Annotated in this window: 53 protein-coding genes (2 of these 53 running past the window's edge); 43 read left to right on the plus strand and 10 right to left on the minus strand. The window is 70.5% G+C overall.

Annotated features, from left to right (window positions below):
- Both ACIQCY_RS07160 and ACIQCY_RS07165 read left to right on the plus strand, forming a co-directional pair.
- Positions 1–351: the 3' portion of an alpha-ketoacid dehydrogenase subunit beta gene (locus tag ACIQCY_RS07160; RefSeq protein ID WP_400483206.1), read on the plus strand. The gene continues 672 nt to the left of window position 1, outside the view; 351 of the gene's 1023 nt are visible here — the last part of the coding sequence; its start codon lies off the left edge, out of view; its stop codon occupies positions 349–351.
- A gap of 11 nt (positions 352–362) precedes the next feature.
- Entirely contained in the window at positions 363–1832 is a 1470-nt protein-coding gene (locus ACIQCY_RS07165; protein ID WP_400483306.1) for a dihydrolipoamide acetyltransferase family protein, read from the plus strand.
- Positions 1833–1871: 39 nt separating this feature from the next.
- Here ACIQCY_RS07165 and ACIQCY_RS07170 read toward each other — a convergent pair whose 3' ends face one another.
- Both ACIQCY_RS07170 and ACIQCY_RS07175 read right to left on the minus strand, forming a co-directional pair.
- A complete protein-coding gene (locus ACIQCY_RS07170; RefSeq protein WP_400483207.1) occupies positions 1872–2339 on the minus strand; it encodes a GNAT family N-acetyltransferase in 468 nt (155 codons plus the stop codon).
- Positions 2340–2448: 109 nt separating this feature from the next.
- Complete coding sequence (locus ACIQCY_RS07175) at positions 2449–3060, minus strand: TetR/AcrR family transcriptional regulator (protein WP_400483208.1); 612 nt, start codon at positions 3058–3060, stop codon at positions 2449–2451.
- Between the two features lie 121 nt (positions 3061–3181).
- Between ACIQCY_RS07175 and ACIQCY_RS07180 the strand changes: the two genes are divergently transcribed.
- The 7 genes from ACIQCY_RS07180 to ACIQCY_RS07210 are packed head-to-tail and all read left to right on the plus strand — an operon-like array spanning position 3182 to position 10845.
- Entirely contained in the window at positions 3182–4798 is a 1617-nt protein-coding gene (locus tag ACIQCY_RS07180; RefSeq protein ID WP_400483209.1) for a carboxyl transferase domain-containing protein, read from the plus strand.
- 4 nt (positions 4799–4802) lie between these two features.
- Positions 4803–6863: a biotin carboxylase N-terminal domain-containing protein gene (locus ACIQCY_RS07185; RefSeq protein WP_400483210.1), complete on the plus strand. Its 2061-nt coding sequence runs from the start codon at positions 4803–4805 to the stop codon at positions 6861–6863.
- Positions 6860–8032, plus strand: a complete 1173-nt coding sequence (locus tag ACIQCY_RS07190; protein WP_400483211.1) for an acyl-CoA dehydrogenase family protein — start codon at positions 6860–6862, stop codon at positions 8030–8032. The genes ACIQCY_RS07185 and ACIQCY_RS07190 overlap by 4 nt, the downstream gene beginning before the upstream one ends.
- A gap of 56 nt (positions 8033–8088) precedes the next feature.
- Entirely contained in the window at positions 8089–8865 is a 777-nt protein-coding gene (locus ACIQCY_RS07195) for a CoA transferase subunit A (RefSeq protein ID WP_400483212.1), read from the plus strand.
- Between the two features lie 2 nt (positions 8866–8867).
- Positions 8868–9518 carry a CoA transferase subunit B gene (locus ACIQCY_RS07200; RefSeq protein WP_400483213.1) on the plus strand — a complete coding sequence of 217 codons (651 nt, stop codon included), beginning with the start codon at positions 8868–8870 and terminating at the stop codon, positions 9516–9518.
- Entirely contained in the window at positions 9515–10024 is a 510-nt protein-coding gene (locus ACIQCY_RS07205) for a MaoC family dehydratase (protein WP_400483214.1), read from the plus strand. Before ACIQCY_RS07200 ends, ACIQCY_RS07205 begins: the two co-directional genes overlap by 4 nt.
- Positions 10021–10845: an HpcH/HpaI aldolase/citrate lyase family protein gene (locus ACIQCY_RS07210; protein ID WP_400483215.1), complete on the plus strand. Its 825-nt coding sequence runs from the start codon at positions 10021–10023 to the stop codon at positions 10843–10845. The genes ACIQCY_RS07205 and ACIQCY_RS07210 overlap by 4 nt, the downstream gene beginning before the upstream one ends.
- Before the next feature lie 60 nt (positions 10846–10905).
- Here the strand turns inward: ACIQCY_RS07210 and ACIQCY_RS07215 are convergent, their stop codons facing one another.
- Positions 10906–12483, minus strand: a complete 1578-nt coding sequence (locus ACIQCY_RS07215) for a DUF222 domain-containing protein (protein WP_400483216.1) — start codon at positions 12481–12483, stop codon at positions 10906–10908.
- A 226-nt stretch (positions 12484–12709) separates the two neighbouring features.
- On the opposite strand from ACIQCY_RS07215, the gene dxr reads away from it, so the two are divergent.
- The 9 genes from dxr to ACIQCY_RS07260 all read left to right on the plus strand — a co-directional run bounded on the left by dxr (position 12710) and on the right by ACIQCY_RS07260 (position 21713).
- Positions 12710–13987 (plus strand): 1-deoxy-D-xylulose-5-phosphate reductoisomerase, encoded by a 1278-nt coding sequence (dxr, locus tag ACIQCY_RS07220; protein ID WP_400483217.1) that lies wholly within the window; start codon positions 12710–12712, stop codon positions 13985–13987.
- On the plus strand, positions 13984–15327 hold the full coding sequence (locus tag ACIQCY_RS07225) for a M50 family metallopeptidase (RefSeq protein WP_400483218.1): 1344 nt from the start codon (positions 13984–13986) through the stop codon (positions 15325–15327). The genes dxr and ACIQCY_RS07225 overlap by 4 nt, the downstream gene beginning before the upstream one ends.
- Positions 15328–15366: 39 nt before the next feature.
- Complete coding sequence (locus ACIQCY_RS07230) at positions 15367–15972, plus strand: MarR family transcriptional regulator (RefSeq protein WP_400483219.1); 606 nt, start codon at positions 15367–15369, stop codon at positions 15970–15972.
- Between the two features lie 105 nt (positions 15973–16077).
- Positions 16078–16527, plus strand: a complete 450-nt coding sequence (locus ACIQCY_RS07235) for a hypothetical protein (protein WP_400483220.1) — start codon at positions 16078–16080, stop codon at positions 16525–16527.
- Positions 16528–16537: 10 nt separating this feature from the next.
- Positions 16538–16828 (plus strand): YciI family protein, encoded by a 291-nt coding sequence (locus ACIQCY_RS07240; protein ID WP_400483221.1) that lies wholly within the window; start codon positions 16538–16540, stop codon positions 16826–16828.
- A 98-nt stretch (positions 16829–16926) separates the two neighbouring features.
- The gene (gene ispG, locus ACIQCY_RS07245) at positions 16927–18093 is read left to right on the plus strand and encodes a flavodoxin-dependent (E)-4-hydroxy-3-methylbut-2-enyl-diphosphate synthase (RefSeq protein WP_400483222.1); all 1167 of its coding nucleotides are present in this window, start codon (positions 16927–16929) and stop codon (positions 18091–18093) included.
- Positions 18047–18949, plus strand: coding sequence for a GNAT family N-acetyltransferase (locus ACIQCY_RS07250; protein ID WP_400483223.1), 903 nt, complete (start codon positions 18047–18049; stop codon positions 18947–18949). The genes ispG and ACIQCY_RS07250 overlap by 47 nt, the downstream gene beginning before the upstream one ends.
- Before the next feature lie 142 nt (positions 18950–19091).
- Positions 19092–20891: a proline--tRNA ligase gene (locus ACIQCY_RS07255; RefSeq protein WP_400483307.1), complete on the plus strand. Its 1800-nt coding sequence runs from the start codon at positions 19092–19094 to the stop codon at positions 20889–20891.
- 6 nt (positions 20892–20897) lie between these two features.
- Positions 20898–21713 (plus strand): sulfite exporter TauE/SafE family protein, encoded by an 816-nt coding sequence (locus ACIQCY_RS07260; protein WP_400483224.1) that lies wholly within the window; start codon positions 20898–20900, stop codon positions 21711–21713.
- Between the two features lie 27 nt (positions 21714–21740).
- Here ACIQCY_RS07260 and ACIQCY_RS07265 read toward each other — a convergent pair whose 3' ends face one another.
- The gene (locus ACIQCY_RS07265) at positions 21741–22898 is read right to left on the minus strand and encodes an aminoglycoside phosphotransferase family protein (RefSeq protein WP_400483225.1); all 1158 of its coding nucleotides are present in this window, start codon (positions 22896–22898) and stop codon (positions 21741–21743) included.
- A complete protein-coding gene (locus tag ACIQCY_RS07270; protein ID WP_400483226.1) occupies positions 22891–24177 on the minus strand; it encodes a DUF4439 domain-containing protein in 1287 nt (428 codons plus the stop codon). Before ACIQCY_RS07270 ends, ACIQCY_RS07265 begins: the two co-directional genes overlap by 8 nt.
- A gap of 87 nt (positions 24178–24264) precedes the next feature.
- Here ACIQCY_RS07270 and rimP point away from each other — a divergent pair, with 87 nt between their 5' ends.
- From rimP to rbfA, 5 genes are all read left to right on the plus strand, one after another.
- Positions 24265–24894, plus strand: a complete 630-nt coding sequence (rimP, locus tag ACIQCY_RS07275; RefSeq protein WP_400483308.1) for a ribosome maturation factor RimP — start codon at positions 24265–24267, stop codon at positions 24892–24894.
- Positions 24895–24904: 10 nt separating this feature from the next.
- Positions 24905–25894: a transcription termination factor NusA gene (gene nusA / locus ACIQCY_RS07280; protein ID WP_400483227.1), complete on the plus strand. Its 990-nt coding sequence runs from the start codon at positions 24905–24907 to the stop codon at positions 25892–25894.
- A 41-nt stretch (positions 25895–25935) separates the two neighbouring features.
- The gene (locus tag ACIQCY_RS07285) at positions 25936–26385 is read left to right on the plus strand and encodes a YlxR family protein (protein ID WP_400483228.1); all 450 of its coding nucleotides are present in this window, start codon (positions 25936–25938) and stop codon (positions 26383–26385) included.
- Positions 26386–26509: 124 nt separating this feature from the next.
- Positions 26510–29485 carry a translation initiation factor IF-2 gene (gene infB / locus ACIQCY_RS07290; protein ID WP_400483229.1) on the plus strand — a complete coding sequence of 992 codons (2976 nt, stop codon included), beginning with the start codon at positions 26510–26512 and terminating at the stop codon, positions 29483–29485.
- 111 nt (positions 29486–29596) lie between these two features.
- Positions 29597–30034 carry a 30S ribosome-binding factor RbfA gene (gene rbfA, locus ACIQCY_RS07295; protein ID WP_400483230.1) on the plus strand — a complete coding sequence of 146 codons (438 nt, stop codon included), beginning with the start codon at positions 29597–29599 and terminating at the stop codon, positions 30032–30034.
- A 207-nt stretch (positions 30035–30241) separates the two neighbouring features.
- Here rbfA and ACIQCY_RS07300 read toward each other — a convergent pair whose 3' ends face one another.
- The gene (locus tag ACIQCY_RS07300) at positions 30242–31423 is read right to left on the minus strand and encodes a pyridoxal phosphate-dependent aminotransferase (RefSeq protein ID WP_400483231.1); all 1182 of its coding nucleotides are present in this window, start codon (positions 31421–31423) and stop codon (positions 30242–30244) included.
- A gap of 120 nt (positions 31424–31543) precedes the next feature.
- On the opposite strand from ACIQCY_RS07300, the gene truB reads away from it, so the two are divergent.
- From truB to ACIQCY_RS07320, 4 genes are all read left to right on the plus strand, one after another.
- A complete protein-coding gene (gene truB, locus ACIQCY_RS07305) occupies positions 31544–32446 on the plus strand; it encodes a tRNA pseudouridine(55) synthase TruB (RefSeq protein WP_400483232.1) in 903 nt (300 codons plus the stop codon).
- A gap of 3 nt (positions 32447–32449) precedes the next feature.
- A complete protein-coding gene (locus tag ACIQCY_RS07310) occupies positions 32450–32818 on the plus strand; it encodes a hypothetical protein (protein WP_400483233.1) in 369 nt (122 codons plus the stop codon).
- A gap of 20 nt (positions 32819–32838) precedes the next feature.
- Positions 32839–33294 (plus strand): hypothetical protein, encoded by a 456-nt coding sequence (locus ACIQCY_RS07315; protein ID WP_400483234.1) that lies wholly within the window; start codon positions 32839–32841, stop codon positions 33292–33294.
- A 130-nt stretch (positions 33295–33424) separates the two neighbouring features.
- Complete coding sequence (locus ACIQCY_RS07320) at positions 33425–34126, plus strand: DUF4345 domain-containing protein (RefSeq protein ID WP_400483235.1); 702 nt, start codon at positions 33425–33427, stop codon at positions 34124–34126.
- Here the strand turns inward: ACIQCY_RS07320 and ACIQCY_RS07325 are convergent.
- A complete protein-coding gene (locus tag ACIQCY_RS07325) occupies positions 34123–36078 on the minus strand; it encodes a hypothetical protein (RefSeq protein ID WP_400483236.1) in 1956 nt (651 codons plus the stop codon). The genes ACIQCY_RS07320 and ACIQCY_RS07325 overlap by 4 nt on opposite strands.
- Positions 36079–36350: 272 nt before the next feature.
- Between ACIQCY_RS07325 and ACIQCY_RS07330 the strand changes: the two genes are divergently transcribed.
- From ACIQCY_RS07330 to ACIQCY_RS07345, 4 genes are all read left to right on the plus strand, one after another.
- Positions 36351–37346: a bifunctional riboflavin kinase/FAD synthetase gene (locus tag ACIQCY_RS07330; RefSeq protein WP_400483237.1), complete on the plus strand. Its 996-nt coding sequence runs from the start codon at positions 36351–36353 to the stop codon at positions 37344–37346.
- 103 nt (positions 37347–37449) lie between these two features.
- Positions 37450–37719 (plus strand): 30S ribosomal protein S15, encoded by a 270-nt coding sequence (gene rpsO / locus ACIQCY_RS07335; protein ID WP_087072138.1) that lies wholly within the window; start codon positions 37450–37452, stop codon positions 37717–37719.
- A 362-nt stretch (positions 37720–38081) separates the two neighbouring features.
- A complete protein-coding gene (locus ACIQCY_RS07340) occupies positions 38082–40340 on the plus strand; it encodes a polyribonucleotide nucleotidyltransferase (protein ID WP_400483309.1) in 2259 nt (752 codons plus the stop codon).
- Positions 40341–40445: 105 nt separating this feature from the next.
- A complete protein-coding gene (locus ACIQCY_RS07345) occupies positions 40446–41816 on the plus strand; it encodes a M16 family metallopeptidase (RefSeq protein WP_400483238.1) in 1371 nt (456 codons plus the stop codon).
- Between the two features lie 133 nt (positions 41817–41949).
- On the opposite strand, the gene ACIQCY_RS07350 is transcribed toward ACIQCY_RS07345, so the two are convergent.
- Both ACIQCY_RS07350 and moaA read right to left on the minus strand, forming a co-directional pair.
- Entirely contained in the window at positions 41950–42201 is a 252-nt protein-coding gene (locus ACIQCY_RS07350; RefSeq protein ID WP_400483310.1) for a MoaD/ThiS family protein, read from the minus strand.
- A 1-nt stretch (position 42202) separates the two neighbouring features.
- Positions 42203–43273 (minus strand): GTP 3',8-cyclase MoaA, encoded by a 1071-nt coding sequence (gene moaA / locus ACIQCY_RS07355; RefSeq protein ID WP_400483239.1) that lies wholly within the window; start codon positions 43271–43273, stop codon positions 42203–42205.
- Positions 43274–43507: 234 nt separating this feature from the next.
- Here moaA and ACIQCY_RS07360 point away from each other — a divergent pair, with 234 nt between their 5' ends.
- The 7 genes from ACIQCY_RS07360 to ACIQCY_RS07390 all read left to right on the plus strand — a co-directional run bounded on the left by ACIQCY_RS07360 (position 43508) and on the right by ACIQCY_RS07390 (position 49131).
- Entirely contained in the window at positions 43508–45058 is a 1551-nt protein-coding gene (locus tag ACIQCY_RS07360) for a molybdopterin-dependent oxidoreductase (protein WP_400483240.1), read from the plus strand.
- Between the two features lie 99 nt (positions 45059–45157).
- The gene (gene glp, locus ACIQCY_RS07365; protein ID WP_400483241.1) at positions 45158–46447 is read left to right on the plus strand and encodes a gephyrin-like molybdotransferase Glp; all 1290 of its coding nucleotides are present in this window, start codon (positions 45158–45160) and stop codon (positions 46445–46447) included.
- 26 nt (positions 46448–46473) lie between these two features.
- Positions 46474–46962, plus strand: a complete 489-nt coding sequence (gene moaC / locus ACIQCY_RS07370; RefSeq protein WP_400483242.1) for a cyclic pyranopterin monophosphate synthase MoaC — start codon at positions 46474–46476, stop codon at positions 46960–46962.
- Positions 46959–47444 (plus strand): molybdenum cofactor biosynthesis protein B, encoded by a 486-nt coding sequence (locus ACIQCY_RS07375; protein WP_400483243.1) that lies wholly within the window; start codon positions 46959–46961, stop codon positions 47442–47444. The genes moaC and ACIQCY_RS07375 overlap by 4 nt, the downstream gene beginning before the upstream one ends.
- A complete protein-coding gene (locus ACIQCY_RS07380; RefSeq protein ID WP_400483244.1) occupies positions 47431–47862 on the plus strand; it encodes a molybdenum cofactor biosynthesis protein MoaE in 432 nt (143 codons plus the stop codon). The genes ACIQCY_RS07375 and ACIQCY_RS07380 overlap by 14 nt, the downstream gene beginning before the upstream one ends.
- 16 nt (positions 47863–47878) lie before the next feature.
- Positions 47879–48652 (plus strand): 4-hydroxy-tetrahydrodipicolinate reductase, encoded by a 774-nt coding sequence (gene dapB / locus ACIQCY_RS07385; protein ID WP_400483245.1) that lies wholly within the window; start codon positions 47879–47881, stop codon positions 48650–48652.
- A complete protein-coding gene (locus ACIQCY_RS07390) occupies positions 48649–49131 on the plus strand; it encodes a hypothetical protein (protein WP_400483246.1) in 483 nt (160 codons plus the stop codon). Before dapB ends, ACIQCY_RS07390 begins: the two co-directional genes overlap by 4 nt.
- A 61-nt stretch (positions 49132–49192) precedes the next feature.
- On the opposite strand, the gene ACIQCY_RS07395 is transcribed toward ACIQCY_RS07390, so the two are convergent.
- On the minus strand, positions 49193–50374 hold the full coding sequence (locus ACIQCY_RS07395; RefSeq protein ID WP_400483247.1) for a heparan-alpha-glucosaminide N-acetyltransferase domain-containing protein: 1182 nt from the start codon (positions 50372–50374) through the stop codon (positions 49193–49195).
- A gap of 122 nt (positions 50375–50496) precedes the next feature.
- Between ACIQCY_RS07395 and dapA the strand changes: the two genes are divergently transcribed.
- The 5 genes from dapA to ACIQCY_RS07420 form a co-directional block, all read left to right on the plus strand.
- Entirely contained in the window at positions 50497–51435 is a 939-nt protein-coding gene (dapA, locus tag ACIQCY_RS07400) for a 4-hydroxy-tetrahydrodipicolinate synthase (protein ID WP_400483248.1), read from the plus strand.
- The gene (locus ACIQCY_RS07405) at positions 51432–53132 is read left to right on the plus strand and encodes a ribonuclease J (protein WP_400483249.1); all 1701 of its coding nucleotides are present in this window, start codon (positions 51432–51434) and stop codon (positions 53130–53132) included. The genes dapA and ACIQCY_RS07405 overlap by 4 nt, the downstream gene beginning before the upstream one ends.
- Positions 53133–53240: 108 nt before the next feature.
- On the plus strand, positions 53241–56105 hold the full coding sequence (locus ACIQCY_RS07410; protein WP_400483250.1) for a DNA translocase FtsK: 2865 nt from the start codon (positions 53241–53243) through the stop codon (positions 56103–56105).
- Between the two features lie 6 nt (positions 56106–56111).
- Positions 56112–56702: a CDP-diacylglycerol--glycerol-3-phosphate 3-phosphatidyltransferase gene (pgsA, locus tag ACIQCY_RS07415; RefSeq protein ID WP_400483251.1), complete on the plus strand. Its 591-nt coding sequence runs from the start codon at positions 56112–56114 to the stop codon at positions 56700–56702.
- Positions 56699–56813: the start of a CinA family protein gene (locus ACIQCY_RS07420; RefSeq protein ID WP_400483252.1), read on the plus strand. 383 nt of this gene lie beyond the right edge of the window; only the first 115 of its 498 coding nucleotides appear in the window; its start codon is at positions 56699–56701; its stop codon lies off the right edge, out of view. The genes pgsA and ACIQCY_RS07420 overlap by 4 nt, the downstream gene beginning before the upstream one ends.

Here is a 56813-nt window from a genome sequence, read left to right on the forward strand (position 1 = left end):
GCGTCCGACGACGGCATCTCGATCGAGGTGATCGACCTCCGGTCCCTCGCCCCGATCGACTTCGCCACGGTCGAGGCGTCCGTCCGGAAGACCGGCCGGCTCGTCGTGACGCATGAGGCCGCCCGGTCGGGCGGGCTCGGCGCGGAGATCGCCGCCGGCGTCACCGAGCGGTGCTTCGACTACCTCGAGCACGCACCCGTCCGCGTCACCGGCTTCGACATCCCGTACCCCTACTCCAAGCTCGAGTTCCACCACCTCCCGGACCTCGACAGGATCCTCGACGGCGTGGACCGGGCGATGCGCCGGCCGAACTCCCTGAGCGGACTCGACGTCCACGGAGCGGCACAGTGACCGCGCCGGGGGTGACCGCGACGCGCATCCGGGAGTTCAGGCTCCCCGACCTGGGTGAAGGCCTGACCGAGTCCGAGATCGTCCGGTGGCACGTCGCCGAGGGCGACACCGTCGAGCTGAACCAGGTGATCGCCGACGTCGAGACCGCCAAGGCCGTCGTGGAACTGCCGTCACCGTACGCCGGCGTCATCCTGCGGCTGCACGAGGCCGCGGGCGCCGTCGTCGACGTCGGGGCGCCGATCGTCTCCTTCGAGGTGGCGGGGGAGCCCGACGCCGATCTCGCCGTGCCGCAGCCGGCCGTGGACAGCGGGCACGCTCCCGCGAAGCGCGAGCCGAACCTCGTCGGATACGGGGCCGCGGTGGAGAAGGGCGGGCGCCCGCAGCGCCGACACCGGGTGCTGGCCCCACCTGCCGGTCCGCCCGCGCCGTCCCGGAGGGTGCCGCCCGTCGCGGCCCCGGGCGTGCCCGTGCCCGTCCCTGAAACCCTGTCGGCTCCGCCGGCTCCGTCGGCGCAGCGCGTCTCCGGGGTGCGAACGGGCGAGAGGCCGCGGTCCACGCCCCCGGTGCGCAAGCTCGCGCGTGACCTCGGCATCAGCCTCGACGACCTGACGGGTACCGGACCCGGTTCCCTCATCACACGCGCGGACGTGCTCGCAGCCCTCGCCGGGACCGCTGGATCCCCCGCAGCCGGGTTCGACACCCCGGTGCTCGATGCCGTGTCCGAGCCGTCGGTCCCGTCGCCGTCACCGGTCCCGTCACCGGCCCCGGCGCGGATGACGCCGGCTGAGACGCGGATCCCGATCAGGGGGATGCGGAAGCATACGGCGGCGGCCATGGTGGCGAGTGCCTTCACGGCGCCGCACGTGACGGAGTTCCTCACCCTCGACGTCACGCCGACCATGGACCTGCTGGCGGAGCTGAAGGCGAGCCGTGCGTTCGAAGGCACCAGGGTGACGCCGCTGACCATCGTGTCCAAGGCGGTGTGCATCGCCGTCGCCCGCAACCCGACCCTCAACTCCTCGTGGGACGAGGCAGCGCAGGAGATCGTGCAGTACTCGGACGTGAACCTCGGGATCGCCGCGGCCACGCCGCGCGGCCTGCTCGTGCCGAACATCAAGGGTGCGCAGTCCCTGCCCCTGATGGACCTGGCGCGCGCGCTCGCGGCGCTGGCGGAGACCGCCCGTGCAGGGAGGACCCCACCTGCCGATCTCACGGGCGGGACGATCTCCATCACCAACATCGGCGTGTTCGGCATCGACGCCGGCACCCCCATCCTCAATCCGGGGGAGGCCGCGATCCTGGCTGTGGGAGCAGTGCGCAGCACGCCGTGGGAGTACCAGGGCGCCGTCGCCCTGCGGTCGGTCCTGACGCTCAGCCTGTCCTTCGACCACCGGCTCGTGGACGGCGAGCAGGGTTCGCGCTTCCTGGCGGACGTCGGGACCATCCTCAGGAATCCGGCGATGGTCCTGACGATGGTCTAGCGCAGGGGGCCGCTGCCCTTCCGCCGCCCGGCGGGAGGGCTACGGCAGTTCGAGGATGAGCTCGCGCACCACGGCCCCGCGGGCCGGCGCGAAGCCCTGCGTCTCGCCGACCTGATGGAAGCCCCACCGCTCGAGGATGCGGATGGAGCTCACGTTGTCGGCGACGGCGCGCGCCCGGATGGGCCGCTGCGTCACCTCGTTGAGGAACTGCCCGACGGCCGCCGTCGTGATGCCCTGTCCCCAGCGGGAGCGGTCGATCCAGTAGCTGATCTCGGGGGTCTCGTCATCGTGGTAGGCGAGGATGCTGCCCACGACGTCCCCGTCGGAGAGGATGGTGCGCACCGTGATCTTGCTGTTGTTGAGGATGTCCTGCCAGTGGTGGTCGAAGACGCCGCGGTCCGAGGGGTTCTTCGCACCGAAGGCAGCCATGTGGTTGGCGCTGGGGTCCAGCTGGTGCGAGAAGAATTCGTCGAGGTCGTTTGCTTCAACGGGACGTAGCGTGATCACAGCGGTACTTTCAGTCGGTGGAGGGGCCGGGCGGGCAGCGCGGCCGGTGATTCTCGTGGCTTCAGCGTACTAGGCGCCCCGAAGTGTCCCGGGGGCGCGCGGCAGGGCCTCACACGGTCAGGGCGGCCCATGCCATGTCCTGCAGCAGTTCCCGCAGAGCGCCGACCTCGCGTCCCGGGCGGGTGCCCTGTGCCGTGTGCGGGGTGGAGTTGATCAGGCCGAACACCGCATGGACCCGGCGCCGCAGCAGGGAACGGTCGGCCTCCGGCAGGAATCCGGCCAGCTCGTCCACCCACACCTGCACGTAGCTGCGCTGGAGGGACCGCACGTTGCGTTCGTCGTCGTGCGCCAGGGAACCCAGGTCGCGGTCCTGCACGCGGATCACGTCGGCGTTGCCGAGGGCGAACTCCACCTGGAAGCGGATGAGCCCCTTCAGGGCCGCTTCCGGGGAGGACGCCTCCTCCGCGACCGCCCTGCCGCCCTCGAGCAGGTCCTCGCTCACTCCCGTGAGCAGCGCGGAGAGGACCGAGGGCTTGCCGGTGAAGTGCCGGTACACGGCCGGACCGCTCACGCCCGCGGCCGCCCCGAGATCCTCGATGGACACCCCGTTGTAGCCGCGCTCCGCGAACAGGTGGGCGGCGGCATCGAGGAGTGCGGCGCGGCGGGTGGCCTTCGCGATGCTTCGACCGGTCACGCGGTCTTCGGTGGGCCGGGGCTCCATGCAGGTCCTTGTCGTCCGCCGGGAATGTCGTCCCCTCATTCTGATGGACATTCAGGTTAATGACCACTAACCTGAATCCAGTTAGCGCCTGCTAACTGAAGGATGCTCGAGGAAGTAGTCGATGGAGACTCTGACATCGAAGGTCGATCCGCTCTCGCCTGCGTTCAGGGCGAACGCGGCGGCGCAGTCCGGGCTCGTCGACGAGCTGCGCCGCCGGCTCGCGACCGCGGCGCTGGGCGGCCCGGAACACTCCCGCCAGCGGCATGTCGCCCGCGGGAAGCTGCTTCCGCGGGAGCGCATCGACCAGCTCCTCGACGACGGCAGCCCCTTCCTCGAGATCGCGCCCCTGGCGGCGAACGGCATGTACGACGACGAGTGCCCGGGCGCCGGCGTGATCGCCGGCATCGGACTGGTCCACGGCCGCCACGTCCTCGTGATCTCCAACGACGCCACCGTCAAGGGCGGTACGTACTACCCCCTGACGGTGAAGAAGCACCTCCGTGCCCAGGAGATCGCCCTCGAGAACCACCTGCCGTGCGTGTACCTCGTGGACTCCGGCGGAGCCTTCCTCCCGCGGCAGGACGACGTCTTCCCCGACCGCAACCACTTCGGCCGCATCTTCTACAACCAGGCGACGATGTCGGCGCGGAAGATCCCGCAGATCGCCGCCGTCCTGGGCAGCTGCACCGCCGGCGGGGCGTACGTGCCCGCCATGAGCGACGAGACGGTGATCGTCCGCAACCAGGGCACCATCTTCCTGGGGGGCCCTCCACTCGTGAAGGCCGCGATCGGCGAGGTCGTCACCGCGGAGGAGCTCGGTGGCGGCGACGTCCACTCCCGCATCTCCGGTGTCACCGACCACCTCGCCGAGAACGACCAGCATGCGCTCGAGATCGTGCGCGACATCATCTCCACCCTGCCGCCCGCAGCGACCGGGCCGCGCGCGGCGGCCGTCCCGGAGGAGGTGCGGGAGCCGGTCGTGGCCCAGGACGAGCTCTACGGCGCGGTGCCCACGGACGTGAACGCGTCCTACGACGCCCGCGAGGTCATCGCCCGGATCGTGGACGGCTCGCTCTTCCACGAGTTCAAGCGTGAGTACGGAACCACCCTCGTGACGGGCTTCGCGGCCATCTCCGGCCACCGGGTCGGGATCGTGGCCAACAACGGGGTGCTCTTCAGCGAGTCCGCGCTGAAGGGCGCGCACTTCATCGAGCTCTGCGACCAGCGCGGCATCCCGCTGGTGTTCCTCCAGAACCTGTCCGGCTTCATGGTCGGCAGGGACTACGAGGCCGGTGGCATCGCGAAGAACGGGGCCAAGATGGTCACCGCCGTCGCCACCTGCCGCGTGCCCAAGCTGACCGTCGTCGTCGGCGGGTCCTTCGGTGCCGGCAACTACTCCATGTGCGGCCGTGCGTTCTCCCCGCGCTTCCTGTGGATGTGGCCCGCGAGCCGCATCTCGGTGATGGGAGGCAGCCAGGCGTCGGCGGTCCTGGCCACGGTCCGGCGCGACCAGCTCGAGGCGCGCGGCGAGCAATGGTCGCTCGAGGACGAGGAGGCGTTCCGCGCGCCGATCCGCGACCAGTACGAGGCCCAGGGCAACCCCTACTACTCGACGGCCCGCCTGTGGGACGACGGCGTGATCGACCCGGCGGACACCCGGACCGTCCTCGGCCTCGCGCTCGACGTCTGCGCCCGCGCCCCGCTGCCCGACACCTCCTTCGGCCTCTTCCGGATGTGACCAGATGATCCCTCGCACTTCCCCTCCGACGGCCCCCTGGCCCTTCGACACCGTCCTCGTTGCGAACCGTGGGGAGATCGCCTGCCGCGTCCTCCGGTCCGTCCGGGCGCTCGGACTCCGGTCGGTGGCCGTGTACAGCGACGCCGACGCCGGTGCGCGCCACGTCCTCGAGGCCGACGTCGCCGTGCGGATCGGGGAAGCCGCGCCGACCGCGAGCTACCTCTCGATCCCCGCCGTCGTCGAGGCCTGCCGCCGCACCGGGGCAGGGGCGGTCCACCCCGGCTACGGGTTCCTCAGCGAGAACGCGGCCTTCGCCGACGCGCTCCGCGAAGCCGGGATCGTCTTCATCGGTCCGTCCGTCCACGCGCTCGATGTCATGGGGGACAAGATCCGGTCGAAGAACCACGTGGCCGGTTTCGGCGTCCCGGTGGTGCCCGGCATCGCAGAACCCGGGCTGTCCGACGACGACCTCGTCCGCGCTGCCGTCGAGGTCGGCTTCCCGCTGCTCATCAAGCCCTCGGCCGGGGGAGGGGGCAAGGGCATGCACGCCGTCCATCGCGCGGAGGACCTGCCGGCGGTGCTCGCCACGGCCCGCCGCGTCGCCGCCCGGGCCTTCGGCGACGACACCCTGTTCCTCGAACGCCTCGTTCCACGCCCCCGGCACATCGAGGTGCAGGTGCTCGCCGACGCGCACGGCGCGGTCCTCCACCTGGGCGAGCGCGAGTGCTCGCTCCAGCGCCGGCACCAGAAGGTGATCGAGGAGGCGCCGTCGGCACTGCTCGACGCGGCGACCCGCCGGCGGATCGGCGAGGCGGCCTGCGCTGCGGCCCGCAGCGTGGACTACACGGGAGCCGGGACGGTGGAGTTCCTCGTGTCCGATGCCGCCCCCGACGAGTTCTTCTTCATGGAGATGAACACCCGCCTGCAGGTGGAGCATCCCGTCACCGAACTGGTGACCGGGGTGGACCTGGTCGAGTGGCAGATCCGCGTGGCCGCCGGCGAGCACCTGCCCCTGGCCCAGGAGGACGTCGTCCTCACCGGCCACGCGGTGGAGGCGCGCGTGTACGCCGAGAACCCGGAAGCGGGGTTCCTGCCGTCGAGCGGAACCATCCGGTCACTCGTCGAGCCGGCAGGGGAGGGCATCCGCGTGGACAGCTCGCTCCTGCCCGGCGGGACCGTCTCGTCCTCGTACGATCCCCTGCTCGCCAAGGTCATCGCCTGGGGCGCCGATCGCGGGCAGGCGCTCGACCGCCTGGACGCCGCCCTCGCCGGCACCGTGGTGCTGGGCGTCGACACGAACATCGAGTACCTCCGCCTGCTGGTCGCCGACGACGACGTGCGGGCGGCGCGCCTGGACACCACCCTGATCGAGCGCAGGCTGCCCGGCCTCGCCTTCCGCCACGTCACCGCGCAGGACCTGGCGCTCGCCGCCGTCCTGCTCGTCGAGGCCGAACCGGTGACGCCCGGAGGCTCCCCGTGGCACCGCGGGGACGGGTTCCGCCTCGGGACGCCGCGTCCGCGGTCCGTGGCGCTCGAGCACGACGGCGGGACGGCGACGGTCACGCTCCTGCGGACGGGAGGCGGCTGGGACGCCACGGTCGACGGCGTCACCGTGCTGGTGGGTACCACCGGCGATGGGGCGACGATCGACGGCGTCCGCACCCGGCGGCAGCATGCCCTCGACGGGGACACGGTCTGGCTGGGCGACGCCGGCTGGTCCGCCCGCCTGCGCCGCCCCGGCCGCCGCGAACTGCTCGACGCCGTGCTGTCCCGCATCCCGCGGGCGGAAGGGGCAGCGGATCCCCTCGTCCGCAGCCCCATGCCCGGCACGGTCGTGTCCGTGGCGGTCGAGGACGGCGCCACGGTGCAGGCCGGCGACGTCCTCGTCGCGGTGGAGGCCATGAAGATGGAGCACCAGCTCACCGCCGCGCTGTCCGGCGTCGTCCGCCTGTCCCTGAAGCCGGGGGACCTTGTCCGGGCACAGCAGATCGTCGCAACCATCGAGGCCGCCACCGACGGCGGTCCCACCCCCATACCCGGTTCCACGGAAGGGAACGCAGCATGAACTTCGAACTGAGCGAGGAGTACCAGAGCCTCGTCGACACCGTCCGCGAGTTCGCCGACGAGGTCGTGGCGCCCGTCTCCGCCAAGCACGACGCCGAGCACAGCTTCCCCTACGAGGTCGTCAAGCAGATGGGCGACATGGGCCTGTTCGGGCTCCCGTTCCCCGAGGAGTACGGCGGCATGGGCGGTGACTACTTCGCCCTGTGCCTCGCCCTCGAGCAACTGGCCCGCGTGGACCAGTCCGTGGCCATCACCCTCGAAGCAGGGGTCTCCCTCGGCGCCATGCCGGTCTACCGCTTCGGCACGGAGGAGCAGAAGCAGCAGTGGCTGCCGTCCCTCGCAGCAGGGACGGCCCTGGGCGGATTCGGCCTCACCGAGTCCGAGGCCGGTTCCGACGCGTCCGGCACGAAGACGACGGCGAAGCTCGAGGCCGGGCCGAACGGCGCCGAGTGGGTCATCGACGGCACCAAGGAGTTCATCACGAACTCGGGCACCGACATCACCTCGCTGGTCACCGTCACGGCCGTCACGGGCACCTCCGAGCGGCCCGACGGCTCGGTGAAGAAGGAGATCTCCGCCCTCCTCGTGCCCTCGGACACCCCGGGCTTCACCGCCGAGAAGGCCTACAACAAGGTGGGCTGGAACGCCTCCGACACGCACCCGCTGACCCTCCGGAACGTCCGCGTCCCCGAGGCCAACCTCCTCGGGGCGCGCGGGCGGGGCTACGCCAACTTCCTGCAGATCCTGGACGAGGGGCGGATCGCCATCGCGGCGCTCGCCACCGGCGCCGCCCAGGGGTGCGTGGAGCAGTCCATCCGCTACGCCGGGGAGCGGATGGCGTTCGGCAGCGCCATCGGCGCCTACCAGTCCATCCAGTTCAAGATCGCGCGCATGCAGGTGCGTGCCCATACGGCGCGCCTGGCGTATTACGACGCCGCGTCGAGGATGCTCGCGGGGAAACCCTTCAAGACGCAGGCATCGATCGCGAAGCTGGTGGCTGGCGAGGCCGCCATGGACAACGCCCGCGATGCGACGCAGATCTTCGGGGGCTACGGTTTCATCAACGAGTTCGTGGTGTCCAGGCACTATCGCGACTCCAAGATCCTCGAGATCGGCGAAGGGACCACGGAGGTCCAGCTCATGCTGATCGCGCGGGAGCTGGGACTCTAGCCCGGCGGACAGGACCGGCACGGGTAGCAGGCGGACAGGGCGGCGAAGGAGGAGCAGTGATCGACAAAGTGGTTGGCAGTGCGGCGGAGGCCGTGGCGGACATTCCGGACGGCGCGTCCCTCGCCGTCGGGGGATTCGGTCTGTGCGGCATCCCGGTGACCCTGATCGACGCCCTGCACCGGCAGGGGACGTCGGAGCTCGAGACGGTGAGCAACAACTGCGGCGTGGACGGCTGGGGGCTCGGCATCCTGCTGGCCGACCACCGCATCCGCCGGACGGTCAGCTCCTACGTGGGGGAGAACAGGGAATTTGCCCGCCAGTACCTCTCCGGAGAACTCGAGGTCGAACTCACGCCGCAGGGCACGCTCGCCGAGAAGCTCCGTGCGGGCGGCGCGGGTATCCCCGCGTTCTACACGACGGCGGGCGTCGGTACGCAGGTCAGCGAGGGCGGCCTGCCCCAGCGGTACGACGCCGACGGCAACGTCACGCGGGCGTCGAAGGCCAAGGAGGTGCGGAGCTTCGACGGCGTCGACTACGTGCTCGAGGAGTCCCTGCGTCCCGACTACGCGCTGGTGCACGCCTGGAAGGGGGACCGCCACGGCAACCTCGTCTTCCACGCGACCGCGATGAACTTCAATCCGCTGTGCGCGCAGGCCGGTCGGATCACCATCGCCGAGGTCGAGGAACTCGTGGAGCCGGGCGAGCTCGACCCCGGCGAGATCCACACGCCCGGCATCTTCGTGCAGCGCGTCGTCGTCGCCCCGGACGTCGAGAAGCGCGTCGAGAAGCGCACGGTCTCACTCGCCGGCCCCACCTCATCCGAAGGAGCCTGACCATGGCGCTCACCCGCAACGAGCTGGCCGCGAGGGTGGCCCGGGAGCTGGAGAACGGACAGTACGTGAACCTCGGCATCGGCATGCCCACCCTCATCCCGAACTACATCCCCGACGGCGTCGAGGTGGTGCTGCACTCGGAGAACGGCATCCTCGGGGTCGGCCCGTACCCGGCGGAGGACGCCCTCGACCCGGACCTGATCAACGCCGGCAAGGAGACCGTCACGGCCAATCCGGGAGCCGCCTTCTTCGACTCGGCGTCCTCCTTCGGCATGATCCGCGGCGGTCACGTGGACGTCGCGGTGCTCGGTGCCATGGAGGTCGCGCAGAACGGCGACCTCGCCAACTGGATGGTCCCCGGCAAGATGGTCAAGGGGATGGGTGGGGCCATGGACCTCGTCTTCGGGGCGAAGCGCGTGATCGTCATGATGGAGCACGTGGACCGCTCCGGCCGCCCCAAGATCGTCGAGGCGTGCACCCTCCCGCTGACCGGCAAGGGCTGCGTGGACAGGATCATCACCGACCTCGCCGTGATCGACGTCGGACCGGACGGCCTCGTGCTGCGCGAGACCGCGCCCGGCGTCACCGTGGACGACGTCGTCGCGGCCACGGGTGCGCCGCTGCGGATCGACCTCGGCGGGACCGCAGCATGAGCGGCCCCGCAGCTCCCGGTCGGCGCGTCATCGAGCAGCGCGGGCTGTACGTCGACGAGCTCGAGGTGGGGTCCGTCTACGCGCACCGTCCCGGCCGGACGCTCACAGAAGCCGACAACGTCCTGTTCACCACCCTCACCATGAACACCCAGGCGCTGCACCTCGACGCGGCCTGGTCGGCGGGCCAGCCGTTCGGGCAGCGGCTCGTGAACTCGATGCTGACCCTGGCGACGATCGTCGGGCAGTCGGTCGCGCAGCTCACGCAGGGCACCATCGTGGCCCAGCTCGGACTCACCGACGTCGCCTTCCCGAAGCCGCTCTTCCACGGGGACACCCTGTACACCCAGACCGAGATCACCGGCGTCCGGCCGTCGTCGTCCCGGCCCGGGCAGGGCATCGTGACGATGGCCCACACGGGGCGCAACCAGCACGGTGACGTCGTGGCGACGGCGAGCCGCTCGGTCCTCATGTGGTCGTCGGCGGCATCGCGGGAGCAGCAGGGATGACCGGCCTCGTCCTCGGCCCTGCACTGCTCTTCTGCCCGGCGGACCGGCCCGAGCGCTACGGAAAGGCGGCCGATCGCGCCGACGCCGTCATCCTCGACCTCGAGGACGCCGTCGCCCCCGGAGCCAAGGAGGCGGCCCGGGCGGCGCTGGTCGCCTCGGCACTCGCCCCCGAGCGGACCGTGGTGCGGCTCAACCCCGTGCGCACCCCCGACTTCGCCCTCGACTGCGAGGCCGTCCGCCGCAGAGGCTACCGCAGCGTCATGCTCGCCAAGACCGAATCGCCCGACGACGTCGCCGCCGTGCGCGCGGCACTCGGGGACGTCGGCGTCATCGCGCTGTGCGAGACCGCCCGGGGCGTCGTAAACGCGGTGGGCATCGCCGCAGCGGACGGTGTCACCGCGCTCATGTGGGGCGCGGAGGACCTCGTGGCCTCCCTCGGAGGAACCTCGAGCCGCGGCGCGGATGGTGCCTACCGTGCGGTGGCGCTCCAGGCGCGCTCGCAGGTCCTCCTCGCCGCGGGAGCCGCGGGGGTCGGCAGCATCGACGCCGTGTACGTGGACATCGCCGACCTTCGGGGGCTGGCCGCCGAGGCCGAGGACGCCGTCGCCTCCGGATTCTCCGCGAAGGCCTGTATCCACCCGGACCAGGTCTCAGCGATCCGCGCCGCGTTCGCGCCCGGCGAGGACGAAGTGGGGCGCGCCCGCGCACTGCTCGCCGCCGCCGAGGGGGAGCGGGGCGTCTTCGCCTATGAGGGGCGGATGGTGGACGAACCGATTCTCCGCCACGCCCGCAGCGTCCTGGCGAGGGCGTCGGGCGGCTAGGAGCCGGCATCGCTGGATGGAGCCACGGAATTGTCGTGACCGGCCGCGAGGACTCCCCGCTCAGCGGTCCAGCCCGGGGTCCGGGATCCTCCCAGTACGCTTCGCCGTCTCGAGCTCGCGCAGGATCCGGGGAGTCGATGATGGTCCCTGGTCGCCAGGCGGTGCTTCGGGCGGCGTCCTATAGGTCCGACCACCCGGTGACAACCAGGCCAGTCCGCCCTCGGGATCGGGACTCGGTGTCCAGTTGCTCTGGTGCTTCAGCATGTGGTGCCGCCTGCAGGCGGGGTAAAGGTTGCCCGCACTGGTCGAGCCGTCGTCAGCCCAGGACATCAGGTGATCGAGATCGCAGCGGCTGGCGGGACGGGAACAGCCGTAGAAGCTGCAGGTCCTCTCGCGGAGCTGAACCCAGGTCCGCAGGTCCTCGCTCGGGCGGTACCGCGTCCGGTCCAGGCCGAGCACCGCACCCGTGTACGGGTGGGTGAGTAGGCGCATCCACGAGGTGGCGCCCGCTGCGAGCCGGCGGGCGGCCTCGGCCGGGATCGGTCCGTAGCCCTCGAGCTCGGCCGGTTCGTCGGTGAGTCCCATCAGCGCGAACACCGGGACGGTGACTACGATCTTCGCTCCCGGAAAACGCGCACCTTGGTCGGTCCGGCTACCTCTGGCGCGGCCATCTTCGGTGTGGTTGCCCTCGGAGCCGCCATTTCCGGAGTCACCGCAGTCGCGGCTCCCGCCCGTGGCAGCATCCGCGCCCATGGGCCCACCGCCGCCGAGCAGCATGTCGGCGAGGACATCGGCCCGCAGTTGTGGCAGCGTGCGCGGATCATCGCCGCTCCGCAGGCTCCGGGCAGCCGCGTCCACCGACGTGTGGACGGCCAATGCATGCTCCGCCGGAAGGTAGGCGCTCAACCAGGCCATCCCGTCACGGTCCGGTTCGAAGACGACGCACCGATCGGCCGCCGCCCTCACGCGGCGGGCGGTCAGCGTCTCGGGATGGAGCTTCTCCCGTAGTCGCCGGCACCGCGCGATGAGCCTCGGCCGGTTCAGGTCTCCTGCCACCGCCAGGATCTCGCCCTCGAACGCGGCCACGGCCTCGTCCGGAAGCGTGCGGGACTGCTCGACGACGACCGATGCCCGCCCGGAGCAGATCCCACCCTGCTCCAGCGCCGCCAGTGTGGCCGTCAACGGGCCGGTCAGGGCCAGCGACTCCGAGACGAGCCGGGCCGCCGACCCTTCGGACAGCTTCAGCAACGCTGCTGTCTCGGCGACCGTCTCGGTGAAGGCCAGGGACGATGCCGGACCCGACCAGGAGTGGTGGTCCGGATTGCTGAAGGTATGGACCCGGGCGATGAGCCGTGCCCGCTGCGCCGCGGCCCAGGACGCCAACCGGTCTGCGGCCCGCAGTAGATCGAGCGCGACTGCCAGGCTGGGCGATTCCACGAGCCCGGATCCGGCGTCCTGCAGCTGGCCGAGCAGGCCGTACGGCGAAGCATTCTCGACGCGCGCACGGGCATGTGCGTCGATACCGAAGTCATCGAGACCCGCGGCATCCAGGACCGACTCGAACGAATCCGCAGGCCAACCCTGCAGCGCCTCGCTGTAGGCGTCCTCGAGATCGAGCGTCAACGCTCCTGGAGTCATACTCCATCCAATCACCCGGCACTGACAGAACAGGCGTGGATCGAGGGCCGGGAAGGCGCTGATTCCTGGACTCATCCGCCCGATGATCACCGACCCGATCAGCCGCCGGCTACGGCGGAACGACGGTGTGCCGGAACCCGGGCGACTGCGGCCACGGAGCACCAGGACTGCCCGCCGCAAGCACATAGGAGGAAGAACCACCGGGACTCTGCGGGATACTGGAGCCATGGATTTCAGCAACCCCACCCGGCACCTCCGGCGCGTCTCCATCCTCGGGTCCACGGGCTCCATCGGGACCCAGGCGCTCGAGGTGATCGCCGCCGCTCCGGACCGCTTCGGCGTCGCCGGCCTCAGTGCGGGCGGGCGCAACCTGGAACTCCTCGCGCGGCAGGCCGTCGCGGTCCGGGCACCCGCCGTCGGCGTGGCCTCCGCCTCCGAGACCGACCTCGAGCGTGCCATCGGCGCGGCGGCCGACGCCGCCGGGATCACCGGATACGCGCCGGAACTCTTCGCGGGCGGGAGCGCCGCGGCGAAGGTCGCAGCCTGGCCCGACGCAGACGTCGTACTCAACGGCATCACGGGCTCGATCGGCCTCGAACCGACCCTCGCCGCGCTCGCGGCCGGACACCTGCTCGCGCTCGCCAACAAGGAATCGCTGATCGCCGGGGGAGCGCTCGTCCGCGCGGCTGCAGCGCCGGGGCAACTCGTCCCCGTCGATTCCGAGCACTCCGCCATCGCGCAGGCGCTGCGCGGCGGCACGGCGGATGAGGTGGACCGGCTCGTGCTCACGGCATCGGGCGGCCCGTTCCGGGGGATGACACGCTCCCAGCTGCAGCACGTCACCCCGGCGCAGGCCCTCGCCCACCCCACCTGGGACATGGGTCGGGTCATCAGCACGAACTCCGCCTCCATGGTCAACAAGGCCCTCGAGGTGATCGAGGCTCACCTCCTCTTCGACGTCCCGCTCGAGCGGATCGACGTCGTCGTCCACCCGCAGTCCGTGATCCACTCGATGGTGCAGTTCGTCGATGGCTCCACGCTGGCCCAGGCATCGCCGCCGGACATGCGCCTGCCGATCGCCCTCGGCATCGGCTGGCCGTTCAGGGTGCCCGGTTCGGCGAAGGCCTGCGACTGGACCCGGCCGGCGGAATGGACCTTCGAAGCCCTGGACGAGCAGGCCTTCCCTGCGATCGCCCTCGCCAAGCAGGCCGCGGCCGAGGGTGGCACGCGCATGGCTGTATTCAACGCGGCGAATGAGGAAGCCGTCGACGCCTTTCACAGGGGGGCCATAGGTTTTCCTGACATCGTGGACACGGTGTCCGACGTCGTCGACGAGCAGCGTGCGCGCGAGAGCGCAGGCGCTGCACGCGGCGAGCTCAGCCTGGAGGCCGTCCTCGAGGCGGAGCGCTGGGCACGCCGGAGGGCCCGGGTCCGTTGTGGCCTCGGAGAGTTCCCGCTGCAGGACCCGGCAGCCGATCGTGAAGGCCAGAAGGAAAACCCGTGACCGTACTGTTGTTCATCGCCGGAGTGCTCTTCGTCGTCCTCGGGATCGCCGCGTCGATCGCGCTGCACGAGGTGGGCCACCTGGTGCCCGCGAAACTCTTCAAGGTCCGTGTCACGCAGTACATGGTCGGCTTCGGTCCCACGGTCTGGTCGAGGCGCCGCGGAGAGACCGAGTACGGGCTCAAGGCGATCCCCGCCGGCGGCTACGTCTCGATGGTGGGCATGTTCCCGCCGGCGACGACGGAGGCCGGCGCCGTGCGGCAGTCCAGCACCGGGGTCTTCCAGCAGCTGACCGACGACGCCCGCCAGGCCGCGGCGGAGCAGTTGCTGCCGGGGGACGAGAACCGCGTCTTCTACAAGCTGCCCATCTGGAAGCGGATCATCATCATGCTGGGCGGTCCGCTGATGAACCTCCTGATCGGGACGGTACTGTTCGCCGTCCTCATCATGGGCTTCGGCACCGCCCAGGCCACCACCACCATCGCGTCGGTGTCCGAGTGCGTGGTGCCGGCGAGCCAGCAGGCGGCGACCGGCCAGACGGAATGCACGGCCGACGATCCCGCAGCCCCGGCCTTCGAGGCGGGCCTGCTGCCCGGTGACCGCGTGGTCGCGTTCGACGGGCGGGAGGTCACCGGCTGGGACGAGCTGTCCGGGTGGATCAGGGATGCCGCCGGCCGCGAGGTCGCCATCTCCTACGTCCGGGACGGCGAGACCCTCGAGTCCACAATCACGCCCCTGCTGACGGAGCGGCCCGTCGCCACCGCGGACGGCGCGCCGGAGGTGGACGACGACGGCAGTGCGGTGACGCAGGAGGTCGGCTTCATCGGTGTCGGCTCGACGCAGGAGCTCGTGCCCCAACCCGCGAGCGAGGTACTCCCGGCCGTCGGCGATTCCCTCGCCCGCGTCGCCGGAGTGGTGCTGAACCTCCCGCAGCGCGTCGTCGAGGTCGGCCAGGCCGCGTTCTCCGATGCCCCGCGTGACCCCGAGGGGCCCATCAGCGTGGTCGGTGTCGGCCGGATCGCGGGCGAGATCTCCGCCATGGAGGAGGTACCGGTCGCGTCCCGCGCGGCGACGCTCATCGGACTGGTCGCCGGCGTGAACCTGGCACTCTTCGTGTTCAACCTGATCCCGCTCCTGCCGCTCGACGGCGGCCATGTCGCGGGAGCGCTCTGGGAGGGACTCCGGCGCGGTATCGCGCGGCTGTTCAAGCGCCCCGATCCCGGGCCGTTCGACATGGCCAAGCTCCTGCCCCTCACCTATGCGGTGGCGATCCTGCTCATGGGCATGGGGGTCCTGCTGATCTACGCGGACATCGTGAAGCCGGTCGATCTCTTCGGGTAGTCGGTTGTAAATCAGATTTCAACCTCATATGGTTGAAGTATGTTCGTCCTCACGATCGACCAGGCGGGAAGCCGTTCGTCGCGGGACCGGGTTCCCGAGCTGCTCGACCTCCTGGTGCCCATCAGGACGGTGCTGCCGTGGGAGCGCTCCGTCGGCGACGAGGCGCAGGGCGTCGTGGCCGGTGCGGGCGACGTCGTCGACGCCGTCCTGCTCTGCCTCCGTGCCGGCGGCTGGTACGTCGGGATCGGGATCGGTGACGTGGAGCGGCCCTACCCGTCCTCGCCACGGGAAGGCCGCGGTTCTGCCTTCGTCGCTGCCCGCAAGGCCGTCGATCGTGCCAAGAAGACGGGGGACCGCGCGCCCCTGGCGGTCGAGGGACCCGACGGCCGGGCCGATCTCGCGGCGGAGGCGGAGGGCGTGCTCGCGCTGCTCGGACGGCACGTCCTGGCGCGTTCCGACGCCGAATGGCGCATCCTCGACCTCCTGAAGTTCGGCGAGCGCGGCACGCAGACCTCCGCGGCGCGGACCCTCGGCATCAGCCCCCAGGCCGTGAGCAAGGCGGCGGCCCGGGCAGCCTGGCACGAGGAGCACGCCGTCCGCCCCGCGGCCGCGCGGCTCCTGGCGTGGGCCGACGCGGCGACGTAGCCGGCGACGTCGTGTGACCCGGAGAGCAGCTTCCCGTGGGGGTGCCGTGCTGTAGACATGAGGTGCGACGTCAGCCGGGACGTCGGACAGCCGGGAAGGAATCCTGTGGACGTACTCTGGATCGCCGTGGCCCTGCTCGTCGCGGGCGGCGTCGGTTCGCCCGTGACCATGCTCGTGCTGCGCCTCGCCCGCTCCGTGGACACCGCGGAACGGCGCCGCGAGGAACTCCCCGAACCGGCGGACCAGCCGCAGCTCGACCTCCCGGCACCGCCGGCCGAACCGCCCAGGGCGCCGGTCGACGCCCTGCCGCCCGGAGTCCTGCGCGGCGGACTGGTCATCGGGGTCCTCGAGCGCCTCGCCGTCACGGTCGCCATCCTCGGCGGCCAGCCCGTCGCCATCGCCTACGTCGTGGCGGTCAAGGCCCTCGGCCGCTACGCCGAGCTCAAGGAGAGTCCCGCAGCGTCGGAACGCTTCATCATCGGGACCCTGTCCTCCCTGCTCTGGGCCGCCGGCGTCGCCGCGATCATCAAGGTCTACCTCCTGGAAGTCCCGTAGGGTGAAACCCATGAGCATCTTCGCCGTCGAATACGTCTACAACCCCGACCATGAGGACCTCCGCGCCCAGCACCGGCCGGTGCACCGGCAGTGGCTGGAAGGACTGGTCGCGGACGGCCGCGTCCTGGCCTCCGGTCCGTTCGCCGACGGTACCGGAGCCCTCCTGGTGTTCTCCTCCGAGACCGAGGCAGACCTGAACCAGCTGGTGAGCCAGGATCCGTTCGCGCAGGCCGGCGCCATCTCCGCCGTGAAGACCACCGCGTGGACGCCGGTGATCGGAGCCTTCAGGCACCTCGTGTGATGTGAGTCCCGAGAGGACGGCGGAGCGCCGGGCCGGGTGGATAATGAAGACAAGAATCTCAAAGACGTGCGGTCAAGGCCGCCAGCATGGAGGATGTTTTGACCTCGGTCAGCCTAGGAATGCCAGCAGCACCGCCGCCCGTCCTCGCACCACGGCGCAAGACCCGCCAGATCAAGGTCGGCTCCGTGGGAGTCGGATCGGACTCCCCGATCAGCATCCAGTCGATGACCACCACGCCCACCACCGACATCAACGCGACGCTCCAGCAGATCGCCGAACTGACGGCCACCGGCTGTGACATCGTCCGCGTGGCCTGCCCGTCGGCCGATGACGCCGCAGCGCTGCCGATCATCGCGAAGAAATCCCAGATCCCGGTGATCGCGGACATCCACTTCCAGCCGAAGTACGTCTTCGCGGCCATCGACGCCGGGTGCGCCGCGGTCCGCGTCAACCCGGGCAACATCCGCAAGTTCGACGACCAGGTCAAGCAGATCGCGGAGGCGGCGAAGGCCGCCGGCACCTCGATCCGGATCGGCGTCAATGCCGGCTCGCTCGACCCGCGGCTCATGGAGAAGTACGGGAAGGCGACACCGGAGGCGCTCGTGGAGTCGGCGGTCTGGGAGGCGTCCCTGTTCGAGGAGCACGACTTCCACGACTTCAAGATCTCCGTGAAGCACAACGACCCCGTCATCATGGTCCGGGCCTACGAGCTCCTGGCCGAGCGCGGCGACTGGCCCCTCCACCTCGGCGTCACCGAGGCGGGACCGGCCTTCCAGGGCACCATCAAGTCCGCCACCGCCTTCGGGGCGCTCCTGTCCAAGGGCATCGGCGACACCATCCGTGTCTCGCTCTCCGCTCCGCCGGTCGAGGAGATCAAGGTGGGCAACCAGATCCTGCAGTCCCTCAACCTGCGGCCGCGCAAGCTCGAGATCGTCTCCTGCCCGTCCTGTGGCAGGGCGCAGGTCGACGTCTACACGCTCGCCGAGGAGGTCACCGCCGGCCTCGAGGGCATGGAGGTGCCCCTCCGCGTGGCCGTGATGGGTTGCGTGGTGAACGGACCGGGCGAAGCCCGTGAAGCCGACCTGGGCGTTGCATCCGGCAACGGCAAGGGGCAGATCTTCGTGAGGGGAGAGGTCATCAAGACTGTTCCCGAGGACCAGATCGTTGAGACACTCATCGAGGAAGCGATGCGGCTCGCAGAGGAAATGGGTGAGGCTGATGGCGAAACTGCTGGCCAGGGTGGCCCCATGGTTACCGTTAGCTAGGCCCGAGGCAGATCCCGAAGGGCCCTGGTCCTTCCGCGTCCTCGGCGAGGAGGACACGCGCGACCTGTGGGCCATCGTCGACTCGGACCCCGTGGCCAATGTCTTCGTCGCCTCCCACCTGGAACTCATGGGGAGCGCGGCGCCGTCCTTCGCCGGCGGCGAGCTCGTGGGCATGTTCCGCCACAACGAGCTGCGTGCCGCCTGCTGGGCAGGGGTCAACCTCGTGCCGGTGGGCGTGACCGATGAGACCGGTGCGATCTTCGGCGACCACCTCGGCAGGTCCGGACGCACCTTCTCGTCGATCTTCGGCCTCTCGGAGGGCGTCATGGACCTGTGGTCCACCCTCGAGGACTACAGCGGCGAGCCGTTCGACGTGCGCCCCACCCAGCCGCTCATGGCCATCGACACGGACCCGCTCATCGCCCCCGCCCCTGATCTCCGGTTCACGCGGCCCGACGAACTGGACCGCCTGCTGCCCGCCTGTGCCGCGATGTTCGAGGAGGAAGTGGGCTACTCGCCGTTCATCGGCGGCTCCGAGCACTACCGGCGTCGCGTCGCCTCTCTCATCGGCAGGAAGCACTCGCTCGCCGCGTTCGGCGACGACGGCGAGGTCATCTTCAAGGCCGAGCTCGGCACCGTCTCCTCCCAGGCCGTCCAGGTGCAGGGGGTCTGGATGAATCCGGAGCACCGCGGCAGGGGACTCAGCGCCGCCTACATGGCCGGCGTCGTCGTCGCCGCCCGCTCGCTCGCCCCCACGGTCAGCCTCTACGTGAACTCCTACAACTCCCGGGCCATCGCCGCGTACAAGCGCGTCGGGTTCGAGCAGGTGGACACCTTCGCGACCATCCTCTTCTGAGGACAGCACCCTCGAGGCGCGCAGCGCCCGTCGACGGCCCGACGACGGCCCCGGCGCGGGCGGACCCGCTAGATTGGTACCTGTTGTTTCCCGCCGGACGGCGGGAAGGTGAATGGCAGTACCGATACGAACGGACACCCGCGTGGTCTTACGACTCTCGACCCTTTTCCTGCGCACCCTGCGTGAAGATCCAGCCGACGCGGAAGTCGCCAGCCACCGGCTCCTGGTGCGCGCGGGCTACATCCGGCGTGCAGCGCCCGGCATCTACAGCTGGCTGCCGCTGGGACTGAAGGTCCTCGCACGGGTCGAAGCGGTCATCCGCGAGGAGATGGAGGCCATCGGCGCCCAGGAAGTGCACTTCCCGGCACTCCTGCCCAAGGAGCCCTACGAGGCGACGAACCGCTGGACCGAGTACGGCGACGGCATCTTCCGGCTCCAGGACCGCAAGGGCGCGGACTACCTCCTCGCGCCGACGCACGAGGAGATGTTCACGCTGCTGGTGAAGGACCTGTACACCTCGTACAAGGACCTCCCGGTGAGCCTGTTCCAGATCCAGACCAAGTACCGCGACGAGGCCCGTCCCCGCGCCGGGCTTCTCCGCGGCCGCGAGTTCATCATGAAGGACTCCTACTCGTTCGACATCGACGACGAGGGGCTGGAGGCGAGCTACCAGCTGCACCGCGGCGCCTACCTGCGCATCTTCGAGCGGCTGGGGCTGGAGGTGGTGCCGGTGACGGCGACCGCCGGCGCCATGGGCGGTTCGAAGAGCGAGGAATTCCTGCACCCGACGCCCATCGGCGAGGACACCTTCGTCCGGTCCGCCGGGGGCTACACCGCGAACGTGGAAGCTGTCACGACGGTCGTCCCCGACGCGATCGACTTCACGGACGCACCGGCCGCGGAGGTCCGCGACACCCCGGACACCCCCACCATCGACACGCTCGTGGACCACGCGAACGCCTCGGCCCCCCGCGAGGACCGCGCCTGGAACGCCGCGGACACCCTCAAGAACGTGGTGCTCGCCGCGGTGCTGCCCACGGGCGAGCGCGAGATCGTCGTCGTCGCCGTGCCCGGGGATCGCACCGTGGACCTCAAGCGCATCGAGGCGAACATCGCGGGCCACCTCGAGACGGGCGGCGAAGTCGCCGTGGAGGCCGCGAACGAGGAGGACCTGAAGAAGCACCCGGGCCTCGTGAAGGGCTACATCGGCCCGGGCCTCACGCTCGAGGGTGCCGTCCTCGGCGCCGAGGCGTCCACGGGACTCCGGTACCTCGTGGACCCGCGCGTGGTTCCCGGGACCTCCTGGATCACGGGCGCCAACGAGCACGGGAAGCACGTCTTCGGGCTCGTCGCGGCGCGCGACTTCACCTGGGACGGCGTCATCGAAGCCGTCGAGGTGCGCGAGGGGGACGAGGCACCCGACGGCTCGGGACCGCTCATCGCCGCACGCGGCATCGAGATGGGCCACATCTTCCAGCTCGGCCGCAAGTACGCCGACGCACTCGGGCTGAAGGTCCTGGACCGGAACGGCAAGCTCGCCACGGTGACCATGGGGTCCTACGGCGTCGGGGTCACGCGTGCCATCGCGGCCCTCGCCGAGTCCAACCACGACGACCGCGGCATCATCTGGCCCCGTAACGTCGCTCCCGCCGACGTCCACATCGTCGCGACGGGCAAGGGCACCGAGGTGTTCGAGGCCGCGGAGAAGCTCGCCGCGGACCTCGAGTCGGCCGGCCTCACCGTGATCTACGACGATCGGCCCAAGGTGTCTCCCGGCGTGAAGTTCGGCGACGCCGAACTCATCGGCGTGCCCACCATCGTCGTCGTCGGCCGCGGCCTCGCGGACGGCGTCCTCGAGATCAAGGACCGCCGGACGGGCGAGGCGCAGAACGTCGCGGTCGGCGAGGCCGCCGCGCTGCTGCGCGAGCTCACCGCACACTAGGCCACGGTGGGTTCGGGACTCGAGGAGCTGCACCTCGCGACGATCCTGCTGGTGCTCGTCGCCGGGTTCGCCGCCGGGTGGGTGGACGCCGTCGTGGGAGGGGGTGGGCTGATCCAGCTGCCGGTGCTGTTGCTGGTGCCCGGCATCACGCCCGTGGAGGCCCTGGCGACGAACAAGCTGGGATCGATCTTCGGGACGACGACGAGTGCCGTCACCTACTACCGGAGGGCCCACCCGGACCTGCGGACAGCCCTGCCCATGGCGGGTGTGGCCCTTCTCGGCAGCTTCGGCGGGGCGATCCTCGCCGCGTCGCTGCCGTCGTCGGTCTTCAAGCCCGTCATCGTGGTGGCGCTCGTCGCCGTCGCGGTGTTCACGGCGCTGAAGCCGTCCGTCGGGACGCTGACCCGACTGCGGCACCAGGGGGGCCGGCACTACGGGACGGCGGCGGCCATCGGGCTCGTCATCGGTTTCTACGACGGACTGATCGGGCCCGGTACGGGCTCGTTCCTCATCATCGCGATGGTCACGCTGCTCGGCTACAACTTCCTCGGCGCCAGCGCGAAGGCGAAGATCGTGAACATGGCCACGAACTTCGGGGCGCTGATGTTCTTCCTGCCCAACGGCTCCATCCTCTGGGGCCTCGGGCTGCTGCTCGGCGTCGCGAACATGGCCGGTGGCTACACCGGATCGCGGATGGCCATCAGCCAGGGCAGCAGGTTCATCCGGATCGTGTTCCTCGCCGTGGTCGGGGCCCTGATCCTCAAGCTCGGGTACGACGTGTGGATCGAGAACATCCGCCCACTGATGGCCGCGGCGGCGTGACCCGCTGACGGTGCGTCCGGGGCACCGCTAGAGAGCCGGCAGGTCCCTGGCCGCCGGCAGGCCGTCCAGCGTCCGCCCCAGGACCGAGCTCGCCACCCACAGCGACCGCTGCGCGTCACCCGACCGGCCGTGCCCGAGGTAGGACAGCGCGTTGCGCACCTCGCGCACCACCGTCCAACCGGCGGCGAGTGCGGCGTCGAGCCCGGCAGCCGTGGCGAGGGCGGAGCAGTGCGCGCGGAGGTGACCGGCGGGATCGCCGCGATCGAGTTCCCCCAGCCGGTTCCACAGCATCGGCGCCACGGCGTACTCGGCATCGCCGAGGACCGGCTTCGGGTCGATCGCCGTGAACCGGCGCAGCTGGCCCGGCGAGGACGGCAGGAGGTTGTCGTAGTGCAGGTCGGAGTGCACGAGCACATCGCGCTCCGAGCGCCGCCCGACGATCCCGCGCGACTGGCAGACCTCGAGCGCGGCCTCCATGAGCCAGCGGGGGAAGGGCTCGCCCAGTTCGGTCCACCGCGCGGGGAGGGTGTCCGTCCACTGCTCGGCGTCGGACGCCAGGTGCGGGAAAGCGGCCCACAGGGCGCTGTCGCCGGGAGGCATCGACAGCTGGCGGAGGACCTCCGCCCACGGCTCCGGGGTCTCGTCGAGCGGCACGTCCCGCAGCGAGTGGTCCCCGTCGAGGCGTGCCAGCAGCAACGCGTAGTCGGGGCGCGACGCCGCGAGCAGCCGCACCGCGCCCGTCCCGTTCCACAGCTCCAGGGCATCGGGCTCGGTGAGGGCTTCGTCGTGCGGGATGGTGAGCTTCAGGACGGCGGCGGACGGTTCGCCGCCACCGCGTCCCATCACGGGCACGACGACGGCGCACTGCCCCGCCCAGGCGGGCTGTCCGGGCCGGAGGTCGAGCTCGAGGTCCCACGCCTCGAGCCTGGCGGCCAGCAGCGCGCGCCATTCGCGCGTCCACCGGGCTCCGCCGTCGATGGTCCGTGCACTGCGCACGAGGCGGGGTGGCAGGTCGGGGAGGGGCACGGACGTGCTCGCGCCGATCACCGGACTCGCGCTGATTCCCGGACGAGTGTCGCCGACGGCGTGGGAAGAAGTGCGCGGCCCGGTGCGGGTACTGCTGTCCCGACCGCCGGCGTCGGCTCCTCCCGGCGGCTCGTCCGTCGCGGGTCCGCCGCTACTCATCGGGCTGCTCCGTCGGTGCCGGCGCGTCCGGGCCCCCGGTGGCAGCGGATGCCGGAGCGACGTCCGCCGTCCCTGCGACGCCCGCCTGAAGCGCGGGCAGCGCTTCCAGGGGCGTTCCGTCGTCGAGGCTGCGCTGTGCGGCGGCGTTGTAGGACGCGATGGCCCAGGGCCGAACCTCCGGACCGACGGTGGGGACGAGACCCGCGTAGAGGGCGGCATGGTCCTGTTCGAGCTCGCGCAGGGCACCGGCGGGATCGGCACGGAAGGCGGGTGCGATCGAGAATCCGGCCGGAGCCGGGCCGGGTTCGGCGCACAACCGGACGAGGAGCCGTGCGGCGGCGACCCCGGCCGCCCGGTGGGCCGCCGACCGGGCGAGGGCACCTTCGGCGTCCGGGAGCAGCGCCGCGGCGACCTCGTAGCCGTAGCGTGCCCGGTCCTCGGCCGCCTGGGCGTTCAGGAGGGCCTGCCGGTCGGCATCGGGGCCGAGGGGAGTCCCGGCGCACTCGTCCGGCGCTCCTACCCGTGCTCCGACCTCGCCCACCCCGCCAGCTGCCGGCTGCGAGGGCAGCACAGCGGCGGGCTCGCCGAACAGGCCCGTTCCTGCGGCGAGGTCCGCGGGAGGGAGCGCGTCGGCGGACGGAAGGTCGGTCTCCGCGCCGAGCACCTGGCCGAGGAGCACCGCGTGCCGCCACTGGTTCACGCCCGAGGCCGCTAGGACACGCGCTGCGCCGGGTTCGGCACCGACGGCGTCACGCAGGCTGCGGAGGGAGCTGTCACGCAGCAGGGCGAGCACGCGTGCTCCGTCCACCGGTGACGCGGTCGGGTCGCCGGAGTCAGGTGGGTCAGCCGGTCCGCCCGGGGCGGAGGCTGTGGATGAACCGGCGTCGGGCGTCATTCCCGCGTCCGTCGCGTCCGCCGAGGCGGGGGAGCGCGGCAGGGCGACGGCGGCAGCCTGCACGTCGAGGTCCGCCGCCACGGCTGCCAGCCGCTCGGCACGTGCCGGGTCTGCTGCGGCTGCTGCCCGCGCATCGGCAGCCAGCGTGCGGAAGCGCCCCTCGGCGTCGAGCTGTGCCTGTTCGGACGCCGAGTAGGCGGGCGCCTCCGGTTCCGGAGTCCTGAGGCCCGTCCCGATGCCGGCCACGAGGAGCACCACGAGGAAGAGGCCGATCAGCGCCGCGGACCAGCGCACCACGCGCGCGGCAGCCGAGGCGGCGCGCCCGCCCCGCACCTGCTGCCCGCCTGCCCGACCCCGCATCATCACAGTTCCCGATGATGCCATGGCAGTCCGGCTTTCACCGGGCCATACACCCGGTGCCCTGGAATATCGGTACTCTTGAAGGACAACATCATCGAGTGGGAGGCAGCCATGGCGGTCCGGTCCGGGAACGAAAAACATGCCTCGACCCGCAAATCGGCCCTCGAGGCCGAACTGCAGGCCGAAGCGCAGCGCCTGCGGACCAGGTTGCAACCCGTGGTGGAGCAACACAACCTCTACCTCGAGGACGTCGACATCAAGGTCGCCGGCTCCCACCGCACCGTCCACGTCGTCGTCGACCTGCCCGAGGACGCCTCCGGAAGCGTCGGTCTCGATGTGATCTCCGCCATCTCCACCGACCTCTCGGCCGCGATGGACAGCGACCCCGAGGACGACGACCGCCCGTACAACCTCGAGATCTCCTCGCCCGGCGTCTCCCGACCGCTCACCGAGCCGCGGCACTGGCGCCGCAACGTGGGACGCATGGTCGAGGTGAAGCCGGCAACCGGCGACGCCGTCCTCGGCCGGCTCCTCGAGGTCACGTCGACGGGCATCCGGCTGATCCCGCAGATGCCGGTGAAGAAGGGCATGAAGCCGAAGCAGGGCGATCCGCTCGCCCTCGATTTTTCCAAGATCCGCAAGGGGACCGTGCAGGTCGAATTCGCGCATCTTGAGGATGAACACCACGAGAACAGCGATGGGGCCGATCCGGACATCTCCGGCGCCGTGCACCACGCCTAAGGAGAACCACATGGACATTGACATGAGCGCGTTGAGGCTCCTCGAACGCGAACGCGAGATCCCGCTGGACAAGCTGGTGCCCACGATCGAGCAGGCACTGCTGATCGCGTACCACCGCACGCCCGGAGCGCACGAGACGGCGCGCGCCGAACTCGATCGCCGCAACGGCCACGTCACCATCTGGGCCACAGAGAAGGACGACGACGGCGAGTCCGTCGGGGAGTTCGACGACACGCCCAGCGGCTTCGGACGCATCGCCGCCAGTACCGCCCGGCAGATCATCCTCCAGCGCCTGCGCGACGCCGAGGACGACAACATCCTCGGTGAGTTCCGCGGCAAGGAAGGCGAACTCGTCGCCGGCATGATCCAGCAGGGCACCAATCCGCACATGATCCAGGTCAACCTGGGCTCGGTCGAGGCAGTGCTGCCGCCGCCCGAGCAGGTGCCGGGGGAGAAGTACCTCCACGGCACCCGGCTGCGCGCGTTCGTCGTCGACGTGCACCGCGGGATGAAGGGCCCCTCCATCACCCTGTCCCGCTCGCACCCGGGGCTCGTCCGGAAACTCTTCGAACTCGAAGTACCCGAGATCGCCGACAGGACGGTCGAGATCGTCGCCCTCGCACGTGAAGCCGGACACCGCACCAAGATCGCGGTGAAGGCGAACGTCCCCGGCGTCAACGCCAAGGGGGCCTGCATCGGCGAGATGGGCACGCGCGTCCGCGCCGTCATGAACGAGCTGAACGACGAGAAGATCGACATCGTCGACTACAACGACGACCCCGCCTCGTTCATCGCCAGTTCGCTCTCGCCGTCCCGCGTCACCTCGGTGACGATCACCGACGAGGCGACGCGGTCGGCCCGCGTCGTCGTGCCGGACTACCAGCTGTCCCTCGCGATCGGCAAGGAGGGCCAGAACGCCCGCCTCGCTGCCAAGCTCACCGGCTGGCGGATCGACATCGTGTCCGACGCCGCGCAGCCGGCACCGGCAGCCAAGAGCTGAGCCGCCGGTCCGCCTGCGGACCCGGAAGGGGTAGAATAGCTATGACTGCTGTCGAGTCGCGCCCGGAAGACTCTGCTCATCGAGAAGACGTTGCTCATCGAGAAAACTCTGCTCATCGAGAAGAGTCCGGGTACCAGCCGGAGGACACTCATCCGATACGCACCTGCGTGGGATGCCGCCGGCGGGACCGCCAGTCACACGTGATGCGGGTTGTTGCACGAGCGATCGACGGACAGGATGTCGCCGTCATCGATGAGCGGCACCGGCTATCCGGACGGGGTGCTTGGCTGCACCCCGACCCGGCATGCATGGAAACGGCCGTCAAACGGAAAGCCTTCAACAGGGCCTTCCGCCGGCCGGTGGACACTGCGGACTTCGCAGCGGACTTCCAGGCACTCCTGGAGCGTCGAGATGAACGCTCCGATTCACCACCGTCCTCCCTGAAAGCGGGTCAGTACCCTCATGGAAACCCGATGAGAACCCAGCGATGAGTGCGCAACGATGACCAATCCGTTGCGCTCTGCATTCGATCTGCCGGCCGCCCTCGCGGCCGGGATCAGCAGTAGGAAATAGACGGTTCGTGCCTGACTCGGTGCGGACCGAGACAGGAGAAATGTGGCCAAGGTCCGCGTACACGAGCTCGCGAAAGAGCTCGGTATAACCTCGAAAGACGCAGTTGCGAAACTGCAGGAACTGGGCGAATTCGTCCGTTCAGCCTCTTCCACCATTGAGGCCCCCGTCGTGAAGAAACTTCGCGGCGCATTCCCCGACGCCGGCGCCACCAAGAGCGCCGCCGCCCCAGCCCCATCACGTCCCGCGGCCCCCGCCCCGTCACGTCCCGCCGCGCCCGCGCCGTCGGGTCCGAAGCCGGGCGCCGCCCAGGCTGCTCCCGAGGCACCAGCCCCGGCCGCACCTGCCGCACCGTCCACTCCGGCGCCCGCTGCACCGGCTGCACCGGCTGCACCGGCTGCTCCGCAGGCGTCACCGTTCTCGAACGGTTCCGCTCCCGCGGAGACTCCTGCCCCGGCAGCACAGGACGCACCGGCACCTGCCCCGCAGGACGCCCAGCAGGACGGCGCGACGCCGGGCACGCGCCCTGCTCCCCGTCCCGCGACGCCCCCCGCGGCTCCGTCTGCAGGAACGACGCGCCCATCGGGCGCCCGTCCCGGTGGCGCACCCCGTCCGGGCAACAACCCGTTCGCACCGTCCCAGGGCATGGGCTCCCGCCGTGGAGACTCGGATCGTGGCGCGGACCGCACCTCGGAGCGCCCGCCGCGTCCGGGCAACAACCCGTTCGCACCGTCCCAGGGCATGCCTCGTCCCGGTCGTCGTGACGATGCGCAGCAGCGTCCCGCCGCCGGTCCGGCCGGACCCCGCCCCGCTGCCGGTGCAGGTGGGCCGCGTCCCGCCGCCGGTGCAGGTGGACCCCGTCCCGGTGCACCCCGTCCGGGTGCTCCCCGTCCCGGTGGAGCCCCGGGCTCACGTCCCACTCCCGGCATGATGCCCAACCGCACCGAGCGTCCCGCAGCCCCCGGCCGCGGAGCGCCGGGCGCGGGAGCCGGGCCGCGTCGCGGACCCGGTGGAGCAGCACCTGCCAGTCCGAGCGGAGCACCCGCCGGTGGCGGTTTCGGCAAGGGCGGCCGCGGACGCGGCGGCACCGCCGGTGCCTTCGGCAAGGGTGGAGCCGGTCGCGGCAAGCAGCGCAAGTCGAAGCGTGCGAAGCGGCAGGAACTGGAGCAGATGTCGGCTCCCTCGCTGGGTGGCGTGAGCGTACCCCGCGGAGACGGCAACACCATCGTGCGCCTGCGCCGCGGGTCGTCCATCACGGACTTCGCCGACAAGATCGAGGCGAACCCCGCAGCACTGGTCACCGTGCTCTTCCACCTCGGTGAGATGGCCACGGCAACGCAGTCGCTGGACGAGGACACCTTCGAGGTGCTCGGTACCGAGCTGGGCTACAAAATCCAGGTCGTCTCGCCCGAGGACGAGGAGCGCGAGCTCCTCAGCAGCTTCGACATCGACTTCGATGCCGAGCTCGAAGCCGAGGGTGACGAGCAGCTCGAGGCGCGTCCGCCGGTCGTCACGGTCATGGGCCACGTCGACCACGGTAAGACGCGACTGCTCGACGCGGTCCGCAACACCAAGGTCGTCGAGGGCGAGCACGGTGGCATCACCCAGCACATCGGTGCCTACCAGATCCAGCACGTCCACGAGGACAGCACGCGGGCCATCACCTTCATCGACACCCCGGGCCACGAGGCGTTCACCGCCATGCGTGCCCGTGGTGCGAAGGTCACGGACATCGCCGTGCTGGTCGTCGCGGCCGACGACGGCGTCATGCCGCAGACGGTCGAGGCGCTGAACCACGCGCAGGCGGCCAACGTGCCGATCGTCGTGGCCGTGAACAAGATGGACAAGGAAGGCGCGAACCCGGACAAGGTCAAGGGCCAGCTCACCGAGTACGGACTGGTACCCGAGGAGTACGGCGGCGACACGATGTTCGTGCACGTCTCCGCGCTGCAGGGCATGGGCATCGATGACCTCCTCGAGGCCGTCCTGCTCACCGCCGACGCCGCGCTCGACATGCGGGCCAACCCGAACAAGGATGCACGCGGCATCGCGATCGAGGCGAACCTCGACAAGGGTCGCGGTGCGGTTGCAACCGTCCTGGTCCAGTCCGGAACGCTGCACGTCGGCGACACCATCGTCGCCGGTACGGCCCATGGCCGTGTGCGTGCGATGTTCGACGAGAACGGCGACGTCGTCACCACGGCGGGGCCGTCGCGTCCCGTCCAGGTGCTGGGCCTGTCCAACGTGCCCCGCGCGGGCGATACGTTCTTCGTCACCGACGACGAGCGCACCGGTCGCCAGATCGCCGAGAAGCGCGAAGCGGCGGACCGCAACGCGGCCCTCGCGAAGCGCCGCAAGCGCATCAGCCTCGAGGACTTCGACCAGGCCGTCGCCGAAGGCAAGGTCGACACCCTCAACCTCATCCTCAAGGGTGACGTGTCGGGTGCCGTCGAGGCCCTGGAGGACTCGCTGCTCAAGATCGACGTCGGAGAGGGCGTGCAGCTGCGCGTCATCCACCGTGGTGTCGGTGCGATCACGCAGAACGACGTCAACCTGGCCACGGTCGACAACGCGATCATCATCGGCTTCAACGTGAAGCCGGCGGAGCGCGTCGCGGACCTCGCCGAGCGTGAAGGCGTCGACATGCGCTTCTACTCGGTCATCTACGCCGCGATCGACGATATCGAGCTCGCCCTCAAGGGCATGCTCAAGCCTGAGTACGAGGAGGTGCAGCTCGGTACCGCAGAGGTCCGCGAGGTGTTCCGTTCCTCGAAGTTCGGCAACATCGCCGGTTCGATCGTGCGTTCGGGCATCATCCGACGCAACACGAGGGCGCGCGTCCTGCGCGATGGCAAGGTCATCGGGGACAACCTCTCCGTGGACTCGCTCAAGCGCTTCAAGGACGACGCCACCGAAGTCCGCACCGACTTCGAGTGCGGTATCGGCCTCGGCTCGTTCAACGATGTCAAGGAAGGCGACACCATCGAGACCTTCGAGATGCGGGAGAAGCCCCGCGTCTAGCACGTCGGTCGGCACAGGCGCCCTGGTTCCCGGGGGCGCCTGTGCTCGTCGCACAGCCGGAACCCGCCTGCGGGTTCCCCCACCACATCCGCTTTCGTAGGAGTATCAGCAATGGCAGATCCGGCCCGCGCCGCGCGCCTCGCGCAGCGCATCAAAGTCATCGTCGCCGAGGCGCTCCGGCGCCGTGTGAAGGACCCCCGGCTCGAAGCCGTGACCATCACGGACGCACGGGTGACCAACGACCTGCAGCACGCAACCCTGTACTACACGGTGCTGGGAGATGCGGACGAGCAGCAGGCCACCCGGACGGCGCTCGAATCGGCCCGCGGCGTCCTGCGCTCCGAGGTCGGCAAGAACATCACCGCACGGCTGACGCCGACCCTCGAGTTCGTTCCCGACGAGGTGCCGGTGAACGCCAGCCACCTCGAGGAGCTGCTGCAGAAGGCCCGCGAGCGTGACGCCGAAGTGGCAGCGATCGCGCAGGGAGCGGACTTCGCCGGGGACGCGGATCCGTACCGTGTGTCCGACGAGGACGAGGCGGGACGCTAGCCCGCCCCTTGCGAGACGCCGATGGCAGTCGACCTCCCGGTCGGCTGCCATCGGCGTCTCTGGCATTCCGGCGTCTCTGGTATCGCGGCCTCTTCGGGTCCCTTCGGGTCCCTTCGGGTCCCTTCGGTGCCGTCGCGGTCCCTCGCGGCGTCGGGGAGACCGAGTGCCGGCGCCTCCGGTGCAGCTGTCGTCCTCGGCGCCTGGAGATCAGGTGCGGGGCGCCGGGGCGGGGAGCCGCGAGAGTCCTTCGACGAGTTCGTCGGTCCTGCCGCAGAGCGCGATGCGGACCCAGCCCTCGCCCATGGAACCGAAGGCCGTGCCCGGCGCGAGCGCCACGCCGCTCTCCGCCAGGAAGGTGGCGGTCCAGGCCCTGACATCGCCTCCCGTCGCGTGTGACACGTCGGCCCAGAGGTAGAACGCCCCGCTGGCGTCGAGGTAGCTGATGCCGCGCCGATCCAGCACCGCCGTGGCAGCGTCCCGGTTCGAGCGGTAGTGCGCCAGCGCCGTGGTGACATAGTCCTGCGGACCGGTGATCGCGGCGAGGCCCGCGTACTGCGACGCCGCCGAGACGCAGGACACGGAGGCCTCCATGACGTTGCTGAGGAGCGGCTCCATCCCCGGCGGCGTGACGAGGGCGCCGATCCGCAGGCCGGTCAGGCCGTACGTCTTCGACAGCGTGAGCGAGGTGATCACCCGGGCTTCGTGTGCCTCCGGCACGGCCTCGGGACCGCCGGCGTCGAACCGTGCAGGGCTGACGTGCGGCACGTCGTAGGTGAAGGCCTCGTAGCATTCGTCGGAGATGATCCAGAGATCGTGCGCGTGCGCGAACCGGACGAGCTCGCGCGTGAGCTCGTGGCCGAACACCGAGCCCAGGGGGTTCGACGGTGAGTTGAGCATAAGGACCTTCGTCCGCTCCGTGACGAGTTCCCGCAGGTCCTCGACGCGGGGCTGGAAGCCGTGGTGCGGCACCAGCGGGTAGGCCACCGGTACTCCTCCGAGGAGGCCTACCGTCATGGTGAACGTCGGGTAGCCAGGGTCGGGGACGAGCACCTCGTCGCCTGCTCCGATGAGCGTGCTGAGCGCCAGGTGCAGGCCCTGCTGCGCCCCTGCGACGATGAAGACACGCGAGGGATCCTCCTCGACGCCGGACAGGCGCGCGAACCGCTGGGCGAAGGCGGCCCGCACCGGGGCGATGCCGGCGTTGGGCGTGTAGTTCGTGTCATCCCGGTCGAGTGCCGCCATGCCCGCCTCGAGCACGTGCCGGGCGACGGGGAACGCCGGCTCGCCGATGCTGAGGACGATGGAGTCGGGAGTGGCCCAGGCCGCCTGTGTGATCTCGCGGATCTGGTTGACCGGGACGTTCGAGACATGGGCTGGCACGGTGGGCATATGCAGGATGCTATCGCGGGCTGCCCTGCGGGGCTGCCGCAGCACTGCGGCGGTAGCTCCCTGCTCCGGTGTCGGTCCCGGGACAGGGGATGCACGGCCGCGGCCCATATACTGGGAGGCGTGAATTCCGGGCAGGTCCACTCAGGGCTGATTATCGTGGACAAGCCTCAGGGCTGGACCAGTCATGACGTCGTGGGACGTATGCGTCGCCTGGCAGGAACCCGCAAGGTCGGCCATGCAGGGACGCTCGATCCGATGGCCACCGGGGTCCTCGTGATCGGCATCAACCGCGCGACGCGCCTGCTCACCTTCATCGTGGGGACCTCGAAGACCTACACCGCGACCATCCGGCTGGGGCAGTCCACCATCACGGACGACGCCGAGGGCGAGGTCACGGGCGGCAGCATCGCCGCCGCCGTGACCGAAGCCGAGATCCGCACGGCGGTCGCCGCCCTCACGGGCGAGATCCAGCAGGTGCCGAGCAGTGTCAGCGCCATCAAGGTCAAGGGCGAGAGGTCCTACGCCCGGGTTCGCTCGGGCGAGGAAGTGGACCTTCCGGCGCGGCCCGTGACCATCCACCGCTTCGACATCCACGCGATCCGCCGGGTCAGCAACGGGAGACTCCAGGACGTCGACGTGACGGTCGAGTGCAGCTCCGGGACCTACATCCGTGCCCTGGCCCGGGACCTCGGGCAGGCGCTGGACGTCGGCGGTCACCTGACGGCGCTCCGCCGGACACAGGTGGGGCCCTACTCCATCGAGCAGGCGCGCACCCTGGAGCAGCTCGCCGAGGGCCTGGACGTCCTCTCGCTCGACGATGCCGGCCGGGCGCTGTTCCCGGTACGGGAACTGTCGGACGCCGAAGCCGCTGATGTGTCGCACGGCCGGAAGATCGGTCCGAGTACGGAGCCGGCTGGACCCGTCGCGGCGTTCGCGCCCGATGGCACCCTCGTCGCGCTGCTGGAGAACCGCGGGGGAGCCGCCCGCACCGCCCTCGTCTTCGCCCCGGGCGGGAAGGAGTAGCCGATGGATGCGTTTCTCCTCATCGGGGTACTGGTCTGTGGAGTCTCCGCCCTCCTGTGCGTCGGTGCCGCACTCCTCCGCCGACCCCCGAACGACATCACCATCCTGTCCACGGCCGCCGTGGAGCTCTTCCTGGTGGTATATGCCGTGGGGGCCGTGATCCGCCAGGTGGCGGGCGAACCCGTGCTGGGGGAGGCGTGGGAATTCTGGGGTTACCTCCTCACGGCGCTCCTGGTTCCGGTAGGGGCGTTCTGGTGGTCCATCCTCGAGAAGACACGCTGGAGCAACTACGTGCTGGCAGCGGCCGGGGTGACGGTCTTCGTCATGCTCTTCCGTATGGAACAGATCTGGGATGGGGTGGCCGGCCTGTGAGGCGTCGAACCAATGGCAGGATGCCGACTGAGCGTCCTGACGGAGGCGCATCGGACGCCGCACTCGATGCGACCCGGACGAGTCGCGCTACGGGTCCTGGCCGCCTCCTGATCGCCGTCTACGGAGTCTTCGCGCTGGCTGCGACGGCTCGCGCGGCCTTCCAGATCGCGACGAAGTTCCACGAAGCGCCCCTCGCGTACCTCCTGTCGGCCGTCGCGGCCATCGTCTACATCGTGGCGACGGTGTCCCTCGCCCGCGCCGGTACGCGGGCCTTCAAGGTGTCCGTGGTCGCGGTGACCACCGAACTGGTGGGAGTCGTGGCGGTGGGGCTCCTCAGCATCTTCGACGCGCGGGCCTTCCCGAGCGAGACCGTGTGGTCGGCGTTCGGCCGTGGCTACGGCTTCGTCCCCCTCCTCCTCCCGATCCTCGGGCTGGTGTGGCTGGCCAGGAACCGACCGGTCCGTCCGGCGAGCTGACGCACTGACGCCCCCGGCCGGCGCTTGCACGCACCCTGCCGGGACCGGCACCGAATCGGCATCCGGCGGCACTCCACACCGTGAGAGTATGGCGCTAGAGCATCGATCCAGCCTGCCTCCAGGGAGCGACATGACCAGCAACAGCCCCGAGCACGACAACTCCGCCTCAGAGGGCGCCGCACGGCCGTCCGAGCGCCGTCGCCCCGATGGAACGCCTTCCGGCACCCCGGCCCACGACGCCGGCGGGACCTTGCGCCCGGCGGACGTGTCCGGTGCGGGCACGACCGCAGCGGGTCGCGGTCCCGCCAGCACCAGCGCCTCCGGTGACAGCACGACCAGCACGACCAGCACGACCAGCAAGGACACCACGGACAGGGCCCGGGGCAAGAAAGCCGGGAAGGGCGCAGCCTCGGGCGGTGACTGGAATGTCTTCCGCACGGTCGTCGTCCTCGTCGGGCTGGTCATCGCGGGCTTCGGTGCCTACTACCTGATCCTCGGAACGGCAGGCCTGCCGGACACGGAGGCCGACCCGGTCAACCCGACGCTGGAGAGCCAGTTCCGGTTCTTCGCGGCCATGATGGTGGGCGTCGGGGCCGCCTTCATCACGATCGCCATCAAGTTCCAGTGGGCCAACATGCTCTGGCTGGTGTGCCTCATGGTGTTCGTCGGCGGCATCGGGCGCGTCCTGTCCTGGGCCTTCTCCGGGACGCCGAACTACGTGCTGATCGTCCTCATGGTGGTGGAGCTGGCCTTCCCGCCGGCTCTGCTCGTCTGGCACAAGTACATCGCCAAGACGAGCGATCTGCGCCAGGAATTCGCACAGCGCAGCTAGCGCTTCCCGCGCCGCCGCGCCGCGACCCTCAGCCCCATCCCGAGGCCGAGGGTCATCAGCGCGATGCCGCCCGTCGCCCCGGCACTGATGCCCGTTGCTGCCAGCTGGGGCCCTCCGCGCGGTGCTGCGACGACCGGACGAACCGGAGCGGGCGGAGCCGCGGCCGGAGCGGGTGCGGGTGCGGGTGCGAATGCGGGTGACGGCGACGTGACCGGGGGTGCTTCGACACAGACGGTCTCCTCGGGGATGCCGAAGGCGGAGGTGAAGGGCTCCTCGTCGGTGCTTCCCTCGAACACGGCGACGACGGTGTAGCACCCCGGCTCGTCCAGGGGTGCGAAGTCGCCGGAGATGGTGGAGCCGTCGGTGGCGGGCACGCTGACCTCGGAATGGACGGGGGCGTCGACCGGGATGGCGGACGATTCGACGGGCGACTCCACGAAGGGACCGTACATCGTCAGCTGCACCGTGCCGCCGTCGTCATCGGGGTTGAAGCCCTCGGCCGTCACGGTGTCCTGCACGACCGCACCCGGGAGGGCCGAGGACCGGGAGAGCTTCGTCGACAGGGCCGGCTGCCACGGCACCAGTGTGGTCTCGAGGGGCAGGCCGTAGGGGCCGGCCCACGGCGCGATGAACGGTGCTGCAGCCGCCGGCCTCGCGGTCGAGGGGTCGATGCTCTCGGTCCATGCGTAGTAGCCGGCGCTGGGCACGGTGAGAGCGGTGGTCCGGAAGCTTCCCGTGCCGGCGATCGCCGTCGTGACCGTGCCCACGGAAGCGGTGCCGCTCGGAACCGTCGCACCCTCCACCGGCGCCGAGGGCAGTGGCCCCCACAGGGTCGACACCACGTCGAGCCCGACGGGACGGGCAGTTGCCGGGTCCACCAGCCACTGCCCGGGGGCGGCGACCGACACGTCCAGCACGTCGTGTACGGCCGTGCCGGGCGCCGTGCGGGTCGCGGAGGTCACCGTCGATACCTCCGGCGCGAAGCGGCCGGGCGCGGGAAGGTCCACGGACGCCGCGGCCTCGGCGGAGACGGGCGCCACCACGAGCCGCTGTACGTCCTGTTCACGCGGCGCCAGCCAGGCGGCGTTCGCCGCGGGGACGGAGGACGCCGTGATCCTGACGCGTCCCGCCTGAAATCCTGTCCGCGCGACGGGGAGTACGTGGGGGTCGGCGGTGCTCGTCCACTCCGCCGTCGTGGAACCGTCCTGGAACGTGCCGCCCTCGACGACCGCCTGCACCTTCTGCCCGGGCCGTGCGGCTCCGTCGGCCGAGACCACGGCCGCGCTGACGTGCCCGCCCGGCCCCTCCGGCGAGAAGGATGCGGAGATACTGTACGAACCGGCCTCGGCGCGGCCCTGCTCCACCATGGACCTGGCACTGGCCTCGACACCGGGCGGCAGCCTCCGGGCCCGGATGAAGTCCGACATCGCAGGACTCTCCCAGCCCATGCCGGCTGCGGTCAGCGACCACACGGCGAGCTGCACCGCTGCGGCCTCGTCGTTGTCCGCCGTCGCCCCCCAGCGTCCCAGCACGAAGGCGAGGACCGCGTTGTCCCCGGAGGAGAGCGCCGATCCATCGCTCCGGATGAACGGTCCGGTGCTCCCGTCGCCGTAGCCCGATGCCTTGTCGGGGGAGAAGCGTTCGAAGTCGGTGCAGTAGGCGATCACCCCCTCCGCGTTCCGGTGCTGCCCCACGAAGTACCCCGTTCCGGCGATGCCTGCGCCGGTGTGCCAGCCGTCGGAGACCGGACCCGCTGCGGCCGGCGCAAGGCCGGTGAGGCCCAGCAGGAGGGCGAGTGCCAGCGCGAGGGCGGTCCTGATGGCCGGAACCCGCCCCCTCGGCTCCGCCACGCTCGTGTGCCGCGGGGCCGGAGCGGATCCGGGACGGAGCGCGTGCACGGCGGGCGGTGGGACGGACAGGTGGCGTGCTGGACCGGGGTGCAGGATGCGCATGGGCTACTACCGTTCGGGTCTTCGGGTATCTGACTCCTCGATGCTGGTCGCGGCGGATCGGGGACGAGAGCCCCTGGACGCCTATGTGGACAACCTCCGCACCTCCGGGACGAGACCCCGGATGTGGAGGAGCAGTGGACACCGGGGAAGCCCCGCGGTCGGGGCGCCCGATGACGTCCACGCCAGCGGTTTCGGCCATAATGGGAGCGGCCACCAACCTGCCGGACCCACATCCCGGGTCGCGGGAACCGGCCGAATCGCGAAGGAGATGCGTGTTCTACTGGAGAGACCTGGACAGTGTGCCCAAGGATTTCGGGCCCTCCGTCCTGACACTCGGTAACTTCGACGGCGTGCATCGAGGCCACCAGCGCGTGCTGCAGCAGGTCGTCGAGGCAGCGCGGCAGCGATCAGCCGCCGCCGTGGTCGTGTCCTTCGATCCTCACCCAGCGCAGGTCCACCGGCCCGACACAGCCCCTGAACTGATCATGGGCCTCGACGACCGCGTCGAGACCCTGTCCGGGACGGGCATCGATGCGCTCCTGATGATGCACTACACCCTCGACCTCGCCGCGGATTCGGCGGAGGAATTCGTGGAGCGCGTGTTCGTCCGCGCGCTGAAGGCCAAGGCCGTGGTCATCGGACACGACGTCCGGTTCGGCCGCGGCAACAGCGGGGACATCGGCACCATGCGGGAGCTCGGCCGGAAGCTCGGCTTCGAGGTCATCGCGATCGACGACTTCGGCGCCAGCTACCCCATGGACGCGACCGCCGCCGACGGTGACCGGCGGTGTTCGTCGACCTGGGTGAGGGAAGCGCTCGAGGCCGGTGACGTGGGAACCGCGGCGCGCGTGCTGGGCCGCCACCACCGCATGCGGGGCGAAGTGGTGCACGGAGCGGCGCGCGGACGGGAACTCGGGTATCCCACCGCCAACCTCGCCGCTTCCTCGCAGGGGTTCATCCCCGCGGACGGCATCTACGCCGGCTGGCTCGTCGACGAGGCGGGCACGAGATGGCCGGCCGCGATCTCGGTCGGCTCGAATCCCACCTTCGACGGCGTCGACCGCCAGGTGGAGGCGCACGTCATCAACCGTCCTCCCGAGCGCGTTCAGGACTTCGACCTCTACGGGCAGGCGGTCGTCGTCGAGTTCGTGGAGCGGCTACGCGGCCAGGTCGCCTACACCGGACCCGAGGCCCTGATCGAGCAGATGAAGCTCGACGTCGACCGGGCCCGGGAGCTGCTTTCGACAGAACAACCGGCCAGACGCTAAACTCGGAGGAGATTCGGCTGCAGTCCGTGGTGGCTGAATTTTTCTGTGTCCTCGCGCAAGCGATGCTCAGCACATGTTCACGGTACAACTCTAGGAGTTACTCGTGGCCCTTGACGCCGCCATCAAGCAGGAAATCATCAAGGAATACGCTCTGGCCGAAGGTGACACCGGTTCACCCGAGGTGCAGATCGCGATGCTTTCCCGTCGTATCCTCGACCTGACCGAGCACCTGAAGATGCACAAGCACGACCACCACACGCGTCGTGGACTGCTTCTTCTCGTGGGTCGCCGTCGTCGCCTGCTGGACTACCTGCGGGACACCGACATCACGCGTTACCGGTCGCTCATCGAGCGCCTGGGTCTGCGTCGATAAGTAGCATCGGAAGGCGGCATCCTCTCCACGGGAGGGGGGCCGCCTTCTTGCTGGAGGTGGAACCGGCCGAATGCCGGGGCCGCCCCCGCAAGATCAGCGGCCCGAGGCAGGTGGACCAGCCCGCCGCAAGGCCGAAGTGCACGACCAGCAGCACCAGCACGACCTGACAGCATAGAAGTACCCAACGCACAACAGGAGTCGATCGGCACCACGCATTCGCGGTCCTCGGTAGTGATCTCCGGAGCGCCTGCACGGCGGGTCCGTGGGTCTCGATCGAAGACCGGGTGCTGTGGCCCGTCCACGAGGGACGGCCCACGACGGGTGCCGATCGCCTCCGATACCAGGAAACGGAGGTGACTCTCTTGGAGGGTCCCGAAATTCAGTTCGCCGAAGCAGTGATCGACAACGGTCGCTTCGGAACACGCACCGTCCGCTTCGAGACCGGGCGCCTCGCCCAGCAGGCCGCAGGCTCCGCCATGGTCTACATCGACGAGGACACCGCCCTGCTCTCGGCCACCACGGCCGGCAAGCAGCCGCGCGAAGGCTTCGACTTCTTCCCGCTGACCGTCGACGTCGAAGAGCGCATGTACGCCGCGGGCCGCATCCCCGGCTCGTTCTTCCGCCGCGAAGGCCGTCCGTCCACGGAGGCCATCCTGGCCTGCCGCCTCATGGACCGCCCGCTGCGCCCCGCGTTCGTCAAGGGCCTGCGCAACGAGGTCCAGGTCGTCGTGACCATCCTCGCGATCAACCCGGACGTCCGCTATGACGTCGTCGCGATCAACGCGGCGTCGATGTCCACCCAGCTCTCCGGCCTGCCCTTCTCGGGTCCGATCGGCGGCGTCCGCGTGGCCCTCGTCTCCGACGGCAGCGGCAACGACCAGTGGATCGCCTTCCCGAAGCACTCCGAGCTCGAGAACTCGGTCTTCGACATGGTCGTCGCCGGTCGGATCGCAGGCGACGACGTCGCGATCATGATGGTCGAGGCGGAAGCCACCGACAACTCGTGGACCCTGATCAAGGAGAACGGCGCGACCGCTCCTACCGAGGAGGTCGTCGCCGACGGCCTCGAGGCCGCGAAGCCCTTCATCCGCGCGCTGTGCGAGGCGCAGGCGGATCTCGCCGGCCGCGCCGCCAAGCCGACCGTCGAGTTCCCCGTCTTCCTCGATTACGAGGACGACGTCTACGCCGCCATCGAGTCCGCCGGTGCCGAGAAGCTCGCGCAGGTCTTCCAGATCGCCGACAAGCAGGAGCGCGGCACCGCGACCGACGCCCTGAAGTCCGAACTGATGGACGCACTCGGGGGCCAGTTCGAGGGACGCGAGAAGGAGCTGTCCGCAGCATTCCGCTCGCTGACCAAGGCTGTCGTCCGCCAGCGCATCCTCAAGGACCAGGTCCGCATCGACGGCCGGGGCCTGAGCGACATCCGCAAGCTCACCGCCGAGGTCGAGGTCCTGCCGCGCGTCCACGGTTCGGCGATCTTCGAGCGTGGAGAGACCCAGATCATGGGTGTCACCACGCTGAACATGCTCAAGATGGAGCAGCAGATCGATTCGCTGTCACCCGTCACGCGCAAGCGCTACATGCACAACTACAACTTCCCGCCCTACTCCACCGGTGAGACCGGCCGCGTCGGTTCGCCGAAGCGCCGCGAGATCGGCCATGGAGCACTGGCCGAGCGCGCACTCGTGCCCGTCCTGCCGACCCGCGAGGAATTCCCGTACGCGATCCGCCAGGTGTCCGAGGCCCTCAGCTCCAACGGTTCGACGTCGATGGGCTCGGTCTGCGCCTCGACGCTGTCCCTGCTCAACGCCGGTGTTCCCCTCCGCGCACCCGTCGCCGGTATCGCCATGGGCCTCGTGTCCGACGTCGTGGACGGCCAGACGCGCTACGCGGCCCTGACCGACATCCTCGGCGCGGAGGACGCCTTCGGCGACATGGACTTCAAGGTCGCCGGTACGTCCGAGTTCGTCACGGCGATCCAGCTCGACACCAAGCTCGACGGCATCCCCGCGTCGGTGCTCGCAGCGGCGCTGAAGCAGGCACGCGAGGCACGCCTGCACATCCTGGGCGTCCTGCAGGCCGCGATCGACACCCCGGACGAGCTCTCCGAGTTCGCACCGCGGATCATCTCGGTCAAGATCCCCGTGGACAAGATCGGCGAGGTCATCGGCCCCAAGGGCAAGATGATCAACCAGATCCAGGAGGACACCGGAGCCGACATCTCGATCGAGGACGACGGCACCGTGCTGATCGGCGCCACGAACGGGGAATCGGCCGAGGCTGCGCGCGCGGCGGTCAACGCCATCGCCAACCCGCAGGTCCCCGAGATCGGTGAGCGCTACCTGGGCACGGTCGTCAAGACCACGACCTTCGGCGCCTTCGTCTCGCTGACCCCCGGCAAGGACGGCCTGCTGCACATCTCCGAGCTGCGCAAGCTCGCCGGTGGCAAGCGCGTCGACAACGTCGACGAGGTCGTGTCCGTGGGCCAGAAGGTCCAGGTCGAGATCACCAAGATCGACGACCGCGGAAAGCTCTCCCTCTCGCCGGTCGTCGCCGACGAGGCCGGAGACTCCTCCGAGGACGCCGGTATCGAGCTGCCCGAGGTGGCAGAGGCCGAGTAGTCTCGTGACCCGCTCGTCCTGAGCACCCTGCGGCCCCGGCGCCTACCGATCGAATCGGTCGGCGCCGGGGCCGTCTGCCTTTCCCGAACCACCAGAAAGTCCAGGATGTCCCTGTCCTCCGTAGTGTCCCTTCCGCTCCTGCCGACCCCCCACGCCGTCGGTGGTGAAGCAGACCCCACGTTCGTCGCCGGTGATCCCGGCGGCAACGTCGTCCGCCGCAGCGTCCTGCCCGGTGGTGTCCGCGTGCTGACCGAGATGATGCCCGGGCAGCGCTCGGCGACCATCGGTTTCTGGGTGGGGGTGGGCTCCCGGGACGAGGCCGAGGGCCAGCACGGCTCCACCCATTTCCTCGAACACCTGCTGTTCAAGGGCACCGCACGCCGCAGCGCCATGGACATCGCCTCGGCCTTCGACGAGGTCGGCGGGGAATCGAACGCGGCCACGGCGAAGGAGAACACCTGCTACTACGCGCGGGTCCTCGACTCAGACCTGCCCATGGCCATCGACGTCATCGCGGACATGGTCACCTCGGCCGTCCTGGATCCGGAGGAGCTCGAGCAGGAGCGCGACGTGATCCTCGAGGAGATCGCGATGGACAGCGACGACCCGGCGGACGTGGCGCACGAGAGGTTCGTCGAACTGGTGCTGGGGGACCACCCCCTCGGCCGCCCGATCGGCGGTACACCGGAGGCGATCCGGGCGGTGCCGCGGGAATCCGTCCTCGCACACTACCGCCGCTACTACGCGCCCGCCGAGCTGGTCGTCACCGCTGCGGGCGGCCTCGACCACGACGTCGTGTGCCGCCTCGTGCAGGAAGCGCTCGAGGCCGCGGGGTGGACCCTCGACGAGGGTGCCCTTCCCGTGGCGCGGCGCTCCACCGCCGAGGTCCCTGTGCAGGGCGTCACGGGTACGCACGTCATCCGCAGGGCCGTGGAGCAGTCCAACATCCTCATCGGCTGCCCGTCGCTCACCGCCACGGACGAGCGCCGGTTCGCCATGAGCGTCCTCAACGCCGTCCTCGGCGGCGGGATGTCCTCGCGGCTGTTCCAGGAGATCCGCGAGAAGCGGGGCCTGGTCTACTCAACCTACTCGTTCTCGGCGGCCTACGCCGACGCCGGCTACTTCGGCATGTATGCGGGGTGCTCCCCGGCCAAGACGGGCCAGGTCATCGAGCTGCTCGGTGCGGAACTGGACCGGCTCGCGGCCGACGGCATCGACGCCGAGGAGCTGCGCAAGGCCGTCGGACAGCTCTCGGGAGGACTGGTCATGGCGCTCGAGGACAGCAGCTCGCGGATGTCCCGGCTCGGCCGGTCCGAGCTCGTCTCGGGCGAATTCGTCGACATGGACGGGTCGCTCGACCGCATCCGCTCCGTCACCGCCGGCGAGGTGCAGTCGCTGGCACGGGAGCTGGCCGCCGCGCCGCGGACGACCGTCGTCGTCGGACCGTTCGATTCCGAGGCCGACTTCGCACAGTAGGTGCGGCGCGGTCCCGTACCCCGACGACGGCCGCTCGGACCATCCCTCGCACGGTGTCCGCCGCCTGGGAATGTTCGAACATACCCACGCGAAGAGCCTCGAAAGTGGGAGGGAGCGCCCGGCCAGGGCCGGCCTAGCCTCCGGCGAAGGGCGGCAGGATGTCCAGGACGTCGCCGTCGTGCAGGACGGTCGCCGGGTCGCGCAGCGCCACCTCGTTGAGCAGGAAGCTGCTGCGGTCCAGCACTTTCGCCAGCGACGGCGCGCCGGCGGCACCAGGGCGTCCGCGCAGGTCGGCCAGGACGACCGACAGTGCACGCCCGGCCGGCAGGCGCTCCTCGTCGACGCCGGATGCGGCCCTGGCCGCCCCGAAGTACCGCACCAGCACGTCAGCCACCGATGGCGCTCATCGATCGGTCGGGCTGGATGAAGTCCTCGGCGCCGAGGCCCGTGTGGTCCATGCCGTGCGCCCGGGGCTTCAGCCACATGGCCTCGCGCCAGCGCCCGGCGACGGCCTCGTCGTCCGCGTCCGAGCGCAGGAGGCCCCGCAGGTCCGTCTCCTCCCGCGAGAAGAGGCAGCTCATGACCTTGCCCTCGGCGGTGACGCGCGTGCGGCGGCAGTCGGCGCAGAAGGGCTCCGTGACCGACGCGATGATCCCCACGATCCCGAGGACGACGTCGGGGGCGTCCTTCGCGCGGACCTCCCACCGTTCGGCCGGGGCGCCGTCCCGGTTGCGGGGGTCCGGGGTGAGGACGAAGCGGGTCTCGACGAGCGCGCGCATCTCGGCGGCCGTGACCATGCCCTCCTTCGTCCAGCCGTGGTCGGCGTCGAGGGGCATCTGCTCGATGAACCGCAGTTCGAAACCGCGGGCCACGGCCCATTCCACGAGGTCCGGGGCCTCGTGGTCGTTGATGCCCCGCATCAGCACCGCGTTGATCTTCACGAGTCCGAGCCCGGCATCGGCCGCAGCCTCGATCCCTTTCAGGACACGGTCCAGGAACGGGCGCCGCGTGAGCTGGGCGAAGGTCTCGGGATGCAGCGAGTCCATGGAGACGTTGATCCGGGTGAGGCCGGCCTCCTTGAGCTGCGCGGCGCGGCGGTCGAGGCCCAGCGCGTTCGTCGTCATGGATATGGGCAGCTCGGGGTGGTTCGTCCTGATGTCCCGGATGATGTCGAGGAGGTCGGCCCTGACGAGGGGTTCCCCGCCCGTCAGCCGCAACTCCCGGATCCCGAGCCGATCGACCCCGATCCGGACCAGGCGCACGATCTCCTGCCGGGACAGCACCTGGTCCTTCTGCAGCCAGTTGAGGCCCTCGGCGGGCATGCAGTAGGTGCAGCGCAGGTTGCACTTGTCCGTGAGGGACAGGCGCATGTCCGTGGCCTGCCGGCCATGGATATCCATGAGACCGGAAACCGCGGCCCCGCGGGCAGCACTCGGCATTCCCAGTTGGATTCCCATGGAACGAGGGTACGCCCTCGGCTGTCCCGGACCCTACCCGGTGCCGGGGTCGGCCGCGGCCTTCCCAGCGGGGCTCCGGGCAGGTATGAGGGAGGCGGGCAGCAGGCGGGCAGCAGGCGGGGGGAGGCGGGCAGCGGACGGGAGGGGAACGCGGCGGCGGCGGCGGTCGTGTAACGGAAGGTATCCCCTGTCCGGCACCCGCCGTCGTCGGGGGACAGCGGAGGAGAGGGACCGATGATGCGACAGCGGACGTGGGCGGCGGCCTCCGGGGTCCTCGCCGTCGGGCTGGGCGTGATCGGCGGGGAACTCTCGGCCGCCGCCCTCAGCCCCTCGGTCACACCGGTGAGCGCGGTCGGTTCCTCGGTGGTCGACCTGCTGCCTCCGGGGGTGAAGGACTGGGCCATCGCCTCGTTCGGGACGGCGGACAAGACCGTCCTCCTGGCGACCATTGCCGTCCTCATCACCGGTCTGGCTCTCGCGGCCGGCGTGCTCGAATACCGCCGGCCCTTCGCCGGTCGGGCCGTCGTCGCGGGATTCGGCGTCGTCGGCACGTTCGCGGTCGCATCCCGCCCGCAGTCGTCCCTGGTGTCGTTCGTCGCGCCGGCCGTCGCCGCCGTGGTGGCGGTCCTGGTCCTCGACGCCCTCGTGCGGGCGCTGCGGGCATGGTCCCGCAGCGCCGACGACGGCCGAGCGGACCCGGCACCGGCGCGCCGCAGGTTCCTGCAGGGGGCCGGAGGTGCGGCTGTCGTCGCCGCAGCAACCGGAGCCGCCGCGACGGGCGTGCGCTCCTCGCAGTCCGCCGTGGTGAGGCAGCAGTCATCCCTCACGCTTCCCCCGCCCACCGAGGCCGTGCCCCCGGCCGAGGGGTCGTTCCTCCCCGGGGGAGCGGACCTGGGGATCGAGGGCGTCAGCGACCTCGTCACGGCGTCGCACGACTTCTACCGGATCGACATCGCCCTCGTGGTGCCCGTGGTCGACGCCGCCCGATGGTCCCTGAAGGTCACCGGACTCGTGGAGCGTGAGGTGGAGATCACCTTCGACGAACTCCTCGCCCTGCCGCTGATCGAGCGGTACGTCACGCTCGCCTGCGTCTCCAATACGGTGGGCGGGGACCTGACGGGGAACGCCCGCTGGCTCGGCTGGCCCGTCCGGGAGCTCCTCGCCCGCGCCGGTGTCCGTCCGGGAGCGGACATGGTCCTGTCGCGGAGCGTGGACGGCTTCACCGCCGGCACGCCGCTGGAAGCGCTGACGGACGGCCGGGACTCCCTGCTCGCGGTCGGCATGAACGGCCGGCCGCTGCCGGTCGAACACGGCTTCCCGGTCCGGCTCGTCGTGCCGGGCCTCTACGGATTCGTGTCGGCGACGAAGTGGGTCACGGAACTCGAGGTGACCCGCTTCGCGGACGACAAGGCGTACTGGTCGACGCGCGGCTGGTCCGAGCGCGGTCCCGTCAAGACCTCCTCCCGCGTGGACGTCCCGCGATCGAATGCGACGGTCCCCGCGGGCGACGTCGTCGTCGGGGGCGTGGCCTGGGCACAGCACAGGGGAGTCGAGGCCGTCGAGGTGAGGGTCGACGGCGGCGCGTGGCAGCGTGCCGCCCTCGCCACGCCCATCTCCGCGGACACGTGGTGCCAGTACAGCGTGACGCTGCAGCTCGACGCCGGTACGCACAGCGTGCAGTCACGCGCGGTCGACCGCGACGGCGGGCTCCAGTCCGAGGCCTTCGCCGATCCCGCGCCCGACGGCGCGGAAGGACTGCACACGGTAACGTTCACCGTGACCTAGACCACCTGCCGGCCACCTCCACCCGACCGCGGCGATCCCGTCCCGACGACGGCGCCGCCCGGCGCGGCCGAGACCTGCAGACGCCCGCGGAAGGCAGCCATGAGAAGAACAGTCGCCGAACACCAGGCCGCCGTCACCGGTCTCCTGCGCTGGAGCAGCGGGTACGACGACAGCCCGCCCGACGTGCTCGGCCTCTCCGCGGCCCTGGGCCGGACGCTCGCGGAGGACATCCACGCGCCGGTGAGCGTGCCGCCGTTCGACAACTCCCAGATGGACGGGTACGCGGTGCACGCGGCCGACCTCGGCGCGGCGTCCGCCCTGGTCGTCGCCGACGCCATCCCGGCAGGTTCCGTTCCGCCCGGGCTGGAGGCCGGCACGGCCGCGCCCATCATGACGGGTGCCATGCTGCCCGCAGGCGCCGCCGCCGTCGTGCCGATCGAACGGGCGGAACCGCCGCAGTTCTACTCCGCGGCGGACCGGCTGGACGGAGAGGTGACGGTCCAGCTCCCGGCCGACATCGAGGCCGGCCTGTTCGTCCGCCGCGCCGGCAGCGACATCGCCGAGGGTGACGTCGCGCTCGGGGCGGGCACCCTGCTCGGCCCCGCCCAGCTCGGGCTCCTCGCGGCCTGCGGGGTCGGCACGGTCCCCGTGCGTCCGCGGTTCCGCGTGCTGCTCCTGTCCACCGGGGACGAGGTCGCCGAGCCGGGCGCTCCGCTCGCTCCCGGAACGATCTACGACGCCAACACGACGCTCCTCGAGGCAGCACTGGGCGACGCCGGAGCGGAGGTCTCGCGCCACCGCCTCCTCGGGGACGACCCCGCCGTGCTCCGGGAGGCCTTCGATGCCATCACCGAAGGCAGCACCCACCTGATCCTCAGCACCGGAGGCATCAGCCAGGGCGCCTACGAGGTGGTGAAGCAGGCACTGGCCGACAGCAGCGTCGAGTTCTCCTCCGTCGCGATGCAGCCCGGCGGACCGCAGGCCCACGGGACCATTTCGGGCATCCCGTTCCTCGGATTCCCCGGCAACCCCGTGAGCGCCCTGGTCTCCTTCGAGATGTTCCTGCGCCCCGCCCTCCAGCAGCTCACCGGGTCACCTGCGCCGCGCCTGGTGCTCGATGCCGTCCTGGTGGATGCGGCGCAGAGCCCCGCAGCCAAGCACCAGGTGCGGCGCGGTCTCTACCGCAACGGCAAGGTGGTGCTGGTGGGCGGACCCGACTCGCACCTGCTGCACGCCCTGGCGTCGTCCAACTGCCTCGTGCACCTGCCCGAAGGCGTCGCCTCGCTGCAGCAGGGGGACCACGTCGAGGTCACGCTCATCGGGCCGGTGCCCGCGGATCCGTTCGCGGTCGAGGAACTGCTCGTCACGGAAGTGGCCGGCACTGATTGAATGGACTCCGCAGAAAGGACTCCATCATGAGCACACCACCACCCTCGGCGGAGGGGCTGTCCCACGTCCGTGCCGACGGCACCGCCCACATGGTCGACGTCTCCGGCAAGCAGGCGACCACGCGCCAGGCCGTCGCGGAATCGACCCTCGAGACCTCGCCCGACGTCGTCGCCCTCATCACCGAGGGGAACCTGCCCAAGGGCGACGCCCTCGCCGTCGCCCGTGTCGCGGGCATCATGGCGGCGAAGCAGACCTCCACGCTGATCCCGCTGTGCCATCCGCTTCCGCTGTCCAAGGTCACCGTGGACTTCGAGCCCGACGGCGGCCGGGTCCGGATCACCGCACTCGCGAAGACCACCGCGCTCACCGGGGTGGAGATGGAGGCGCTGACGGCGGCATCCGTCGCGGCGCTGACGCTCTACGACATGATCAAGGCGGTGGACAAGCACGCGGTGATCAACGGCACGCGCGTGGTATCGAAGTCCGGCGGCAAGAGTGGAGACTGGAGCATATGACATCCCTTCGCACGGCAGCCGTCGTCATCGCCTCGACCCGCGCTGCGGCCGGCCGCTACGAGGACGAGTGCGGCCCGGCCATCGCCGACTGGCTCTACCGGCACGACTTCGCCGTGGCGGACGCGGTCGTGGTGCCTGACGGCGACGCCGTCGGCGCGGCCATCGGCGCCGCGCTCGAGGCCCGCCCCGCGGTGCTCATCACGAGCGGGGGAACCGGCCTGAGCCCTGACGACGCAACCCCTGAACAGACCGCCCCGTATCTCACGCGCGCTCTTCCCGGCGTCATGGAGGCCATCCGCGCTGCCGGTGCCGGGACGGTCCCCACGGCCGTGCTCAGCCGAGGCCTCGCCGGCACGGCGGGACCCACGTTCATCATCAACCTGCCGGGCTCGCCCGGGGGAGTGCGGGACGGGCTCGCCGTGCTCTCACCGCTCATCCACCACATCTGCTCCCAACTGGAGGGCCGCAATGACCACCGGTGAAGTCGTCCACGCCGCTGTCGAAGACACCCCGATCACCCCCGAGCAGGCCCACGCCGGTGTCGACTCCCCGCGCTGCGGAGCCGTCGTGGGTTTCAGCGGCGTGGTGCGCAACCACGACGGCGGGCGCGACGTCACCTCCCTGAGCTACTCGGCGCACCCGAGCGCGGAGCGCATCATCCGCGAGGTGGCCGACGAGGTGGCCGCCCGGCACGACGGCGTCCGGATCTGGGTCGCGCACCGCATCGGGCCCCTGGCCATCGGTGACCAGGCGCTCGTCGCCGCCGTCGGGGCAGCGCATCGCGGGGAGGCGTTCACCGCCTGCTCGGAACTCGTCGACCTCGTGAAGGAACGCGTACCCATCTGGAAGGAGCAGTTCTTCACCGACGGCAGCGTGGAATGGGTCGGCGCGGGAGCGTGACAGTAGGCTTGGCCCCATGACTGAACTCCTGCCCGTCGCCGTGCTGGGCGCCCGAGGGCGCATGGGCGCCGAGGCGGTCCGGGCCGTCGAGGCGGCTCCCGATCTGGACCTCGTCGCCGCACTGGGCAGCAGCGATCCGCTCGAGTCCCTCGTGTCCGCCGGGGCCCGCGTCGTCGTGGACCTGACCGTGCCGGACGCCACGTTCGACAACGTCCGCTTCGCCGTCGAGCACGGCATGCACGCCGTCGTCGGGACGACCGGCTGGTCGGCCGAGCGCCTGGACCGGCTGCGAACCCTGCTCGCGGGCAGCCCCGGCACCGGCGTCCTGATCGCGCCGAACTTCGCGCTGGGCTCCGTGCTCGCCACGGCCTTCGCCGCGGCGGCGGCCCGGTACTTCGAATCGGTCGAGATCGTGGAGCTGCACCACCCCGACAAGGTGGACGCCCCCTCGGGTACGGCGGTCAGGACCGCCCAGCTGGTGTCCGCCGCCCGGGTGGCCGCGGGAGTCCCCGCTGCGCCGGATGCGAGCCGCGACGTGCTCGACGGCGCGCGCGGGGCCAGCGTGGACGGCGTTCCCGTGCACTCGGTACGGCTCCGGGGGCTGACGGCCCACCAGGAGGTGCTGCTCGGCAGCCCCGGCGAGCAACTCACCATCCGGCATGATTCCTTCGACCGGGCGTCCTTCATGCCCGGTGTGCTCCTCGGTGTCCGCTCGGTGGCGCAGCACCCCGGCCTGACCGTGGGCCTGGACGGCTACCTTGACCTGCAGACCGGCGGAACCCCGCGATGAGGACCGCCGTGGGATTCTACCGGCAGCACAAGGTCAAGCTCGGAGTCCTGCTCGTCACGGCGCTCCTCGTGTTCTGGCTCGCCGTGGCCTTCCAGCGCAGCCTCCTGCTGCTCGGCGACCCGGACCCGGTGGCCAAGGCGATCGGCGCCGCGTACCTCCTCCTGCCGTGCATCGGTGCGTGGGCCCTGATCCGGGAGCTGCTCTTCGGCGCCCAGACCCAGCGCATGGCGCGGCAACTGGACGGCGAGGGCGGACTGCCCGTCGACGACCTGCCCCGGACGCCGGCCGGGCGCATCGTGCGCTCCGCCGCCGACGACGCCTTCCCCGCGTACCAGGCGGAGGTGGAGGCCGACCCCGAGAACTGGCGAAGCTGGTTCCGGCTCTCCTGCGCCTACGACGCCGCCGGCGACCGCAAGCGCGCCCGGGGCGCCATGCGCGACGCCGCGAAGCTGTACCGGCAGCACGGCGCGTCGCGCTAGCCGTACTGCCCCGGGACGTTGGTCGAGGTGGAAGGACGTGCTGGAGGTCCTGGACGCGGACCTAGCGACCGGCGTCGATCCTGCCCTCCCGCGCCGCATGCGCCGCGCCCGAGGCGAGCAATTCCAGCGGCCCACGGGACCGGACCCGGTGGAACAGGATGCCGATGCCGATCGCGATGACGACCTGCAGCCAGAAGAGCTGCAGCGGATCGGGCAGGGGAACCAGCTGGTCGGCCCAGCTCATGACGCAGATGTGGAGGCTGTAGAGCGTCAGCGTCATGGCGCCGGGCGCCGAGAGGGGCAGCAGCGCGGAGGGGAACCGGCGTGTCAGCAGGAGGCAGGCCGCGACGACGGCCGCCGCGCAGCCGGCGACGTGCACGAGGTCGAAGGTCGTTCCCGAGTGCGGCGCGCCGACCGCGAGCCACCACCAGGAGCCCGACTGGTCCACGCCTGCGAGCCCGCCGTCGAGCATCGCCTCGAGCGGATAGCGGCTGCCGTCCGGCGTCTCGAGGAGTGCGGCGAGGCCGCCGCCCGGCCCGAGCAGCTGCGCGCTGACGAACTTCGCGGCGACCGCGGCGATGATCCCGGCGCCGAGGAGCCCCAGCTGAACGCCGAGCCGCGACAGGTCCAGCCGTCCGATCACCATGCCGACCAGGATGAAACCGAGCCACTGCACCACGGGGTAGTAGCCCGTCAGGAAGATGTCCGCCGCGAGCGTCCGTGGCACGAGGAAGTGCTCGAAGACGGGATTGCCGCCCAGTGACGGCGGGTCCACCGTCGCCGCGACCATCGGCCGCAGCAGGTACGCCGCGACGGGCGCGAGCAGCAGCCACCCCGCAGCCCACCCGGCGAGCGCCCGGAGCCGGAGGCCCGTGAAGGGCAGCGCGAGGAGGAACAGCACGCCGTAGTGGAACAGGATGATCGCGATGTTCGTCTCGACGCCGCCGAGGACGAGCCCGATCAGTGCGATGATCACCGCGCGGACGGCGATGCCCCTGCGGTCCGCCGACAGCGTCCGGTCGCGGTGGGGTGACCGCCCCCCGGTGAGGAGCGCGAGGCCGATGCCGGCGACCACGGCGAACAGGCCCGACGCGCGGCCGGAGAAGAGCAGTGCGGTCCAGGTGGGATCGACGGTGCCCGGCGTGTACAGGGGCAGGATGTGCGTGCTCATCATGCCGAAGAGCGCCACTCCGCGGGCTGCATCGATCCCGGTCAACCGCCGGGGGGCGGGCTTCGTGTGCATCGGGCCATCGTCCCACAGGCGCCCTCGCCGAGCCTGTGCAGGGAACCGTCATGCACCGTAAAGTCCGGTGCCCGGGCCCGCCGATCCCACCTGCCACCGCCTGAACGGGTAACGTTTTACCCATGGTTGAAACCCCCTCGCGCAATCTCCCGTTCGGCTCGCTCGTGACCGCCATGGTCACGCCGTTCACCGCCGATGGCGCGGTGGATCTCGACGCCACGGCGGCCCTCGCCGCGAAGCTCGTCGACGACGGCTGCGACGGGCTGGTGGTGTCCGGTACGACGGGGGAGACCTCGACCCTCGAGGATTCGGAGAAGGAGGACCTCTTCCGCGTGGTCGCGGAGACGGTGGGGAACCGGGCACGCGTCATCGCAGGCACGGGGACGAACCACACCTCGCACTCCGTGGAGATGGCACGCAGGGCCGAGCGGGCCGGCGCCCATGCACAACTGGTCGTGACGCCGTACTACAACAAGCCCACCCAGTCCGGTGTGCTCGCCCACTTCACCGCCGTCTCCGAGGCGAGCGACCTCCCCATCATGATCTACGACATCCCCGGCCGTTCCGGCATACCCATCACCACCGAGACCATGCTCCGCCTGGCCGAGAACCCGAGGATCGGCGCCCTGAAGGACGCGAAGGCGGACTTCGCCGCCGTCACGCGCGTCCTCGCCGCCACCGACCTCGACGTCTACTCGGGCGACGACGGACTGACCCTGCCGTGGATGGCAGCCGGGGCCGTCGGCGTCGTGAGCGTCAGCGCGCACGTCGCGACCGCGGCCTTCCGCGCCCTCGTCGACGCCGCAGCCGCCGGGGACTTCGCCGAGGCGCGCCGCATCCACTTCGAGCTCGATCCCGTGATCCGGGCCGTGATGACCCACCTCCCGGGAGCCATCTCCGCCAAGCACATCCTGCACCTGCAGGGCGTGCTCCCGAACGCCGTCGTGCGGCTGCCCCTGGTCGAGCCCGACGAACGCGAAGTGGCACCCGTCCTCGCCGACCTGGCGGAGGCGGGCTGGGACCTGGAGCCGGTCGGCGGCCGCGAGGAGATCCGGGCATGAGCGACGCCGCCGGCGTCGGACCAGCACTCCGGGCCCTTCCCCCGGCCCTCGCACCGGGAACACTGCGGGTGGTGCCGCTCGGCGGGCTCGGCGAGATCGGCCGCAACATGGCGGTCTTCGAGATCTCCGGCAAGCTCCTGATCGTGGACTGCGGGGTGCTCTTCCCCGAGGAGACCCAGCCCGGGGTCGACCTCATCCTGCCCGACTTCTCGTACATCCAGGACAGGCTCGACGACGTCGTCGGCCTCGTCCTCACGCACGGCCACGAGGACCACATCGGCGCGGTGCCGTACCTCCTGCGCCTCAAGGCCGACATCCCCGTCATCGGCTCGCAGCTCACCCTCGCGCTCATCGAGGCGAAGCTGCAGGAACACCGCATCCGCCCCTACACGCTCACGGTCTCGGAAGGGCAGATCGAGCAGTTCGGCCCGTTCGAGTGCGAGTTCGTCGCGGTCAACCACTCGATCCCCGATGCCCTCGCGGTCTTCATCCGCACCGAGGCAGGGAACGTCCTGCACACAGGCGACTTCAAGATGGACCAGCTGCCGCTCGACGGCCGCATCACCGACCTGCGGGCCTTCGCCCGCCTCGGCGAGGAGGGCGTCGATCTCTTCATGGTCGATTCGACCAACGCGGACATCCCCGGCTTCACGACGGCGGAGCGCGAGATCGGTCCCGTCCTGGAGAACCTGTTCGGGCAGGTCCGCAAGCGGATCATCGTCGCGTCGTTCTCCTCCCACGTGCACCGCGTGCAGCAGGTGCTCGACGCCGCCCATGCCCACGGGCGCTTCGTGTGCTTCGCCGGACGGTCGATGGTCAGGAACATGGCCATCGCGGCGAAGCTCGGCTACCTGAAGGTGCCGGACGGCATCCTCGTGGACATCAAGAACGTGGACGACCTGCCGGACGACCGCGTGGTCCTCATGTCCACCGGGTCGCAGGGCGAGCCCATGGCGGCGCTGTCCCGCATGGCCAACGGCGACCACCGCATCACGGTCGGCAAGGGGGACACCGTGATCCTGGCGTCCTCGCTCATCCCGGGCAACGAGAACGCCGTCTACCGCGTCATCAACGGGCTGCTGAAGCTCGGCGCCGACGTGATCCACAAGGGCAACGCCAAGGTGCACGTATCCGGACATGCTGCGGCGGGGGAGCTCCTCTACTGCTACAACATCCTCAAGCCCAGGAACGTCATGCCCGTCCACGGCGAGACGCGGCACCTCATCGCCAACGGCAGGCTCGCCCAGCAGACCGGCGTCCCGGCGTCGAACGTCCTGCTCACCGAGGACGGATCGGTCATCGACCTCGTGGACGGCAGGGCGCGCGTGGTGGGAGCCGTCGAGTGCGGCTACGTGTATGTGGACGGCTCGAGCGTCGGGGAGGTCACGGACGCGGATCTCAAGGACCGCCGGACCCTCGGCGAGGAGGGTTTCATCTCCATCATCACGGTCGTCAACCGCACCACCGGCAAGATCGTCTCCGGCCCGGACATCCATGCCCGGGGCTTCGCCGAGGACGATGCCGTCTTCGACGAGATCAGGCCGCGGATCAGCGAGGTCCTCGAGGAGGCCGTGATGAACAACGCGGACCACACGACCTACCAGTTGCAGCAGGTGGTGCGCCGTGTCGTGGGCACGTGGGTCAATCGACGTCTCCGCCGGCGTCCCATGATCATCCCGGTGGTCCTCGAAGCCTGACGCAGCAGACCTCCAGGGAGGCGTCCTCACGGGTGTCGCCGGTGCGGCGGGTCCTCCGACCGTCGGAAATCCGACGATTCGGGGGAGCCTTCCGGTACCGTGAGGATCATGGCCACTCGAACGTCCCCTGCCCCGCGGGGCCAGCAACAGACCCGCAGCAAGGGAGCGTCCGCGGCTGCAGGACCGTCCCGGACCAAGGCGCCGGCGAAGGCGGCGGGCCGCGCCCCCGCGAAGACCCGGCAGGTCCCGGTTCCCCCCGAACCGCAGCACGAGGACCACCTCGCCCTTCCGCTGAGGGCCGTGAGGGCCGTCTGGATGGGGATGGCCCGCGTCGTCGCCTCCGGCGTGCGCACCTTCGGGCACGACGTCAATCCCGACCGCGACCTCCGTCGGGACGGCTCGGGCTTCTTCCTCCTCCTCCTCGCACTGGCCGTCGCGACCGTCGAGTGGTGGGCCCTCACCGGCACCGCCGCCGACATCGTGCATGCCGCCGCGGGCGGTACCTTCGGCTGGATGGCCCTGCTCGTACCGTTCATGCTGGGCATCGGAGCGGTCCGCCTGTTCAGGTATCCCGAGCGGCACCGCGCCAACAACCGCATCGCCATCGGGCAGCTCGTCATCCTGTTCGGCGGATCCGGCATCGCGCACCTCGTCGGTGGCCGGCCCGGCCTCGCGGACGGACTGGACGCGCTGTGGCATGCCGGCGGCGTCGTGGGGTTCCTCGTCGCGGGGCCGCTCAGCACCGTCCTCACGGCATGGCCGGTCGGGTTCCTGCTCGCCGTCGGGATCTTCCTGGGTCTCCTGATCGTCACGGCCACGCCCTTCCGCCACATCCCCTCGCGCCTGCGCACGCTGTACGAGCACCTCATGGGGCAGGATCCGAACGACGCCGGGCACCGGCGCGACGACGGCCACGACCAGAGCTACCTCTACGAGACGCACGGTTCGGCAGCAGTGAAGCCCGAGCCCAAGCGGCGCAAGCGGCTGTTCGGCAAGGACAGGGCGGACGCCCCGTTCGACGCGGAGCAGGAGCCCGACTGGGACGGCTACGTCGGCGACGAGGCGTTCGAGCGCGCCGTGATCGAGGACGAGGAGCGCCGCGCACGCGAGGCCGAGGCCGCCGTGCCGCCGGGCATCCGCCGTCCGACCAAGCAGGAACTCGCGGCCGAGGAGCTCAAGCGGTCGCAGGGCGCCCGGATGCCGGCGCCGGAGGAGCCCGAGCGGGCACCCGAGGGCGCCACCGAGGCCATCGACGTCGTCCCCGCCGCGAAGGCGCTCATCGTGCCCTCCACCCCGGTGCAGCCGCAGGTCCCGCCCACGCCCATCCCGCAGCGCACCGAGCAGCTGCAGCTCGCCGGCGACGTCGCCTACACCCTGCCGCCGTCGGACTACCTGCCCGCCGGCACGCCGCCGAAGGAACGGTCGGAAGCCAACGACGCCGTCGTCGCCGCCCTGACCCACACCATGGACCAGTTCAACGTGGACGCGAAGGTGACCGGCTTCTCGCGCGGCCCGACGGTCACGCGCTACGAGATCGAACTCGCACCGGGCACCAAGGTGGAGCGGGTGACCGCCCTGTCGAAGAACATCTCCTACGCCGTCGCGAGCTCGGACGTCCGTATCCTCTCGCCGATCCCCGGCAAGTCGGCCATCGGCATCGAGATCCCCAATACCGACCGCGAGACCGTCTCCCTCGGTGATGTCCTGCGCTCCGGCAACGCCCGCAAGACCGACCACCCGATGGTGATGGGTGTCGGCAAGGACGTCGAGGGCGGATTCGTCGTCGCCAACCTCGCCAAGATGCCCCACCTCCTCGTGGCCGGTGCCACGGGCGCAGGCAAGTCGTCCTTCGTGAACTCGATGATCACGTCCATCCTGATGCGCTCGACGCCCGACGAGGTGCGCATGGTCATGGTGGACCCCAAGCGCGTGGAGCTCACCGCGTACGAGGGCGTCCCGCACCTCATCACGCCCATCATCACCAACCCCAAGAAGGCCGCCGAGGCGCTGCAGTGGGTGGTCCGCGAGATGGACACGCGCTACGACGACCTCGCGAACTACGGCTACAAGCACATCGACGACTTCAACAAGGCGGTCCGGAACGGCAAGGTCGTCCCGCCCGAGGGATCCAAGCGCGTGGTGCGGCCCTACCCGTACCTCCTGGTCATCGTGGACGAGCTCGCGGACCTGATGATGGTCGCACCGCGTGACGTCGAGGACTCGATCGTGAGGATCACCCAGCTCGCACGCGCCGCGGGCATCCACCTCGTCCTCGCGACCCAGCGGCCGTCGGTAGACGTCGTCACCGGGCTGATCAAGGCGAACGTCCCGTCCCGCATGGCGTTCGCGACGTCGTCGGTCACGGACTCGCGCGTGGTCCTCGACCAGCCGGGCGCCGAGAAGCTCATCGGCCAGGGCGACGCGCTGTTCCTGCCCATGGGGGCGTCCAAGCCGATGCGCGTGCAGGGCGCCTGGGTCACGGAGTCCGAGATCCACCGCGTCGTCGAGCACGTGAAGGGCCAGCTCCAGGCCGTGTACCGCGAGGACGTCGCCGTGGAGGCGCCGAAGAAGCAGATCGACGACGACATCGGGGACGACCTCGACGTGCTGCTGCAGGCCACGGAACTCGTCGTCACGACGCAGTTCGGGTCCACCTCGATGCTGCAGCGCAAGCTGCGCGTCGGGTTCGCGAAGGCCGGGCGCCTCATGGACCTCCTCGAGTCACGCGGCGTCGTCGGCCCGTCGGAGGGATCCAAGGCCCGTGACGTCCTGGTCAAACCCGACGACCTCGAGCCCGTCCTGGCCGCCATGCGGGGGGACGAGCCGCCGGCCCGTCCCCGCGCAGCCTCCGAGCCGATCGACCTCGTCGCCGACGACCTCGCGTCCCGGGCACAGGCCGTCGACTACCACGACGGCGCGGACGGTTCCGGGGACGACGAGGACAACGATGCCTGGAACCTCACCGGGAGGTAGCCTGACATGGTGAGTAGCTCCCCGAGCCCGGCGGTGCCGGTCCTGAACATCGCGAACGTCCTCACGGTCGTGCGCATCCTGCTGGTGCCGTTCTTCATCTGGTTCCTCCTGCTCGACGACGGGCGCGCCGGGCTGTTCCGATGGCTCGCGGTCCTCACCTTCGTGGTCGCGATCTACACGGACAAGCTCGACGGCGACCTCGCCCGCAGCAGGGGCCTCATCACGGACTTCGGGAAGATCGCGGACCCCATCGCGGACAAGCTGCTCATCGGTTCCGCCCTGGTGCTGCTGTCCGTCCTCGGCGAGCTGTGGTGGTGGGTCACCCTCGTCATCCTGGTCCGGGAGCTCGGCATCACGCTGCTGCGCTTCGCCGTCATCCGGTACGGCGTCATGCCCGCCTCCAGGGGCGGCAAGCTGAAGACGGTCGTGCAGACCGTCGCGATCCTGCTGTTCCTCATCCCGTTGCAGGCCATCGCGGGGGAGTGGGCATGGTGGCCCGCCGCTGCCGTTATGGCGGCAGCAGTGATCATCACGGTGGTGACCGGCGTCGACTACGTCCTCCAGGCGATCCGCCTGCGGGCAGGCGCCCGCAAGTGAATGCCGCAGGTCCCGCGTCCGACGTCGTCGCCCTGGCCACCAGGCTCGGCCTCACCGTGGCCACGGCGGAGTCCCTGACGGCGGGAATGGTCGCCTCGACGATCGCCGCCG

Source organism: Arthrobacter sp. NPDC092385, assembly GCF_044755105.1.
In the GTDB taxonomy this organism is placed as follows: domain Bacteria; phylum Actinomycetota; class Actinomycetes; order Actinomycetales; family Micrococcaceae; genus Arthrobacter_D.

Coding starts and splice junctions, on each gene's coding strand:
- ACIQCY_RS07175 (WP_400483208.1), bottom strand. CDS start 3,060: ATGGAGCCCCGGCCCACCGAAGACCGCGTGACCGGTCGAAGCATCGCG.
- ACIQCY_RS07180 (WP_400483209.1), top strand. CDS start 3,182: ATGGAGACTCTGACATCGAAGGTCGATCCGCTCTCGCCTGCGTTCAGG.
- ACIQCY_RS07185 (WP_400483210.1), top strand. CDS start 4,803: ATGATCCCTCGCACTTCCCCTCCGACGGCCCCCTGGCCCTTCGACACC.
- ACIQCY_RS07190 (WP_400483211.1), top strand. CDS start 6,860: ATGAACTTCGAACTGAGCGAGGAGTACCAGAGCCTCGTCGACACCGTC.
- ACIQCY_RS07200 (WP_400483213.1), top strand. CDS start 8,868: ATGGCGCTCACCCGCAACGAGCTGGCCGCGAGGGTGGCCCGGGAGCTG.
- ACIQCY_RS07205 (WP_400483214.1), top strand. CDS start 9,515: ATGAGCGGCCCCGCAGCTCCCGGTCGGCGCGTCATCGAGCAGCGCGGG.
- ACIQCY_RS07210 (WP_400483215.1), top strand. CDS start 10,021: ATGACCGGCCTCGTCCTCGGCCCTGCACTGCTCTTCTGCCCGGCGGAC.
- ACIQCY_RS07215 (WP_400483216.1), bottom strand. CDS start 12,483: ATGACTCCAGGAGCGTTGACGCTCGATCTCGAGGACGCCTACAGCGAG.
- dxr (WP_400483217.1), top strand. CDS start 12,710: ATGGATTTCAGCAACCCCACCCGGCACCTCCGGCGCGTCTCCATCCTC.
- ACIQCY_RS07230 (WP_400483219.1), top strand. CDS start 15,367: ATGTTCGTCCTCACGATCGACCAGGCGGGAAGCCGTTCGTCGCGGGAC.
- ACIQCY_RS07240 (WP_400483221.1), top strand. CDS start 16,538: ATGAGCATCTTCGCCGTCGAATACGTCTACAACCCCGACCATGAGGAC.
- ACIQCY_RS07250 (WP_400483223.1), top strand. CDS start 18,047: ATGGCGAAACTGCTGGCCAGGGTGGCCCCATGGTTACCGTTAGCTAGG.
- ACIQCY_RS07265 (WP_400483225.1), bottom strand. CDS start 22,898: ATGAGTAGCGGCGGACCCGCGACGGACGAGCCGCCGGGAGGAGCCGAC.
- ACIQCY_RS07270 (WP_400483226.1), bottom strand. CDS start 24,177: ATGGCATCATCGGGAACTGTGATGATGCGGGGTCGGGCAGGCGGGCAG.
- rimP (WP_400483308.1), top strand. CDS start 24,265: ATGGCGGTCCGGTCCGGGAACGAAAAACATGCCTCGACCCGCAAATCG.
- nusA (WP_400483227.1), top strand. CDS start 24,905: ATGGACATTGACATGAGCGCGTTGAGGCTCCTCGAACGCGAACGCGAG.
- ACIQCY_RS07285 (WP_400483228.1), top strand. CDS start 25,936: ATGACTGCTGTCGAGTCGCGCCCGGAAGACTCTGCTCATCGAGAAGAC.
- rbfA (WP_400483230.1), top strand. CDS start 29,597: ATGGCAGATCCGGCCCGCGCCGCGCGCCTCGCGCAGCGCATCAAAGTC.
- ACIQCY_RS07300 (WP_400483231.1), bottom strand. CDS start 31,423: ATGCCCACCGTGCCAGCCCATGTCTCGAACGTCCCGGTCAACCAGATC.
- ACIQCY_RS07310 (WP_400483233.1), top strand. CDS start 32,450: ATGGATGCGTTTCTCCTCATCGGGGTACTGGTCTGTGGAGTCTCCGCC.
- ACIQCY_RS07315 (WP_400483234.1), top strand. CDS start 32,839: ATGCCGACTGAGCGTCCTGACGGAGGCGCATCGGACGCCGCACTCGAT.
- ACIQCY_RS07320 (WP_400483235.1), top strand. CDS start 33,425: ATGACCAGCAACAGCCCCGAGCACGACAACTCCGCCTCAGAGGGCGCC.
- ACIQCY_RS07325 (WP_400483236.1), bottom strand. CDS start 36,078: ATGCGCATCCTGCACCCCGGTCCAGCACGCCACCTGTCCGTCCCACCG.
- ACIQCY_RS07345 (WP_400483238.1), top strand. CDS start 40,446: ATGTCCCTGTCCTCCGTAGTGTCCCTTCCGCTCCTGCCGACCCCCCAC.
- moaA (WP_400483239.1), bottom strand. CDS start 43,273: ATGGGAATCCAACTGGGAATGCCGAGTGCTGCCCGCGGGGCCGCGGTT.
- ACIQCY_RS07360 (WP_400483240.1), top strand. CDS start 43,508: ATGATGCGACAGCGGACGTGGGCGGCGGCCTCCGGGGTCCTCGCCGTC.
- glp (WP_400483241.1), top strand. CDS start 45,158: ATGAGAAGAACAGTCGCCGAACACCAGGCCGCCGTCACCGGTCTCCTG.
- moaC (WP_400483242.1), top strand. CDS start 46,474: ATGAGCACACCACCACCCTCGGCGGAGGGGCTGTCCCACGTCCGTGCC.
- ACIQCY_RS07375 (WP_400483243.1), top strand. CDS start 46,959: ATGACATCCCTTCGCACGGCAGCCGTCGTCATCGCCTCGACCCGCGCT.
- ACIQCY_RS07380 (WP_400483244.1), top strand. CDS start 47,431: ATGACCACCGGTGAAGTCGTCCACGCCGCTGTCGAAGACACCCCGATC.
- dapB (WP_400483245.1), top strand. CDS start 47,879: ATGACTGAACTCCTGCCCGTCGCCGTGCTGGGCGCCCGAGGGCGCATG.
- ACIQCY_RS07390 (WP_400483246.1), top strand. CDS start 48,649: ATGAGGACCGCCGTGGGATTCTACCGGCAGCACAAGGTCAAGCTCGGA.
- ACIQCY_RS07395 (WP_400483247.1), bottom strand. CDS start 50,374: ATGCACACGAAGCCCGCCCCCCGGCGGTTGACCGGGATCGATGCAGCC.
- dapA (WP_400483248.1), top strand. CDS start 50,497: ATGGTTGAAACCCCCTCGCGCAATCTCCCGTTCGGCTCGCTCGTGACC.
- ACIQCY_RS07405 (WP_400483249.1), top strand. CDS start 51,432: ATGAGCGACGCCGCCGGCGTCGGACCAGCACTCCGGGCCCTTCCCCCG.
- ACIQCY_RS07410 (WP_400483250.1), top strand. CDS start 53,241: ATGGCCACTCGAACGTCCCCTGCCCCGCGGGGCCAGCAACAGACCCGC.
- pgsA (WP_400483251.1), top strand. CDS start 56,112: ATGGTGAGTAGCTCCCCGAGCCCGGCGGTGCCGGTCCTGAACATCGCG.